Origin of the sequence: Micromonospora sp. B11E3 (assembly GCF_039871625.1) — a bacterium.
In the GTDB taxonomy this organism is placed as follows: Bacteria; Actinomycetota; Actinomycetes; order Mycobacteriales; family Micromonosporaceae; genus Micromonospora.
Window position 1 is genome coordinate 1 of record NZ_JBDPMC010000006.1, and the last position, 56364, is coordinate 56364.

The 56364-nt window shown below is 74.4% G+C and carries 52 protein-coding genes and 2 pseudogenes (1 of these 54 only partly in view); 16 read left to right on the top strand and 38 right to left on the bottom strand.

The window, feature by feature from the left end; all coding sequences use genetic code 11:
* Positions 1-410: 410 nt before the first annotated feature.
* Positions 411-1820, bottom strand: coding sequence for a class II fumarate hydratase (locus tag ABGB16_RS04925; protein ID WP_347666749.1), 1410 nt, complete (start codon positions 1818-1820; stop codon positions 411-413).
* Between the two features lie 120 nt (positions 1821-1940).
* Here ABGB16_RS04925 and ABGB16_RS04930 point away from each other — a divergent pair, with 120 nt between their 5' ends.
* Positions 1941-3758, top strand: a complete 1818-nt coding sequence (locus ABGB16_RS04930; RefSeq protein WP_347666750.1) for a DNRLRE domain-containing protein — start codon at positions 1941-1943, stop codon at positions 3756-3758.
* A 73-nt stretch (positions 3759-3831) separates the two neighbouring features.
* Here ABGB16_RS04930 and ABGB16_RS04935 read toward each other — a convergent pair whose 3' ends face one another.
* From ABGB16_RS04935 to ABGB16_RS04945, 3 genes are all read right to left on the bottom strand, one after another.
* A complete protein-coding gene (locus ABGB16_RS04935; protein WP_347666751.1) occupies positions 3832-5499 on the bottom strand; it encodes a fumarate hydratase in 1668 nt (555 codons plus the stop codon).
* 148 nt (positions 5500-5647) lie between these two features.
* The gene (locus ABGB16_RS04940) at positions 5648-7108 is read right to left on the bottom strand and encodes a PQQ-binding-like beta-propeller repeat protein (RefSeq protein ID WP_347666752.1); all 1461 of its coding nucleotides are present in this window, start codon (positions 7106-7108) and stop codon (positions 5648-5650) included.
* 121 nt (positions 7109-7229) lie between these two features.
* Positions 7230-7718 (bottom strand): Lrp/AsnC family transcriptional regulator, encoded by a 489-nt coding sequence (locus ABGB16_RS04945; protein WP_347666753.1) that lies wholly within the window; start codon positions 7716-7718, stop codon positions 7230-7232.
* Between the two features lie 137 nt (positions 7719-7855).
* Here ABGB16_RS04945 and hppD point away from each other — a divergent pair, with 137 nt between their 5' ends.
* From hppD to hisC, 4 genes are read left to right on the top strand one after another with little or no spacing between them, the layout of a single operon-like run.
* Positions 7856-9061, top strand: a complete 1206-nt coding sequence (hppD, locus tag ABGB16_RS04950; protein ID WP_347666754.1) for a 4-hydroxyphenylpyruvate dioxygenase — start codon at positions 7856-7858, stop codon at positions 9059-9061.
* Between the two features lie 11 nt (positions 9062-9072).
* Positions 9073-9807: an RDD family protein gene (locus ABGB16_RS04955; protein ID WP_347666755.1), complete on the top strand. Its 735-nt coding sequence runs from the start codon at positions 9073-9075 to the stop codon at positions 9805-9807.
* Positions 9804-10838: an RDD family protein gene (locus ABGB16_RS04960; protein WP_347666756.1), complete on the top strand. Its 1035-nt coding sequence runs from the start codon at positions 9804-9806 to the stop codon at positions 10836-10838. Before ABGB16_RS04955 ends, ABGB16_RS04960 begins: the two co-directional genes overlap by 4 nt.
* Positions 10835-11938, top strand: a complete 1104-nt coding sequence (hisC, locus tag ABGB16_RS04965) for a histidinol-phosphate transaminase (protein WP_347666757.1) — start codon at positions 10835-10837, stop codon at positions 11936-11938. The genes ABGB16_RS04960 and hisC overlap by 4 nt, the downstream gene beginning before the upstream one ends.
* A gap of 12 nt (positions 11939-11950) precedes the next feature.
* Here the strand turns inward: hisC and ABGB16_RS04970 are convergent, their stop codons facing one another.
* From ABGB16_RS04970 to ABGB16_RS04990, 5 genes are all read right to left on the bottom strand, one after another.
* The gene (locus tag ABGB16_RS04970) at positions 11951-13204 is read right to left on the bottom strand and encodes a PQQ-binding-like beta-propeller repeat protein (protein WP_347666758.1); all 1254 of its coding nucleotides are present in this window, start codon (positions 13202-13204) and stop codon (positions 11951-11953) included.
* Positions 13205-13277: 73 nt separating this feature from the next.
* Entirely contained in the window at positions 13278-13763 is a 486-nt protein-coding gene (locus ABGB16_RS04975; RefSeq protein WP_347666759.1) for an SRPBCC family protein, read from the bottom strand.
* A gap of 78 nt (positions 13764-13841) precedes the next feature.
* Entirely contained in the window at positions 13842-14051 is a 210-nt protein-coding gene (locus tag ABGB16_RS04980) for a DUF397 domain-containing protein (RefSeq protein WP_347666760.1), read from the bottom strand.
* 200 nt (positions 14052-14251) lie between these two features.
* The gene (gene fahA / locus ABGB16_RS04985; protein ID WP_347666761.1) at positions 14252-15448 is read right to left on the bottom strand and encodes a fumarylacetoacetase; all 1197 of its coding nucleotides are present in this window, start codon (positions 15446-15448) and stop codon (positions 14252-14254) included.
* Positions 15445-16296 carry a hypothetical protein gene (locus ABGB16_RS04990; protein WP_347666762.1) on the bottom strand — a complete coding sequence of 284 codons (852 nt, stop codon included), beginning with the start codon at positions 16294-16296 and terminating at the stop codon, positions 15445-15447. Before ABGB16_RS04990 ends, fahA begins: the two co-directional genes overlap by 4 nt.
* Positions 16297-16390: 94 nt before the next feature.
* Here ABGB16_RS04990 and ABGB16_RS04995 point away from each other — a divergent pair.
* Positions 16391-17359, top strand: a pseudogene (locus tag ABGB16_RS04995) (homogentisate 1,2-dioxygenase); the annotation flags it as partial.
* 50 nt (positions 17360-17409) lie between these two features.
* Here the strand turns inward: ABGB16_RS04995 and ABGB16_RS05000 are convergent.
* From ABGB16_RS05000 to ABGB16_RS05015, 4 genes are read right to left on the bottom strand one after another with little or no spacing between them, the layout of a single operon-like run.
* Positions 17410-18423, bottom strand: a complete 1014-nt coding sequence (locus ABGB16_RS05000; protein WP_347666763.1) for a tetratricopeptide repeat protein — start codon at positions 18421-18423, stop codon at positions 17410-17412.
* Positions 18424-18432: 9 nt separating this feature from the next.
* Positions 18433-18915, bottom strand: a complete 483-nt coding sequence (gene ispF / locus ABGB16_RS05005; protein WP_347666764.1) for a 2-C-methyl-D-erythritol 2,4-cyclodiphosphate synthase — start codon at positions 18913-18915, stop codon at positions 18433-18435.
* A 16-nt stretch (positions 18916-18931) separates the two neighbouring features.
* Complete coding sequence (ispD, locus tag ABGB16_RS05010) at positions 18932-19627, bottom strand: 2-C-methyl-D-erythritol 4-phosphate cytidylyltransferase (protein ID WP_347666765.1); 696 nt, start codon at positions 19625-19627, stop codon at positions 18932-18934.
* A 54-nt stretch (positions 19628-19681) separates the two neighbouring features.
* The gene (locus ABGB16_RS05015; protein ID WP_007073334.1) at positions 19682-20167 is read right to left on the bottom strand and encodes a CarD family transcriptional regulator; all 486 of its coding nucleotides are present in this window, start codon (positions 20165-20167) and stop codon (positions 19682-19684) included.
* A gap of 328 nt (positions 20168-20495) precedes the next feature.
* Between ABGB16_RS05015 and ABGB16_RS05020 the strand changes: the two genes are divergently transcribed.
* The gene (locus ABGB16_RS05020) at positions 20496-21230 is read left to right on the top strand and encodes a hypothetical protein (protein ID WP_347666766.1); all 735 of its coding nucleotides are present in this window, start codon (positions 20496-20498) and stop codon (positions 21228-21230) included.
* A gap of 95 nt (positions 21231-21325) precedes the next feature.
* On the opposite strand, the gene ABGB16_RS05025 is transcribed toward ABGB16_RS05020, so the two are convergent.
* The 4 genes from ABGB16_RS05025 to ABGB16_RS05040 all read right to left on the bottom strand — a co-directional run bounded on the left by ABGB16_RS05025 (position 21326) and on the right by ABGB16_RS05040 (position 25159).
* Positions 21326-21994 (bottom strand): hypothetical protein, encoded by a 669-nt coding sequence (locus ABGB16_RS05025; RefSeq protein ID WP_347666767.1) that lies wholly within the window; start codon positions 21992-21994, stop codon positions 21326-21328.
* A 49-nt stretch (positions 21995-22043) separates the two neighbouring features.
* Entirely contained in the window at positions 22044-23093 is a 1050-nt protein-coding gene (locus ABGB16_RS05030; protein WP_347666768.1) for a type III polyketide synthase, read from the bottom strand.
* Positions 23094-23175: 82 nt separating this feature from the next.
* A complete protein-coding gene (locus ABGB16_RS05035; protein WP_347666769.1) occupies positions 23176-24342 on the bottom strand; it encodes an acyl-CoA dehydrogenase family protein in 1167 nt (388 codons plus the stop codon).
* 37 nt (positions 24343-24379) lie between these two features.
* Positions 24380-25159: a methyltransferase domain-containing protein gene (locus tag ABGB16_RS05040; RefSeq protein ID WP_347666770.1), complete on the bottom strand. Its 780-nt coding sequence runs from the start codon at positions 25157-25159 to the stop codon at positions 24380-24382.
* A gap of 45 nt (positions 25160-25204) precedes the next feature.
* Here ABGB16_RS05040 and ABGB16_RS05045 point away from each other — a divergent pair, with 45 nt between their 5' ends.
* The 4 genes from ABGB16_RS05045 (at position 25205) to disA (ending at position 29902) form a co-directional block, all read left to right on the top strand.
* Positions 25205-26047, top strand: a complete 843-nt coding sequence (locus ABGB16_RS05045) for a UbiA family prenyltransferase (protein ID WP_347666771.1) — start codon at positions 25205-25207, stop codon at positions 26045-26047.
* A gap of 138 nt (positions 26048-26185) precedes the next feature.
* Positions 26186-27040 (top strand): hypothetical protein, encoded by an 855-nt coding sequence (locus tag ABGB16_RS05050; RefSeq protein WP_347666772.1) that lies wholly within the window; start codon positions 26186-26188, stop codon positions 27038-27040.
* An 88-nt stretch (positions 27041-27128) separates the two neighbouring features.
* On the top strand, positions 27129-28574 hold the full coding sequence (gene radA, locus ABGB16_RS05055) for a DNA repair protein RadA (protein ID WP_347666773.1): 1446 nt from the start codon (positions 27129-27131) through the stop codon (positions 28572-28574).
* A 143-nt stretch (positions 28575-28717) separates the two neighbouring features.
* Positions 28718-29902, top strand: a complete 1185-nt coding sequence (gene disA / locus ABGB16_RS05060; RefSeq protein ID WP_347666774.1) for a DNA integrity scanning diadenylate cyclase DisA — start codon at positions 28718-28720, stop codon at positions 29900-29902.
* Positions 29903-29987: 85 nt separating this feature from the next.
* On the opposite strand, the gene ABGB16_RS05065 is transcribed toward disA, so the two are convergent.
* From ABGB16_RS05065 to ABGB16_RS05075, 3 genes are all read right to left on the bottom strand, one after another.
* Positions 29988-30725, bottom strand: coding sequence for a hypothetical protein (locus ABGB16_RS05065; protein WP_347666775.1), 738 nt, complete (start codon positions 30723-30725; stop codon positions 29988-29990).
* A gap of 172 nt (positions 30726-30897) precedes the next feature.
* Positions 30898-31458: a peptide deformylase gene (locus ABGB16_RS05070; protein ID WP_347666776.1), complete on the bottom strand. Its 561-nt coding sequence runs from the start codon at positions 31456-31458 to the stop codon at positions 30898-30900.
* Positions 31455-31967, bottom strand: a complete 513-nt coding sequence (locus tag ABGB16_RS05075) for an ACT domain-containing protein (protein ID WP_347666777.1) — start codon at positions 31965-31967, stop codon at positions 31455-31457. Before ABGB16_RS05075 ends, ABGB16_RS05070 begins: the two co-directional genes overlap by 4 nt.
* Before the next feature lie 96 nt (positions 31968-32063).
* Between ABGB16_RS05075 and ABGB16_RS05080 the strand changes: the two genes are divergently transcribed.
* Positions 32064-32981 carry an A/G-specific adenine glycosylase gene (locus ABGB16_RS05080; RefSeq protein ID WP_347666778.1) on the top strand — a complete coding sequence of 306 codons (918 nt, stop codon included), beginning with the start codon at positions 32064-32066 and terminating at the stop codon, positions 32979-32981.
* Positions 32982-33089: 108 nt separating this feature from the next.
* On the opposite strand, the gene ABGB16_RS05085 is transcribed toward ABGB16_RS05080, so the two are convergent.
* The 3 genes from ABGB16_RS05085 to lysS form a co-directional block, all read right to left on the bottom strand.
* Positions 33090-35621 (bottom strand): ATP-dependent Clp protease ATP-binding subunit, encoded by a 2532-nt coding sequence (locus ABGB16_RS05085; RefSeq protein WP_347666779.1) that lies wholly within the window; start codon positions 35619-35621, stop codon positions 33090-33092.
* Between the two features lie 641 nt (positions 35622-36262).
* Positions 36263-36613 carry an Lsr2 family protein gene (locus ABGB16_RS05090; protein WP_347666780.1) on the bottom strand — a complete coding sequence of 117 codons (351 nt, stop codon included), beginning with the start codon at positions 36611-36613 and terminating at the stop codon, positions 36263-36265.
* A gap of 115 nt (positions 36614-36728) precedes the next feature.
* Entirely contained in the window at positions 36729-38237 is a 1509-nt protein-coding gene (lysS, locus tag ABGB16_RS05095; protein WP_347666781.1) for a lysine--tRNA ligase, read from the bottom strand.
* A 91-nt stretch (positions 38238-38328) separates the two neighbouring features.
* On the opposite strand from lysS, the gene ABGB16_RS05100 reads away from it, so the two are divergent.
* Positions 38329-39069: a class I SAM-dependent methyltransferase gene (locus ABGB16_RS05100; protein WP_347666782.1), complete on the top strand. Its 741-nt coding sequence runs from the start codon at positions 38329-38331 to the stop codon at positions 39067-39069.
* A 106-nt stretch (positions 39070-39175) separates the two neighbouring features.
* Here ABGB16_RS05100 and ABGB16_RS05105 read toward each other — a convergent pair whose 3' ends face one another.
* The 8 genes and pseudogenes from ABGB16_RS05105 to ABGB16_RS05140 all read right to left on the bottom strand — a co-directional run bounded on the left by ABGB16_RS05105 (position 39176) and on the right by ABGB16_RS05140 (position 46807).
* On the bottom strand, positions 39176-39934 hold the full coding sequence (locus ABGB16_RS05105) for a type III pantothenate kinase (RefSeq protein ID WP_347666783.1): 759 nt from the start codon (positions 39932-39934) through the stop codon (positions 39176-39178).
* Between the two features lie 27 nt (positions 39935-39961).
* A pseudogene (gene nadC / locus ABGB16_RS05110) lies at positions 39962-40900 on the bottom strand (carboxylating nicotinate-nucleotide diphosphorylase); the annotation flags it as partial.
* A 166-nt stretch (positions 40901-41066) separates the two neighbouring features.
* Positions 41067-42758 carry an L-aspartate oxidase gene (locus ABGB16_RS05115; RefSeq protein WP_347666784.1) on the bottom strand — a complete coding sequence of 564 codons (1692 nt, stop codon included), beginning with the start codon at positions 42756-42758 and terminating at the stop codon, positions 41067-41069.
* Between the two features lie 81 nt (positions 42759-42839).
* Positions 42840-43739, bottom strand: coding sequence for a septum formation family protein (locus ABGB16_RS05120; RefSeq protein ID WP_347666785.1), 900 nt, complete (start codon positions 43737-43739; stop codon positions 42840-42842).
* Positions 43740-43905: 166 nt separating this feature from the next.
* The gene (gene panD / locus ABGB16_RS05125) at positions 43906-44331 is read right to left on the bottom strand and encodes an aspartate 1-decarboxylase (protein ID WP_347666786.1); all 426 of its coding nucleotides are present in this window, start codon (positions 44329-44331) and stop codon (positions 43906-43908) included.
* A gap of 26 nt (positions 44332-44357) precedes the next feature.
* Positions 44358-45206 carry a pantoate--beta-alanine ligase gene (panC, locus tag ABGB16_RS05130; RefSeq protein ID WP_347666787.1) on the bottom strand — a complete coding sequence of 283 codons (849 nt, stop codon included), beginning with the start codon at positions 45204-45206 and terminating at the stop codon, positions 44358-44360.
* Between the two features lie 58 nt (positions 45207-45264).
* A complete protein-coding gene (locus ABGB16_RS05135) occupies positions 45265-46245 on the bottom strand; it encodes a DUF2520 domain-containing protein (RefSeq protein ID WP_347666788.1) in 981 nt (326 codons plus the stop codon).
* A gap of 142 nt (positions 46246-46387) precedes the next feature.
* On the bottom strand, positions 46388-46807 hold the full coding sequence (locus ABGB16_RS05140) for a phytase (protein WP_347666789.1): 420 nt from the start codon (positions 46805-46807) through the stop codon (positions 46388-46390).
* A gap of 54 nt (positions 46808-46861) precedes the next feature.
* Between ABGB16_RS05140 and ABGB16_RS05145 the strand changes: the two genes are divergently transcribed.
* Together ABGB16_RS05145 and ABGB16_RS05150 are read left to right on the top strand one after the other, a co-directional pair.
* Positions 46862-48004 carry an SAM-dependent methyltransferase gene (locus tag ABGB16_RS05145; RefSeq protein WP_347666790.1) on the top strand — a complete coding sequence of 381 codons (1143 nt, stop codon included), beginning with the start codon at positions 46862-46864 and terminating at the stop codon, positions 48002-48004.
* A complete protein-coding gene (locus ABGB16_RS05150; RefSeq protein WP_347666791.1) occupies positions 48001-49170 on the top strand; it encodes an NADH-quinone oxidoreductase subunit D in 1170 nt (389 codons plus the stop codon). The genes ABGB16_RS05145 and ABGB16_RS05150 overlap by 4 nt, the downstream gene beginning before the upstream one ends.
* A 45-nt stretch (positions 49171-49215) precedes the next feature.
* Here ABGB16_RS05150 and ABGB16_RS05155 read toward each other — a convergent pair whose 3' ends face one another.
* From ABGB16_RS05155 to ABGB16_RS05170, 4 genes are all read right to left on the bottom strand, one after another.
* Positions 49216-51267, bottom strand: coding sequence for a hypothetical protein (locus ABGB16_RS05155; protein WP_347666792.1), 2052 nt, complete (start codon positions 51265-51267; stop codon positions 49216-49218).
* Between the two features lie 91 nt (positions 51268-51358).
* The gene (locus ABGB16_RS05160; RefSeq protein ID WP_347666793.1) at positions 51359-52501 is read right to left on the bottom strand and encodes a glycine betaine ABC transporter substrate-binding protein; all 1143 of its coding nucleotides are present in this window, start codon (positions 52499-52501) and stop codon (positions 51359-51361) included.
* A 44-nt stretch (positions 52502-52545) separates the two neighbouring features.
* Positions 52546-53268 (bottom strand): ABC transporter permease, encoded by a 723-nt coding sequence (locus tag ABGB16_RS05165; protein ID WP_347666794.1) that lies wholly within the window; start codon positions 53266-53268, stop codon positions 52546-52548.
* Positions 53265-53951 carry an ABC transporter permease gene (locus tag ABGB16_RS05170; RefSeq protein ID WP_347666795.1) on the bottom strand — a complete coding sequence of 229 codons (687 nt, stop codon included), beginning with the start codon at positions 53949-53951 and terminating at the stop codon, positions 53265-53267. Before ABGB16_RS05170 ends, ABGB16_RS05165 begins: the two co-directional genes overlap by 4 nt.
* A 2-nt stretch (positions 53952-53953) precedes the next feature.
* Between ABGB16_RS05170 and ABGB16_RS05175 the strand changes: the two genes are divergently transcribed.
* On the top strand, positions 53954-54967 hold the full coding sequence (locus ABGB16_RS05175; protein ID WP_347666796.1) for an ATP-binding cassette domain-containing protein: 1014 nt from the start codon (positions 53954-53956) through the stop codon (positions 54965-54967).
* A gap of 72 nt (positions 54968-55039) precedes the next feature.
* On the opposite strand, the gene ABGB16_RS05180 is transcribed toward ABGB16_RS05175, so the two are convergent.
* The 3 genes from ABGB16_RS05180 to ABGB16_RS05190 form a co-directional block, all read right to left on the bottom strand.
* Positions 55040-55528 (bottom strand): hypothetical protein, encoded by a 489-nt coding sequence (locus ABGB16_RS05180; protein WP_347666797.1) that lies wholly within the window; start codon positions 55526-55528, stop codon positions 55040-55042.
* Positions 55529-55591: 63 nt separating this feature from the next.
* Positions 55592-55900, bottom strand: a complete 309-nt coding sequence (locus ABGB16_RS05185) for a hypothetical protein (RefSeq protein WP_347666798.1) — start codon at positions 55898-55900, stop codon at positions 55592-55594.
* A 58-nt stretch (positions 55901-55958) separates the two neighbouring features.
* Positions 55959-56364, bottom strand: partial view of an ABC transporter permease gene (locus ABGB16_RS05190; protein WP_347666799.1) — the 3' end only. The gene runs 812 nt beyond the window's last position; 406 of the gene's 1218 nt are visible here — the last part of the coding sequence; its start codon lies off the right edge, out of view; it ends in the stop codon at positions 55959-55961.

Genomic DNA, 56364 nt, shown 5'->3' on the forward strand with positions numbered 1-56364 from the left:
GCAAGGCAGGCACGGGACTCCCGTCGATCACTGAGCGTAGAGAACTCCGATGATCGATGTCCCGTGCCTGTTTGCTACTCCGGGTACCTACCTGTCCGGATCCTGGGTGCCTATTGCCGGTCGCTCTAAGCGGCACCGGCACCGGTCAGCGGGCCAGCCGACGACGGCGATGAGACAGCCGATCGCGGCCGCCGGCCGATAGCGTGAACGGGGCAGCTCCAGAGGGCCGCGACCCGGGTTCAGCCACGTGACCAGGGACTCCGTCACGGCTGCACCTCCACCTCCGACGCGACGTCGATACCGAACCGCACGTCGGGCCAGGAGCCGATGCGCCGGGCCAGCGCGCCGAGGGCCAGGAGCCGACGCGCCGGGCAGCGCGCCGAGGGCCAGCGCGCTGCCCTCCAACTCGGTCAGGGGTGGGTCATCCGGAGCAGGTCCAGCGCCTCCTCCAGCTGGTCGGCGCTGAGCTTGCCGTTCGCCACGTGGCCCCGCTCGATCACCACGTCCCGGATCGCCGCCTCCCTGGCCAGCGCCTCCTTGGCGATGGAGGCGGCCTCGTCGTACCCGAGGTAGCGGTTGAGCGGGGTGACGATCGACGGCGACCCCTCCGCGTACGCCAGGCAGACGTCCTCGTTCGCGACCAGGCCGGCCACGCAGCGGTCGGCGAGCAGGCGGCTCGACGCGGCCAGCAGCTTGATCGACTCCAGCAGGTTGCGGGCCATCACCGGGAGCATGACGTTCAGCTCGAAGTCGCCCTGCGAGCCGGCGAAGCCGACCGCCGCGTCGTTGCCGACGACCTGGGCGCAGACCTGCCGGACGGCCTCGGCGACCACCGGGTTCACCTTGCCGGGCATGATCGACGAGCCGGGCTGGAGGTCGGGGATGCGCAGCTCGCGCAGGCCCGCCCGGGGGCCCGAGCCCATCCAGCGGATGTCGTTGGCGATCTTGTAGAGGCCGACGGCGACGGTGCGGAGCTGACCCGAGGCCTCCACCAGGGCGTCCCGGGCGCCCTGCGCCTCGAAGTGGTTGCGCGCCTCGGTCAGCGGCAACCCGGTGGACTCGCGCAGCCGGGCGATCACCGCGGCGGCGAAGCCGAACGGCGTGTTGATGCCGGTGCCCACCGCCGTGCCGCCGAGCGGCAGTTCGGCCAGCCGGGGCAGGGTCGCCTCCAGCCGCTCGACGCCGTAGCGGACCTGGGCGGCGTACCCGCCGAACTCCTGGCCGAGGGTGACCGGCGTGGCGTCCATGAGGTGGGTACGCCCCGCCTTGACCACGGTCTCGAACTCGGCCGACTTCTCCTCCAGCGCCCCGGCCAGGTGTTTCAGTGAGGGGATCAGGTCCTCCACGACGAACTGCGTCGCCGCCAGGTGGATCGAGGACGGGAAGACGTCGTTGCTGGACTGCGAGGCGTTGACGTCGTCGTTCGGGTGCACGTCCCGGCCCAGCTCGCGGCTGGCCAGGGTGGCGATGACCTCGTTGGCGTTCATGTTGGACGAGGTGCCCGAGCCGGTCTGGAAGACGTCGATCGGGAACTGGTCGTCGTACCCGCCCTCGGCGACGTGCGCGGCGGCGGCGGCGATCGCGGCGGCCACGTCCGCGTCGATCACGCCCAGCTCGCCGTTGACCAGGGCCGCCGCGCCCTTGATCTGGGCCAGGGCCTTGATCTGCGCCGGCTCGATCCCCCGGCCGGAGATCGGGAAGTTCTGCACCGCGCGCTGGGTCTGCGCCCGCCACAGCGCCTCGGCGGGCACCTCCACCTCGCCCATCGAGTCGCGTTCGATCCGGTAACCGGTCTCCTCTGGAGTCGTCACGCGTTCCATCCTGCCGCGCCGGCCGCCGGTCCGCAGATGATCGCGGCGACCACGAAAAATCGACGATGGCAAAGGTCGAGAAAGTTAAGATCGCAGAACTCTCATCCGCCATACAGGAGGAACTTGAACGTGCCGTACACACACGGGGGTAACCGCGGCCGGCGCACGTCCGCGCCACGCCGCGTCCTGACCACGGGCCTCGCCGCCCTGCTGACCACCGCGGGGGCGCTCGCCGTCACCGCCTCGCCCGCCGCGGCCCGCTGGGTGCTGCCGGCCAGCGTGACCTACACGGACGCCGGGCAGCCTGACGTCGCCTTCGCCGCCGCCACGGACGTACCGGTCGGGACGTGGGAGGCGGACAACGTGAAGACGACCGCCCGCGCCTACTTCACCTTCGACCTGACGCCCTACCGGGGCAGGCAGGTCATCAGCGCCCAGGTCATGACCGGTGAGGGCGCCGTCGCCGACTGCGACAAGCCGCGCGAGCTGGAGCTGTGGCGTACGGACCCGCCCGCCGCGACCCTCACCTGGAACAGCGCCCCCGTGGTGCGCGAGAAGATCGGGGACCTCGGGTCGACGGCGCCCTGCCCGGCCGGGTACCTGGAGCTGGCGGTGACCGACGCCTTCCGGCAGGCGGTCGCCGACGGGCGGGACTCGCTCACCCTGATGGCCCGGATCAGGGGCGACCACGAGGAGAGCAAGCACTACGGGCGGCGGCTCTCGACGTTCGGCGTGTCGCTGCTGGCCAACGCCGCCCCCGACGTGCCCGGGAAACTCAGCGTCGAGGGCCTCCCGTGCGCGGACGGGCAGGCGATCGGGACCGCCACCCCGCCCCTCTCCGCTGAGGTGACCGACCCGGACGCCGGCCCGGCGTCGGCGGAACCGGTGGCGGCGACCTTCGCCTGGTGGCCGGTCGACCGGCCCACCGAGCGGACCGAGTCGACGTCCCCGGAGAAGGCGGCTCCCACGGTCTTCACGTACCGGTTCCCCGACGGCTCGCTGGTCGACGGCGGCACGTACGCCTTCGCGGTCCGCGCGAGCGACGCGTACGCCAGCTCCGACTGGTCGGCGGAGTGCCGGTTCACCGTCGACGTCAGCAGCCCCGCGCAGCCGACGGTCAGCTCCACGGACTACCCTGCGGACGAGGGGTGGTACGGCGGGGTGGGCATCCCGGGTCGGTTCACCTTCACGGCCAACGACGCAGCCGACACCGTGGGCTTCCAGTACTGGCTGCTCGGGGGGCCCACGACGTACGTGGCCCTCGACACGCCGGGCGGCTCGGCAACGGTGACCGTCGCCCCCGACCACGCCGTGGAGACGCTGAGCGTCCAGGCGGTGGACCGGGCGGGGAACCGGTCCCCGCTCACGAGCTACGTGTTCCGGGCGAACGACACCAGCCCGACGGTCACGGCCGCCAACCCGACCGCCGGGTACGGCGAGCCGCGGACGCTGACCTTCTCCCCCGGCATGGAGAACGTGGTCGAGTACACGTACCGGCTCAACAGCGGGCCCGAGCAGACCGTCGCCGCGGCGGCCGACGGCACGGCCGTGGTCACGATCACCTCGACCCAGGTGGGCTCCAACGCGGTGTACGTCCGCAGTCGTACCGCGGACGGCCTGACGTCCGGGGAAGAGGTGTACGGGTTCACCATCAGCAACAGGCCGACGGTCACCTCCGTCGAGTACCCGATGGGCAAGACGGGGGCGCCCGCCGGCACGCCCGGCACGTTCGTCTTCGGGCCGGGGATGCCCGGGGTGACCGAGTACGTCTACTCGTTCGACGGCCGTCCCGCGCAGACGGTCGCGGCGGGCGCCGACGGCTCGGCGTCGGTGAGCTACACGCCGACGACCGCAGGGCTGCACCGGGTCACCGTCTACTCGCGGACCGGCGACGGGTTCGTGTCGCAGATTTTCAGCAGCCTGTTCTTCGCCGCCCAGGCCGCCTGACGGGCGACCCGGACGCACAACCGGGCGGCGGACCGGCCGGAGGGTTCACCTCCGGCCGGTCCGCCGCCGCGGGTCAGCGGCGGCCGACGGTGAGCACCGGCTTGGTGACCTCGGCGAAGAAGTCGTTGCCCTTGTCGTCGACGACGATGAAGGCCGGGAAGTCCTCCACCTCGATCTTCCAGACCGCCTCCATGCCCAGCTCCGGGTACTCCAGGACCTCGACGTGCTTGATGCAGTCCTGGGCGAGCCGGGCGGCGGGGCCGCCGATCGAGCCGAGATAGAAGCCGCCGTGTTGCTGGCAGGCGCGGGTCACCTGGGCCGACCGGTTGCCCTTGGCCAGCATCACCATCGATCCCCCGGCCGCCTGGAACTTCTCCACGTAGGCGTCCATCCGCCCGGCCGTGGTGGGGCCGAACGAGCCGGAGGCGTACCCCTCGGGGGTCTTCGCCGGGCCGGCGTAGTAGACGGCGTGGTCGCGCAGGTACTGCGGCATCGGCTCGCCCGCGTCCAGCCGCTCGGCGATCTTGGCGTGGGCGATGTCCCGGGCCACGACCAGCGGGCCGGTCAGGGACAGCCGGGTCTTCACCGGGTACTTGGACAGCTCGGCGCGGATCTCGTCCATCGGCCGGTTCAGGTCGACCCGGACGACCTCGGACGCGTCCAGGTGCGCGTCGGTGACGTCGGGCAGGTACCGCGCCGGGTCGGTTTCGAGGCGCTCCAGCCACACGCCCGACGGGGTGATCTTCGCGACCGCCTGCCGGTCGGCGGAGCAGGAGACCGCGATGGCCACCGGGCAGGAGGCGCCGTGCCGGGGCAGCCGGACCACCCGTACGTCGTGGCAGAAGTACCGGCCGCCGAACTGCGCCCCGATGCCGAAGTTGCGGGTCAGCTCCAGCACCTCGGCCTCCAACTCCAGGTCGCGGAAGCCGTGGGCGGTCATCGAGCCGGAGGTGGGCAGCGCGTCGAGGTACTTGGCGGAGGCGTACTTGGCGGTCTTCAGCGCGTACTCGGCCGACGTGCCGCCGATGACGATGGCCAGGTGGTACGGCGGGCAGGCCGACGTGCCGATCAGCCGCAGCTTCTCCTCCAGGAACTGCATCATCCGCGTCGGGTTCAGCAGCGCCTTGGTCTCCTGGTAGAGGTACGACTTGTTGGCGGAGCCGCCGCCCTTGGCCATGAAGAGGAACTTGTACGCGTCCGGGTGCCCGTCCGGGTCCTCGGCGTAGATCTCCACCTGCGCCGGAAGGTTGCTGCCGGTGTTCCGCTCCTCCCACATGGTCAGCGGGGCGAGCTGCGAGTACCGCAGGTTCAGCCGGGTGTACGCCTGCCAGACGCCGCGCGAGATCGCCTCGGCGTCGCCGCCGTCGGTCAGCACGTGGCGCCCGCGTTTGCCCATCACGATGGCGGTGCCGGTGTCCTGGCACATCGGCAACACGCCGCCCGCCGCGATGTTCGCGTTGCGCAGCAGGTCGAGGGCGACGAACCGGTCGTTCGGCGAGGCCGCCGGGTCGTCGATGATCGCCCGGAGCTGGGCCAGGTGCGCCGGGCGGAGGAAGTGGGCGATGTCGTGCATCGCCTCGGCGGTCAACGCGGTCAGCGCGGCCGGCTCCACGGTGAGGAACCGGCGGCCCCCGGGACCGTTGACGACGTCGACGCCCTCGTCGGTGATCAGCCGGTACTCGGTCTGGTCCGGCCCGGTCGGCAGCAAGGGGGCGTAGGAGAACGCGGCGGCACTGCTCATGAGCGGAAAGCCTAGGGCAGACCGGTCGATCGTTGGCACCCGCCGGGTGCGTCCTGGGACGCCGCTCTCATCCGGCGGGGCCGGCGACGCGGCCGTGAGCCCGGACACGACCGGGGTCGGCCCGTCCGACCCGGTCCGCCGGCCCGCCTCAGCCGTCCTTGCCCTGCTCGGGGCACAGTTCCCGCTTCGGCCCGCAGGTGCCGCCGCCGTCGGCGCCCGGGGCGCCACCGGTGCTGCCCGGGCCGGGGCCGCCGGGGTCGCCGGGGTCACCGCCCGGCGGCTGTGCCGGGCCGGCCGCGCCCGCGCCGAAACGGACGTACCCGATCTCCCGCCCCTCGCCGATGATCATGCCGGCCGGCCCCACGGCCAGGGCGTTCGCCGGGGTCCGCAGCACCACCAGCTCCCTGCCGGTACGCGGGTCCAGCGCCACCAGCCGGTTCGGCTTCTCGTCGGCCAGCACCGCCGCGTACGGGGTGAGGGCCCCGCCGCTCTTCCCGCCGGCCGGCCGGCTCCAGCGGGTCCGGTCCGCGCCCAGCTCCCGGGCCAGGACCGAGCGCCGGTCGGCGGACCGGACCAACGCGTACCGGTCGTCGACCGCCATCAGCCGCTCGCCCTCGGCGTTGACCTGGAGCAGCCGGCCGTCGTATCCGTCGAGGACCGCCTCCCGGCCGTCCGGGGCGACACCGATGAGCACGTTCCGCGCGCCCTGCGGATCCTCGCGCTGGGCGCAGCCGGCGCTGTCGGCGGTGCGCAGGTTGATCCCGGCGCGCCGCCACACCTGCTTCCCGTTGGCGGGGTCGTGCGCGGTGAGGGTGAACCGGCACGCGCCGTCCTGGGACACCGCGGTGATGCGCAGCATCCGGCCGCCGACGACCGCCAGCCGCTCGTCCCGGCCCGGTTCGACGTCCTGGAGCACCCGGCCGGTCGCCGTGTCCACGACGTGCACCCGGCCGTCCACGGGAAAGCCGAGCAGCGGGGGTACCGGCTCGGGGCCGGCCACGCCGCCGTCGATCCGGCTGGCGGTGAGCCGGCGGGTGCCGAGCAGGCCGGGGTTGTCGGCGAAGAGGCCGGTGCTGACGCCGGGCAGGAACGCCGTCCACAGCGGCGACGTGCCGCGCGGGTCCCAGGCGCGCAGCGTGCAGTCGGTCGCCGCGACGCACCGGGCGTCGAGCAGCAGGTTCCGGTACGTCCAGACGCCCACCGCGTCGCCGTCGCGGCGGCGCACCGCCCCGGTGGTGGGGTCGAGCAGCTCGTACCCCTTGCTCAGGAGCTTGCCCACGGCGACGACCGGGTCGCGGTCGCCGCCGGCCACCGCGGACCAGTCGGCCTTGCGGTCCCAGAGTTGTGCGCCGGTGGCGAGGCTGCGCGCCTCGACCCGGGTGCGCTGCTCGACGATGACCGCGTCGCCGGCGATGGTGACGCTTCTCGGGGTGCCGCCGATGCGCTGCTGCCAGACCACGTCCGGCTCCGAGATGGGCGTGCTCCGGTTGACCCGGTCCCAGACGCCCGGCCACGGGTTCCAGACTCCGGTGGCGGCGAGGACGATCACCGTGACGAGGCCGAGCAGCAGCCAGCCACGCACGCCGATCCTCCGGTTCACACCGGACACGGTAACGACGATCACCAGCGTCCCGGGCGCCCTGGTGGCCGTGTCGCGGCGCTTTCTCCGCGCGCCGTCGTGTTAATAGGGGGCCCCTGCTCTACCGAAAGCGTTGACAAGGGGCCCGTCCTTACCCCGCGGCGGCGGAGCGGACCAGCGGCAGCACGCGGTACGGGATCTGCTCGGCGAGGGCGATGATCGTCGAGGCCCGCCGGATGCCCTCGTACGAGACGATCTGGTCGATCACCCGCTGGAGGTCGGTGTTCGAGCGGGCGACGATCCGGCAGAGCAGGTCGCTGGAGCCGGTGATGGTGTGTGCCTCCAGCACCTCCGGGATCGCCGCGAGGTGCCGGGTGACCGGGTCGTGCCCGTGCCGCTGGCTGATCTCCAGCGTGACGAAGCTGGTCACCCCGAAGCCGATCGCGGCCGGGGAGACGTCCGGCCCGAAGCCGGCGATCACACCCCGCTCGACGAGCTTGTCGAGCCGGGCCTGGACGGTGCCGCGGGCCACCCCGAGCCGCCGCGAGCACTCCAGCACACCGATCCGTGGCTCCTCGGCGAGCAACGTGAGCAGCCGTGCATCAAGGTCGTCGAGCTGGACAGTCCGTACAGCGTTCATGAGTGACAACCGTACCGAATGCGCAACCTGACCAGCGAATACGGCAACTGTTGCCCAGCCCGCGCCGGGCGGCGATTCTCCCCACATCAGCAACCACGGCGGCCCGCGCGGCCGGCCGGTACGCAAGGGAGGCCACCATGACCCAGGCGATCGACCGACCCCAGTCGACCGAGGACGTCGACGTCGACCGGCTGGTCGGCGCCGTCGACCACGACATCAGCCGCGACCCGTTCCCCGTCAGGGGCCTCGACCATGTCCGCTTCCTCGTCGGCAACGCCAAGCAGGCCGCGCACTACTACTCCACCGCGTTCGGCATGACCTGTGTGGCGTACCGGGGGCCCGAGCAGGGCTACCGCGACCACGCCGAGTACGTGCTGACCAGCGGATCGGCCCGGTTCGTGCTGACCGGCGCGGTCCGCCCCGACGCCCCGGGCGCCGAGCACGTCACGAAGCACAGCGACGGCGTCTCCGACATCGCCCTGGAGGTGCCCGACGTCGACGCCGCGTACGCGCACGCCACCGCGCAGGGCGCGACCGGCCTGGTCGAGCCGCACGACGTCACCGACGAGCACGGCACCGTCCGGCTGGCGGCCGTCGCCACGTACGGCGACACCCGGCACACCCTGGTCGACCGGTCCCGCTACACCGGCCCGTTCCTGCCCGGCTTCGTCGCCCGCGGCCCGATCGTGGACCGGCAGCCGATGATCGACGCCGGCCTCCAGCCCAAGCGCTTCTTCCAGGCGGTCGACCACGTCGTCGGCAACGTCGAGCTGGGCCGGATGGACGAGTGGGTGGAGTTCTACAAGCGGGTCATGGGCTTCACCAACATGGCGGAGTTCATCGGCGACGACATCGCCACCGACTACTCGGCCCTGATGAGCAAGGTCGTCGCGAACGGCACCCGCCGGGTGAAGTTCCCGCTCAACGAGCCGGCGATCGCCCGCAAGAAGTCGCAGATCGACGAGTACCTGGAGTTCTACCAAGGCCCGGGCGCCCAGCACATCGCCGTGGCGACCAACGACATCCTCGCCAGCGTCGACGCGATGCGGGCCGCCGGCGTCGAGTTCCTCGACACCCCCGACTCGTACTACGACGACCCGGAGCTGCGCGCCCGGATCGGCGAGGTGCGGGTGCCGATCGAGGAGCTGAAGTCCCGCAAGATCCTGGTGGACCGGGACGAGGACGGCTACCTGCTCCAGATCTTCACCAAGCCGGTGCAGGACCGTCCGACGGTCTTCTTCGAGCTGATCGAGCGGCACGGCTCGCTCGGCTTCGGCAAGGGCAACTTCAAGGCCCTGTTCGAGGCCATCGAGCGCGAGCAGGAAGCGCGCGGCAACCTGTAACACTGTCGAGCGTGACGCACCCTCCGACGCACCCGACGCCGCCGGCCGGTGGGCAGCCGCCCGCCGCCGGCGGCGTCGCGCCGCCCACCAACCCCCAGGGGTACGCCGTCCCGGCCCAGCCCGCCGGCTACGCCCCGCCGCCGGGCTGGGTCCCGCCGCCCGGGTACGCCCCGCCGCCCGGCTGGGCCGGGCCGCCGCCCGGGTACGCCCCGGTGCCGGTCGCTCCCAACGGGCAGCCGCTGGCGAGCTTCGGCGACCGGTTCCTGGCCTTCCTGATCGACACCGCCCTGGCCACGGTGGTCATGATGGTGCTGTTCATGCCGGTCTTCCTGCTCATCTGGTTCAGGATGTTCAGCCAACTGGCCGAGGCCAACCCGGACGGGACCCTCGCCGAGCCCGACCCGGTCGCGATGATGACCGACTTCATGTTGCCCGTCCTGCTGGCCGAGCTGGGGCTGATGGTCCTGATGCTCGGGTTCTACTGGCTCTACCACGTCGAGTACCTGCGCCGGACCGGACAGACGTTGGGCAAGAAGATCATGAAGATCAAGATCGTCCCGTTCGACCCGAACGGAACGCTCGACCGCCGTACGGCCGGCAGGCGGTACCTGGTGCAGTTCGTCGGCGCCATGTTCGTTCCCGGGCTCAGCTACGTCGACGGGCTCTGGCAGCTGTGGGACAAGCCCTGGCAGCAGTGCCTCCACGACAAGTTCGCCCGCACCGTCGTCGTTAAGGTTGCTCCGTGAGTGTGCAGCCAGGCTGGTACGTTGACCCTGCCGACCCGGAGACCAGGCGGTACTGGGACGGGGAGGGCTGGATCGGCGCGCCGATCCCGGTCGACGCTACCCCGCCGGAGGGGCCGCCCCCGGTCGAGCCTCCCCCGCCCCCCGTCAGCCCGGCCGCCCCGGCGGGACACCCCGCCGCCCCGCCCCCGCCGGCCGGCCCGTTCCCCGGCCCGCAGCCGGGCCACGCGCCCGGCCCCGGCGCGCACCAAGGCCCCGGCTACGGGCCACCGCCCGGATACGGGCACCACGGACCACCGCCCGGATACGGGCAACACGGACCACCGCCCGGATACGGGCAACACGGACCACCGCCCGGGCACGGGCACCCGCAGGGGCCGCCGCCCGGCTGGCCGTACCCCACCTGGCCGGTGCGCCCGCCGCAGCCGCGCCCGCACGGGCTGCCGCTGGCCGGCTACGGCGCCCGGCTGGTCGCCCGGCTGATCGACCTCGGCGTCGTGTTCCTGCTCAACGTGGTGGTCAACGGCTGGTTCGTCTGGCGGTACGTCGAGGAGGTCACGCCGTACCTCCGCGAGGCGTGGCGCCGGGGGCTGGCCAACAACCCGTCCACGGAGGGGCTGCCTCAGCCCGGCGAGCAGGCCGGCGGCCTCCAGATCGCCATCCTGCTCATCGCCACCGCGCTGTGGTTCGCGTACGAGGTGCCGGCGATGGCCGGCAACGGGCAGACCCTCGGCAAGCGGCTCATGGGCATCCGCGCCGTGCCGATGGAGGCCGACCAGCCGCTCGGCTTCGGCCGGGCGCTGCGCCGGTGGAGCACCCTGGGCCTGCCCACCCTGCTCTGGTACTGCTGCGGCCTCGGCCTGCTGCTGCAGCTCGTCGACGCGGTGTCGCCGCTGTTCGACCAGCCGCTGCGCCAGGCGCTGCACGACAAACGCGCGCTGACGGTGGTGGTCCAACTCCCCCGCACTCCCGGTGCCGGCACCGGCACCGCCGCCCCCCACGACCCCGCCAACCCTCCGGGAGACACCCGATGACCGACACCGGACGCCACGAGCCGCCGCTGCGGCTGACCCGCGCCGACCTCGACGCCCTGCCGAACTACGTCCCCGGGCGCAGCCCGGCTGACCTGGCCCGCGAGCTGGGCCTGCCCGAGGCGATCAAGCTCGCCAGCAACGAGGTGCCGTACGGCCCGCTGCCCGGGGTGGTGGAGGCCGTCACCGAGGCCGTGACCGCCTCGCACCGCTACCCGGACATGGGCGTGGTCGCGCTGCGGGGGGCGCTCGCCGAGCGGTACGGCGTCGACGCCGAGCGGATCGCCACGGGCTGCGGGTCGGTGGCGCTGGCCGAGCACCTGGTCCGGGCGACCTGCCTGCCGGGCGACGAGCTGCTCTACTCGTGGCGCTCGTTCGAGGCGTACCCGATCATCGCGGCGACCAGCGGCGCGACCAGCGCGCGGGTGCCCAACGACGCCGCGCACGGGCACGACCTCACGGCGATGGCCGCCGCCGTGACCGACCGGACCCGGATGATCCTGGTCTGCAACCCGAACAACCCGACCGGGACGGCCGTCCGCCGCGCGGAGCTGGACCGCTTCCTCGACGCGGTGCCGGACGACGTGCTGGTGGTGATCGACGAGGCGTACCGGGAGTTCGTCACCGACCCGGAGGTGCCGGACGGCCTGACCTACTCCGACCGGCCGAACGTCGCCGTGCTGCGCACCCTGTCCAAGGCGTGGGGGCTGGCGGGTCTGCGGATCGGCTGGCTCGTCGCCGCGCCCGAGGTGGCCGCCGCCGTGCGCAAGGTGGTCACCCCGTTCTCCACCAGCATGGCCGCCCAGGCCGGGGCGCTGGCCGCGCTGGCCCAGGCCGACGAGGTGGAACGCCGCTGCGCGCTGGTCGTCGCCGAGCGGGACCGGGTCACCGAGGCGCTGCGCAAGCTCGTCCCGGACGTGCCGTCCAGCCAGGCGAACTTCGTCTGGCTGCCGCTGGGCGACCGGGCCGTGGAGTTCGGCCGGGCGTGCGAGGCGCGCGCCGTGATCGTCCGCCCGTTCCCCGGCGACGGCGTCCGGGTCACCATCGGCACCCCGGCCGAGAACGACGCCTTCCTCGCCGCCGCCGAGGCCACCCTCGCGTGAGGGCGGGCCGGCTCAGGTGGCGGCCAGCACCACCGGCTCGGACATCGGGAAGTACCGCTGGTCGTCCGCGTCCGGGTCGACCGGCTCGCGCAGCCGCTCCACCGCCACGTAGCCGTCCGCCGCGTACGCGAGGCCGGGCGCCCAGCCCAGGCCGTCCCGGCCCACGGTGAGCGGGAAGCGGGAGCGTTGCGCGCCGGTCGCCGGATCGAGGGTGACCAGGTCGTTCTGCTCGGTGAGCAGGTGCACCCGGCCGGGCTGGGTGGCGAGGATCCGGACCGGCCCGAGGTCGGCCCGGCGCCACAGTTCCTCGCCGGTCCGGGCGGACCGCGCGGTCAGCACCCCGTCGGTCACCCCCACGACCCGATCCCCGGCCAGTTCCGACCCGGCCAGGTCGAGGCCCGACGCCGCGACGGGCGGGCCCGCGGCGACCAGCCAGCCGCGGGCCGGGGCGTCGGCCGGGCCGGCGGTGCGCAGACCCCGGCATCGGGAGCGGTGGCTCACACAGCCGACGGGGGTGGCGGACAGCTCGGCGGAGCCGCCCGGCGGCTGCCAGCGTGTCGTCGTCGTGCCGGTCGACACGTCGCGGAACTCGACCGCGGGCGGGCCGGCGCAGCGGTCGACCGCGAGGAACTGCCCGGCCGCCGTGGTGCCGACGTCGGTGCGGCACCGGTCGTCCACCCCGGCCGACCAGAGCTGCCGGCCGTCGGCCAGCGCGAAGCCACGGACCCCGCGTCGCCCGGAGACGACCAGCACGGCCCGGCCGTCGCCGGTCCGGGCGAGGAAGAGCCCCGCCGGGTCCCAGACGGTGCCGGCCCCGGTGCGGCGGGCGGTCGGGGAGTCGGGGGGCACCGGGCCGTCGGCCCGCCAGGCGACCCGTCCGGTACGCGCGTCCAGCGCCACGAGCTTCCCGTCCGACCAGTGGCTGACCACGGTGGTCCCGTCGGCCACCACCCCGCTCAGCCGCGCGGGCCAGCGCCGGTACGACCAGTAGGGGCTGGCGCGGTACCGACCGTCGGCGGGCTGGTCGGCGTACACCTGGCGGGCGGCCGTGTAGACGCGGAGCCGGCCGTCCACGATCAGCGGGGCCACCGGGAGCCGCCCCACCACCCCGACGGCCGGCGTGGCCGCAGGCGGGTAGCCGGCCCGGGCGACCGTTTCGACCTCGGCGGGGGCGAGCACCCGGTGGACGACGACCGCGACCGCCCCGACGCCGAGCAGCGCCGCGACCACGGCCGCCACCCCGCGCCGCCCCTTCGGGAACCCCATGCCGCACCTCCGACCGGCACCCTACCGAGCCGAACCCCAGCAGCCCCTGTCAGGTCGCGCAGCCACCCGCGGCTCAGGCCGCCGCCGCAGCAGCGGCCGGGGGTCGGGCGGCGCGGGCGAGGTCGCAGAGGTCCCGGCGGAACGCGCCCTCCACAGCCCGCGCTGCCAGTCCGCCGAGGAGCAGGGCGAGCACCCGGCCGTACGGGGCGGTGGGCAGCGCCTCCTGCCGCACGCTGACGGCGGTGCGGGCGCGACCGCACCGCCGCACCGCACGCAGGGTCCAGGTGGTCCGGTAGTCCACGCCGATGCCGGGCGAGCTGAGCACGAGCCGCCGGAACGGGACGGCCTCCACCACGACGAACTCCTCCGTGTGGGCGGCCCCGTCCGGTTGGGTGCGGGTCTCCCGCCAGGCGGTGCCGGGGGCGAGGCGGCCCGGGGTGAGCAGCTCGACCGCGCGGACCGTGGAGAGCCAGTCGGCGCGGTCCGGCAGCTCGACCAGGAGCCGCCAGAGCTGGTCGGCGGGCGCCTCGATGATCTGGGTGACCGAAACCGTCGACATGAGCACCTCCCGTGTCCCCCACCGTACGGGGAGTGAGGGTGCGACGGGAGCCCATTTTTCGTCGCCGGCAGGCGTCGCTCAGGTGCGGAATCCCCCGTCCCGGACCGCCTCGACGAAGGCCGCCCAACCCGACGGGCTCACGGTCAGCGCCGGGCCGGACGGGTCCTTGGAATCGCGTACCGCGACCACGCCGACGGTCCGGACCAGGTTGTCCGCCACCTCGACGCACAGCCCCTGGTCGTTGGAGCGGCTGCTGGTACGCCAGGCGGCGCCCGCGAGATCGGTCATGCTCGTCTGCCTCCTCGTCCGCTGGGGCGTTTCCCCACGACGACCGGCGCCGCCGGCGGGTACCCGCCGCGAACCGGCCCGGGACGATCAACGCGGATACGCCGAACCCCGGTCGCACAGCGGGTGCGACCGGGGTTCGGCGTACGGGAGGCTTCCGGCCGGCGCCCGGGGTTCGGGGTGAAGGGAGGCTCCCGGCCTGGTCAGCGGGCCGGGCGGACGGTGCCCGTGACCTCGCCGAGGGCGACGGTGATGCCGTCGGGGCCGGGCGCGGTGGCGGTGATGGTGACCGTGTCGCCGTCCTCCAGGAACGTGCGGGTCTCGCCGCCGACTTTGACCGGCTCGGCGCCGCCCCAGGTCAGCTCCAGGAACGAGCCGACCTGGCCACGCTCGGGGCCGGAGACGGTGCCCGAGGCGTACAGGTCGCCGGTGCGCAGGGACGCGCCGTTGACGGTGAGGTGGGCCAACTGCTGGGCGGGCGTCCAGTACATGGTGGCGAAGGCCGGCTCGCTGACCCGCTCGCCGTTCCACTCCACGGCCAGCCGCAGGTCCAGCCCGAGGTGCGGCACGTCGTGCAGGTACCGCGCCACCGGCGGGTCCTGGTCGGGCGCGGGGACGAACGCGTCGGCGAGGGCGTCCAGCGGCGTCACCCACGCCGACACCGAGGTGGCGAAGGACTTGCCGAGGAACGGGCCGAGCGGCTGGTACTCCCAGGCCTGGATGTCCCGGGCGGACCAGTCGTTGACCAGCACCACCCCGAAGACGTGGTCGGCGAAGTCGGCCACCGGGACCCGGTCCCCGAGCCCGCTCGGCACGCCGACGACGAAGCCGACCTCGGCCTCGATGTCGAGGCGTACGGACGGTCCGCAGACCGGCCCCTGCGGGGTGGCCCGCTGCCCGGTGGGGCGGACGATCGGCGTGCCGGAGACCACCACCGTGCCGGCGCGGCCGTGGTAGCCGATCGGCAGGTGCTTCCAGTTCGGCAGCAGGGGCGGCTGGCCGGGGCGGAAGATCTGCCCGACGTTGGCCGCGTGGTGCTCCGAGGAGTAGAAGTCGACGTAGTCGGCCACCTCGAACGGCAGCAGCAGCTCGACCTCGGCCAGCGGCACCAGCAGCGGCTCCACCGCCGGCCGGTGGGCCTCGTCGGTGAGCAGCTCGGTGATCCGCTGCCGGACGGCGGTCCACTGGGGACGGCCCAGCGCCATGAACGCGTTGAGGGTGGGCCGGCGCAGCGCACCCCCGGCCAGCACCAGCTCGGCCGCCTCGGCGCCGGCCAGGTCGAGCACGAGGTCGCCGATCCGCACCCCGATCCGGGGCTCGCGGCCGTCGGAGCGGAACACCCCGTACGGCAGGTTGCGCACCCCGTACGCCGAACCGTCGGCGCCCGTCACCCAGGTCATTCCTCGCCCCCGTTCACCAGCCCCAGCCGGATGAGATCGGTCAGTGGTTCCACGATGCTGCACGAGCCGAACCCGACCCACAGCGGACGGGTCGCGGCCCGGGCGGCCCGGGCCCGCTCGGCCAGCCGCGCCGGGTCGGTCGCGGCGAGCAGGGCGGCCATCTCGTCCACCTCGGCGCCCTCCGCAGCGGCGAGCGTGGCGGCGAGCACGTTGCCGAAGCCGTGGTGGACGAGCCCGGTCTCCGGGTCGAGGTGCCGGACGGCGTGGTGCAGCCCGGCGGTCAGCTTGAACGGCAACTCCCGGTCCCGGCAGGCGACGATCACGGCGGCCAGCTCGACCGGGGTCGGGAACAGCTCGGCGGCCAGCCCGCCGGTGCGGAACTTGGCCGCGATCGGCACCCCGTCGGCGCGGGCGGCGGCGAGCGTGTCCAGCGCCCCCATCAGCCCGAACGCCAGCGGCACCTCGGCGTACGCCCGCAGGCCGGTGGCGCGGGCGAGGGCGACCAGCTCGGCCAGGCCGGGCTGCGGGTCCTCGCCGCGCTTGGCCACGGCCGCCTCGACCTGCCGGACGTCGATCCGGGGGTCGATCCCGGCGCGCACCCCGGCGAGCCGGTCCAGCGGGACGTCGGCGATCACCCCGACGGCGATCCGCTCGTCGGCGCCGAGCAGGCCGGCCAGCGCGGGCAGCGCCGAGGCGGGGACGAGCAGGGGGCCGACCAGGTCGGCGTACCAGGAGTCGCGGTGCCGCCGGTGCGCGGCGAGCGCGTCGGGCAGCGTCGCGCTGCCGGGCGGGAAGACGGCGGCGTCGTCGACGAGGCCGGCGAGGAGGCGGGGCACCTGCGTTGACACGAAACAAGAACTTACGGGACGCTACAAGGAACGGACAACAGTGTCCGATTATCGGACGTCAGCGGCCGACGAACGGGACGAATCGGGAGGCGACATGCCGTACTACCGCAGCGTCGGCGAGGTGCCCCGGAAGCGGCACACCCAGTTCCGCCAGCCCGACGGCAGCCTGTACGCCGAGGAGCTGATGGGCCAGGAGGGCTTCTCGTCCGACTCGTCCCTGCTCTACCACCGCCACGCCCCGACGGCGATCGTCGCCGCCGAGGAGTACCACCCGCCCGCCGTCACCCGCGCGCCGAACCTGCCGCTCAAGCCCCGCCACCTGCGCACCCACAAGCTGGACTCCACCGCCGCCGACCCGGTCCTCGGCCGGCGCTACCTGCTGGCCAACGACGACGTCCGGATCGCGTACGTGCTGGCCGACCGGCCGTCCCCGCTGTTCCGCGACGCCACCGGCGACCACTGTCTCTACCTGGAGTCGGGCACGATGCGCGTGGAGTCGCCGTTCGGCGCCCTCGACGCGGTGGCCGGCGACTACGTCATCATCCCCACCTCGACCATCCACCGGCTCGTGCCGACCGGCGGCGAACCGGTCCGGCTGCTGGCCGTCGAGGCCGCCGGGCACGTCGGCCCGCCCAAGCGCTACCTCTCCGTCCGGGGGCAGTTCCTGGAACACTCGCCGTACTGCGAGCGGGACGTCCGGGGGCCGGACGCGCCGCTGCTGGTCGACGGCGAGGACGTGGAGGTGCTGGTCCGCCACCGGCGCGGTTGGACGAGGTACGTCTACGCCAACCACCCGTTCGACGTGGTCGGCTGGGACGGGCACCTGTACCCGTGGGCTTTCTCCATCCACGACTTCGAGCCGATCACCGGCCGGATCCACCAGCCGCCGCCGGTGCACCAGACGTTCCAGGGCCCCAACTTCGTCGTCTGCTCGTTCGTGCCGCGCAAGGTGGACTACCACCCGGACGCCATCCCGGTGCCGTACAACCACCACAACGTCGACTCCGACGAGATGCTGTTCTACACCGGCGGCAACTACGAGGCCCGGCGCGGCTCCGGCGTCGAGCAAAACCCCACCGCAACCACCCACGGCCGCAACGGCGAGGCGAACGCCTAACGCACGGTACGGAAGAACACCGCCGACTCCGCCACGGCAGTAACCACGATCGCCAAGACCAACAGCCACGGCGTCCCCACGACCGCGTAGAGCAGCAACAGGACGGGCGCGGCGGCCACCCCGTACACGGCGAGCGCCAGCAACCGGTCCGAGCGCAGCAGGTCCGGCAGGACGGTGCGGGTCAGCCCCGGCACCCGGGCCGCCAGCAGCCAGCCCACCACCGCCCCGCTGAGCGCCACCAGCACCGCGAGGAACCGGGACGGGCCGGACGCGCCCGCCGCCGCGACCGCCACCAGGACGGTGCCGACCAGCGACCACCCCGCCCCGTACAGCACGAGCCGGCGCAGGTTGTCGAAGGCGCCCCGGCGCGGGTCGGCGACCGGCACGGGAGCCGCCGGGACTGTCTCCGCCAGCGCCGCCAGCGCCTCGGCGTACCGGCGCCGTTCCAGCCGGACCACCCCCGGCTCGTCGGCCGCCCCGGCCAGCTCCGGGTCCAGCCGCAGCGCCTCCCGGTACGCCCGCTCGGCCAGGTCGTACAGGTGCAGCCGGGCGGCGACGAGGCCGAGGACGAGGTGCGCCTGCGGCTCCTCCGGGGCCAGCTCCACACCCCGCCAGGCGGCGTTGAGGGCGGGCTGCCCGTTGCGCGCGCCAGAGAGGATCGCCGCCGCGCTGCGCTGGGCGTACGCGTCGTCGGGGCCGGCGACGAGCAACTGCTCGGCGGTGCGCGCCGACTCGGCGTACTCGCCGAGGTCGGCCAGCGCGAGCCCGCGGACGACCAGCGGGCCGACGGTGCCGGGGGCGACGGTCAGGGCCGCGTCGGCGGCGTCCCGCGCCTCGGCGGGTCGCCGGGCGGCGAGGTGCACCCGGCCCAGCGTGGTCAGCGCGGCCGGATTCGCCGGTTCCAGGGCGAGCGCGAAGCCCACCTCGCCGGCCGCCTCGTCGTACCGGCCCAGGTCGGCCAGAAGCTGGGCCCGCTGGAGGTAGCCCTCGGCGGTGGCGTCGCTCGACATGCGGCGGGCCTAGGCGGCGGAAGCCGGGTAGACCAGCGCGACCGCGATCCCGGCGAGCCCCTCCCCGCGCCCGGTGAAGCCCAGGCCGTCGGTGGTGGCAGCGGAGACGCTGACCGGGGCGCCGACCGCCTCCGACAGCACCGCCTCGGCCTCGGCCCGGCGCGGCCCGATCTTCGGCCGGTTGCCGACCACCTGCACCGACACGTTGCCGATCTGGAAGCCGGCCGCGCGGACCCGGCGGGCGGTCTCGGTGAGCAGCGCCACGCCGGGGGCGCCCGCCCACTCCGGCTCGGCCACCCCGAAGTTCGACCCGAGGTCGCCGAGGCCGGCGGCGGAGAGCAGCGCGTTGCAGGCCGCGTGGGCGGCCACGTCGGCGTCCGAGTGGCCGGCCAGGCCGTCCTGGTCGGGCCAGTGCAGACCGGCCACCCAGCAGGGCCGGCCGGGCGCGAAGGCGTGCACGTCCGTGCCGACGGCCACCCGAGGAACGATCATGACCCGAGGGTACGCGTCACGGCACGACGGTCAGCAGGTGCTCGGCCAGCGCCAGGTCGAACGGTCGGGTGACCTTGAGGGCGTACTCCGAGCCGGGGACGCAGACCACCGGTACGCCCTGCTTCTCCACGAGACCGGCGTCGTCGGTGAGCGGGTCGCCGGCCGCGGCGTGGGCGGCGGCCAGCACCGAGCGGCGGAAGCCCTGCGGGGTCTGCACGGCCCGCAGGGCGGACCGGTCGACCGTGCCGAGGACCACCTCGTCCGCGCCGACCTCCTTGATCGTGTCGACGACGGGGAGCACGGGGATCACCGCGTCGTGCCCGGAGCGGACCGCCGCGGCGACCGACTCGACCAGGTCGGGCGGGGTCAGCGCGCGGGCCGCGTCGTGGACCAGGACGATCTCCGGGCCGGCGGGGACGGCCGCGAGCGCGGCGGCCACGGACGCCTGCCGCTCCGCGCCGCCGGGGACGACCAGCGTTGGGGCGACCGGGCCGAGCAGTTCACGGACCGCCCCGACCTCGGCGGCCGGGGCGGCCACCACGATCGTGTGCACGGACGGGGCGGCGGCGATCCGGCGTACCGCGTGCACCAGCAGCGGCTCGCCGGCGAGCAGGCGCAGGGCCTTGGGCGCGCCCGGGCCGAGGCGTACCCCGGCGCCGGCCGCAGGGACGAGGACCGCGACGTCACCGCGCGGATTGAGCTGCGCGGTCACGTCGCGGTCCTCGGGTTTCTTTGCTTCGGGGTGGGTACGAAAGTGCTGTGGAAACTAGGCCTCGGTCAGCACCTTGTCGAGCAGCGTCTCCGCCTCGTCCTTGGTGCTCTTCTCGGCCAACGCGACCTCGCCGACCAGAATGTCGCGGGCCTTGGCGAGCATGCGCTTCTCGCCGGCGGACAGGCCCCGCTCCCGCTCCCGGCGCCACAGGTCGCGGACGACCTCGGCCACCTTCAGCGGGTTACCCGAGGCCAGCTTCTCCAGATTCGCCTTGTAACGCCGCGACCAGTTGGTCGGCTCCTCGGTGTGCGGAGCCCGGAGGACGTCGAAGACCTTGCCCAGGCCCTCCTCGCCGACCACCTCGCGCACACCCACGATCTCGGCGTTCTCAGCGGGCACCCGGACCGTCAGGTCACCCTGCGCAACCCTCAGGACGAGGTACTGCTTAGGCTCGCCCTTGATGACCCGAGTCTCGATTGCCTCGATGAGTGCGGCCCCGTGGTGGGGGTAAACAACGGTCTCGCCGACACTGAAAACCATAGGTTCGAAACCCCTTTCGCTGTGTCTAGGGTAACACGCTCAGACACCGATGTCTCACCGCTGTGCTGACCGTTGGCGCAGCTCAGGGGCCCTGTGAGAGGTATTTCTTCGGCTTGACAGGCGGCCAAGCCAATGAATCGAACACGCTCCGTGATGGCCGTATGACAACCCGGCACGGGTGATCGGGGCGTGGATTTCTCGGGCGATGCGCTCGTCCCATGGTATCCCGCTCCGGCCAACCGCGCCCAGGTGTAGCGGGAGGAGCCGACGGTGCGGGACGCTGGAGGTGAACGGCTGTCCGCGCGCCGAGACGGTTCGAGGGGGTCCGATGGGCATGCCTGACGCAGACGGCCCCGGCCCCGGCGACGGCCTCCCGGGCCTGCCGCCCGAGTGGGGCCGGGTGGTCGTGCCGGACGACGCGTCCGCGCTGGCCGAGGAGGCCGAGCGGATCAGGCGCGAGCTACGCCGACGGGCCGCCCGGGCCCGGTTGCGCGCCCGGCTCGGCCTGCCGCCCCGGCCGAACGGACGGCTCCCGCTCGGCCTGCCGCTGGTCGTCCTCCTGGTCGCTGCCCTCGCCACCGCCGCCGGGCTGTTCGCCGTCACCTGGACCCGCCCGCCGCGTACCGCCGAGCGCCCGACCGTCGTGCCGCACCCGACGCCGGCGGCCGACCTGGTCGGCCGGCCGCTGCCCGCGCTGGAGCTGGTCGACGCCGAGAACGCGGCCGTCTCGTTGCGCGCGCTGCTCCCCGCGGTGATCGTCCTGGTGGACGCGTGCGCCTGCCCGGAGCGGGCCGCCGAGGCCGCCGCGCTCGCGCCGCCGGGGGTGACCGTGGTCACGGTGGCCGGCGGCCGCAGGGTGGACCCGACGGCGGCTTCCGTCGGCCCGCCCGTACGCGCGCTCGCCGACCCGGCCGGCGGCCTGCGCGCCTTCCTGCGCCTGCCGCCGCGCCCCGGCACGGCGACCGCCGTCCTGGTCGACCGCGGCGGGACCGTGCTGCGCGTGGTGCCCGAGCTGCGCTCCGCCGAGGACTACCGCGCCGACCTGCCCCGCCTCGCCGCCTGATCCGTGGCGGGGTCGGGCAGCACCATGTCGGCGACGTGGGCGTGTCCGAACGCCACGGACCCCGCCATGTCGGCGACGTGGGGTGGACCACCGGCTCAGGGGAACAGGGCCGCGAGCTGCGCCTCGACCACGACCGGGGCCCGACCTCGGGCGTCGAGGTCGACGCGGACCCGGCCATCCGCGGGGTTCACCCACAGCGCGGCGAGAGCTCCGTCGCAGCGCACCCGCCGGCTCTCGGAGCGGCCCGACCCGACCTTCAGCACCAGGTGACCGCCGGGGCCGACGCACCGGTACTGGAGCAGGTGCGGGCCGCCGCGGGTGGCCACGACCCGGCGCTGCGGAGGCAGGCCGGGCGACACCTTCAGCTGAGCCTGCCAGACCGTCCGACCGGACTGCCCCGCGCCGCCACGCGGGCCACCGTCGCCCGCGACGGCGCCGCCCTGCCCGCTGACGGCCTGGCCGGTGGCCGGGTCGACGAGAAAGGGGCGGACCGTGCCGGACTGCGCGATCACCCGGCCGGTGGCCGCGTCGAGGACAACCGTTCGGCGAAACAGACCGCGCCGGAGACCGCTGCCCGGGGCGTCCGCATCGGCGGCCAGGCCGCTCGCCGCGCCGCCGGGCACCGCGTCCTGGGATGCGCGCGGGACGGACGGACCGGTCGTCGGGGCGTGGCCGCGCCACCAGGTCACCCCGGCGGTCAGGGCCAGCGCGGACAGCCCCGCGAGCACACCGGCGCGCAGCCGGTCAGCCACGTCGATGTCCACACCGCCGAGCGTAGCCACCGGCGCCGGTCCCGCACCACGGCGTCGGCCGTCAGTCCCGGCGCTCCAGCAGGGCCGCGTACAGGGTCAGGCCGGGGCCGAACGCGAGCATCAGGACCCGCCCCGGCGGCCGGCCCGCGCGCAGCAGCCGGTCCAGGATCAGCAGCACCGTCGGCGAGGAACAGTTGCCGTGCTCGTCCAGCGTGGCCCGGGACGCGGCCAGCCCGTCCGATGGCAGGGCCAGCTCGCGTTCGACCACGTTGAGGATGCGCGGCCCACCCGGGTGCACCGCCCAGCCGTCCACGTCGGCCAGGCCGGCGCCGTGCCGGGCCAGCAGGTCGTCGACCAGGCCCCGGACGTGGGCGGAGAGCACCTGCGGCACCTTCGGCGACAGCCCCATCCGGAACCCGGTGTCGGTGACGTCCCAGGTCATGTGGTCGGCGGTCGACGTGTCGGTGACCGAGGCGACCTCGCGCAGCGCGTACCCCCGGCCGTCGGGGACGACCACGGCGGCGACCGCGGCGTCCGAGAAGAGCGCGTGGGAGACGATCTGCTGGGTGTCCACCCGGGCCGTGGCGGGCTGGATGTGCAGGCTGGTCAGCTCCGCGCAGAGCAGCAGCGCGGGACGCCCCCGCGCGGTGACGAAGTCGCCGGCCGCGCCGAGCCCCGGCAGGGCGGCGTAGCAGCCCATGTGGCCGACGAACATGCGCTGGGTGTCCGGGGCCATCCCCAGGTCGCGGGCCAGCAGGATGTCCAGCCCCGGGGTGGCGTACCCGGTGCAGGAACAGACGACGAACAGCCCGACGTCACCGGCGGCCAGACCGGCGGCCGTCAGCGCCCGGCCGACCGCCTCCTTGCCCAGCGGCAGCGCCTCCACCTGGTAGCGCCGCATCCGGCGCTCCGTCGGCCAGTCCGAGACGTCCTCCAGCAACGGGTTGACGGCCGCCTGTCGCCGGCTCACCCCCGAGTTGGCGAAGATCCGCCGGGCCAGCGCCCGGGTGGCGCCGGCGAAGTGCCGGGAGAAGAAGCCCTCCCAGAGTTCCTCCTGCGCCGCCGCCGGCGGCTGCGCCACGCCCAGGCCCGCGATCACCGGTACGGCCACGCTCCCACCTCTCGTCCGCGCTTCCACCAAGCCGCCCTTCGTTCGCGCTGCGGGACGGGCAAACCCGGCCCGTTCCTCGCACTCACCAACGAGGGGCAGTGCCCTCCCGGTCCGGGTCACCGCCCAACGCGGCGACGCCCAGCCAGTCCGCGCACACGTCGGAGGTCGCCGGGTGCAGTGAGCCGCACCGGGCGTCCCGGTAGAGCCGCTCCAGCGGGTGGCCCCGGCGGGTCGCCGAGGTGCCCGCGGCCTCCAGCATGGACGCCGCCACCTCGGCCGCGGTGGTGCCGGCGAGCAGCTTGGCCCGCCACACCCAGCGGTTGGTCTCCGCGTCCCCGGGCGCCTCGTCGACCCGACGGGCCGCCTCCGCGACGGCCAGCCCCGCCGCCGCCACCGCCGCGTCGGCGCGGCCCAGCCGGGCCCGGACCGCGGGCAGGCCGGCGAGGTTGCGGGCGTTCACGTGCTCCGCCGCCGCGTCGACGGCGGCCCGGGCCACCCCGACGTAGACGGCCGCGTAGCTGGCCACCAGCCAGTGCGGCATGAGCTGGGCGACCACCAGGGCCAGGCCCTCCACGCCGCCGAGCAGCCGGTCCGCCGGCACGGTCACGTCGAGATGCAGGTCGTGGGAGGAGGTGGCGCGCATGCCGAGCGAGTCCCAGGTCGGCTCCACCGTCAGCCCGTCCCCGGCCGGCACCAGGAACTGGGAGACCACCGACGGGTCGGCGGCGCTGCGGGCGGCCACCAGGTAGCCGTCGGCGTGCCCGGCGCCGGAGCAGAACGTCTTGCTGCCCTTGATCCGGAAGCCGCCGTCCACCGGCTCGTACACGGTGCTGAGCTGGGAGAGCCGGGCGCCCGCGCCGCGTTCGCTCATCGCCACCGCGTACCAGGCGCCGTCGGCCGCCGCGCGGAGCAGCCGGTCCCGGGCGGCCAGCGCCTCGTCCGGTACGCCGAGAGCCTCGGCCAGTTCCTCGGTGACCGCGCCGAGCGCGCCGGTGACCGAGGCGTGCATGTTGAACACCAGCGCGGTCGCGCCGTTGCCCCTGGCCAGCTCGGTGGCCACGGCGGCGTACCCCGCGAACGTCGCCCCCACACCGCCCAGCTCCGGCGGGACCATCAGCCCGAACAGCCCGGCGTCGCCCAGGTCCCGGAAGTCCTCGACCGGGAACGTGCCGTCCCGGTCGTGTTCCGCCGCCCGGGCGGCGAGGCGCGGCGCCAACCGGCGGGCCGCCTCCAGCGCGTGCACAGTCATCCCGTCCCCTTCTCGGCGTTCCCTCTACCCGGCCCGGCTACCCGCGCCGGATGCCGCGCCCCTGGTACAGCACGGCGGTGGACCAGGTCGGCTTGATCTCCGGCGCCGGGCCGGCCGGCGTCGACTGTGGACGGCTCCGCCCGGCGGCGGCCCGCATCCGGCGGGCCAGCCAGCGCACCGTTCCGCGCAGCCCCGGCCGAACGCCCCGCACCCGCAGGTCCACGCCGTGCCGCGCGCACTCGGCGACCAACTGCCGGTGGTCCACGAACAGCCGTGGATCGTGAATGCCCCGGGGCACGGTCGGCAGGCGCTCGCCGATCTCGACCGCGAGCAGCCGACTCAACACGGTGTCGTTGAGGGTGTCCAGCACCAGCAGGCCGCCCGGCCGCAGCAGCCGGCACGCCTCGGCGACCGCCCGCCGCCAGTCGGGGACGTGCTCCAGCAGTTCCCCGGCGGTCACCACGTCGGCGCAGCGGTCGGCCAGCGGCACGGCGGTGGCGTCGGCGTTGACCACGGTCACCCCGTGCGCCGCGGCCTGGGCCAGCGCGGAGCGGGTGACGTCCACCCCGACGTGCCGGTAGCCCTTCCCGGCCAGGTGCGGGGCGAGCAGCCCGGCGCCGCAGCCAAGGTCGACCAGCAGCGCGCCGGGACGGGCGGCGGGCGGCACCAGCGCCGCCCGGGCCCGGGCCAGCCAGTGCAGCATGGCGAAGGCGCCGTCCGGCCGCCACCACTCGGCGGCCAGGTCGTCGTACTGCCGGGGGTCGTTCGGCGGCAGCACACGGGGCACGGCGGACACCGGGGACGGACCCTCTCGCATGGGACGAGCGTGGCACGACTGGGCGGTAACGACCAGACTTCCCTTATGTCGACGACGGTGTTAGGGCTGGTCAGGGCGAGCCATCCGGAGCCGGCCGCGGCCGTCACCGCGGTCGCCGGGCTGCTCGCCCACGGCGTGGGACACCGCCCGGCCGGGGTGGCCGCCGTGGCCCTCACCGTGCTCGCCAGCCAGCTCGCGGTGGGCTGGTCCAACGACCACCTGGACGCCGACCGCGACGCGGCGGTGGGGCGTACCGACAAGCCGGTGGCCACCGGGGCGGTGAGCCGGCGGGCGATCGGCCTGGCGGCGCGGCTCGCCGCCCTGGCCACGGTCCTGCTCGCGGCGGCGGCCACCAACCGCGCGGCGACCCTCTGCGTGGCCGTGGGCCTGGCCTCCGCGCTGCTCTACAACTGGCCGCTGAAGTCGACGCCGGTCTCCGTGCTGCCGTACGCGGTGTCGTTCGGCGCGCTGCCCGCCTTCGTGGTGCTGGCCCTGCCCGGCGCCCCCACCCCACCGGGCTGGCTGCTGGCCGCCGCCGCCCTGCTCGGCGCCGGCGCGCACTTCGCGAACGTGCTGCCGGACCTGGCCGACGACGCCCGGACGGGGGTGCGCGGGCTGCCGCACCGGCTCGGCGCCGTCGGCAGCCGGACCGCCGCCGCCGGGCTGCTGCTGGCGGCAACGGTCACGCTGGTCGTCGGGCCGCCCGGGCCGCCGTCGTGGGCCGGCCTGTCGGCGCTCACGGCCGCCGCCGTGGCACCACCCCTGACCTGGTACGCCGAACGGCGCGGGGACGCGGCCCGGGTACGTGGGACGGCGGCGTTCCGGGCGGTGATGCTGGTGGCCCTGATCGATGTGGTGCTGCTGGTGGCGAGCGGCCGGGTGGTCTGAGGCGGCCCCGCGTAGGTGGTGGTGCCGGGTCCCCGTGCGGCCCTCGATCAGCCCCAACTACCCTGGAGCCCGGTCTGCGCGGGTATGGCCACCGCGCCCGGGAACCGCCGGGTGGGGATCGTGACGAGGAGGACCGACGTGACGCGCTCGATCAGGGGATCCCGGCGGGCGGCCCTGCTGCTGGCCGGCACGGCCGCGGCGGCCGGCCTGCTGCTCTCCGGCTGCGGCTCGGGGCAGATTGCCGAGACCGCCGTCAAGCAGCCGTCGGTGCAGGGCGTCAACCTCCAGACCCCGGACACCAAGCTCAAGGTGCGCGGCCTCTACGTCGAGTACCCGGGGCCGACCGGCTACCAGGCCGGGGCCAACGCCCCGCTCAACGCCGTCATCTACAACGACTCGGCGGAGGCGGTGACGGTGACCGTCACCACGGACAGCGCCCGCCAGGTCGTCATCTCCAGCGGCTCGGCCGCCTCGGCCAGCGCGTCGCCGTCCGAGCACGCGTCGCCCTCGGAGCACGCGTCGCCGTCGGAGAGCGCCTCGCCGTCCGAGCACGCGTCGCCCTCGGAGCACGCGTCGCCGTCGGAGAGCGCCTCGCCGTCCGAGCACGCCTCGCCGTCGGAGAGCGCTTCGCCGTCCGAGTCGGCCAGCCCGTCCGAGAGCGGCTCGCCGTCGCCGTCGGCCTCGGAGGATGCCTCGGCCAGCCCGTCCGCGCCCGCCGGTGAGCCGGCCCGCTTCGAGATCCCGGCCAACAGCTACGTGCAGCTCAACGTCCAGGGCGGCCGGTTCCTCCAGCTCGTCGGGCTGAACGAGCGGCGGCTCGTCGGCGAGTCGGTCAACCTGGTCTTCGACTTCGGCAACGGCAGGACGATCCGCGCGGCCGCCGCGATCGGCGTGCCGCTGACCCCGGCCCCGCCGGCCTCCCCGATCATCGAGCGCGAGGGCGCGCACGGCGCCGAGGGCGGCACCGAGGCCGGCGCCGGCGGGCACGGCTGACCCGCACCCCCGACCGTCGACAGAACCGCCGGCGTGGCACCCGCCACGCCGGCGGTTCTTCGTCGTACGGGGACGCTAGCGTCCTGGTGTGACAACCTCTCGATCCACCTCCCGGGCGATCCCCCGCGGCACGGGCCGGGCCGCCCGCGAGCCCCGTCCGGCCTACGAGTGCGACGCCTGCGGCCACCAGCCGCCCAAGTGGGTGGGGCGCTGCCCCGAGTGCGGCGAGTGGGGCTCGGTGGTCGAGTGCACGGTGACCGGCCCGACGGTCTCCGGGCGGGTGGTCAGCTCCCGGATGCCGGCCGAGCCGGCCCGCCCGATCGCCACCGTCAGTGCCGCCCCGGCACGGGCCCGGCCCACCGGGGTCAGCGAGCTCGACCGGGTGCTCGGCGGCGGGCTGGTGCCCGGCGCGGTGGTGCTGCTGGCCGGCGAGCCTGGGGTCGGCAAGTCCACGCTGCTGCTCGACGTGGCCCAGCAGTGGGCGGCCAACGCCGGCAGCCCGTCCCTGGTGGTCAGCGGGGAGGAGTCGGTCAGCCAGGTGCGGCTGCGCGCCGAGCGGATGGGCGCCCTGCACGACCAGCTCTGGCTGGCCGCCGAGAGCGACCTGGGCGCCGTCCTCGGCCACCTCGACGCCGTCAAGCCGGGGCTGCTGGTGCTCGACTCGGTGCAGACCATCTCCATGGCCGGCACCGAGGGGGTGCCCGGCGGGGTGACCCAGGTGCGGGCGGTCACCGCCGCCCTGGTCGCGGTGGCCAAGGAGCGCGGCATCGCCACGGTGCTCGTGGGGCACGTGACCAAGGACGGCCAGGTCGCCGGCCCTCGGGTGCTGGAGCACCTGGTCGACGTGGTGCTGCACTTCGAGGGCGACAAGCACTCCTCGCTGCGGATGGTGCGCGGCGTGAAGAACCGGTTCGGCGCCGCCGACGAGGTCGGTTGCTTCGAGATGCACGAGGGGGGCATCAGCAGCCTCGCCGACCCGTCCGGCCTGTTCCTCACCCGCTACTCCGAGCCGGTGCCCGGCACCTGCGTGACGGTGGCGATGGAGGGGCGGCGGGCCCTGGTCACCGAGGTGCAGGCGCTGATCGGGGCGACGGTCGCGGGCTCACCGCGGCGTACGGTCTCGGGGCTCGACGGCGCGCGGCTCGCGATGGTGCTGGCGGTCCTCCAGCGCCGCACCGAGCGACTGACCCTGCACGACCGGGAGGTCTTCGCGGCCACCGTCGGCGGCATCCGGGTGGTGGAGCCGGCGGCGGACCTGGCCGTCGCCCTCGCCGTGGCCTCCGGCGGCCTCAACCTGGCCCTCGACCCGCACCTGGTGGCGATCGGCGAGGTCGGGCTGACCGGCGAGGTGCGGCGGGTCGGCGCGGTGCCGCGCCGGCTGGCCGAGGCGGCCCGGCTCGGCTTCCGGATGGCCCTGGTCCCGCCCGGGTGCGGCCCCGCGGGCACGGGCGCAGGCCCGGAGAACATGCGGGTGATGGAGGTCACGGATCTGCGTTCGGCGCTCCAGTGTGCCGCCCGCGCGTCGGCGGAGTGACCGACGGTGTTCGCCCGGCGGGACCGCCCGTGCGATTCGGGACGAGGGCGGCCGGTTCGCCCGGCCCGGCCATCGGGTCGCATCGTGACACATCACAGTAACCGCGACAGCACCCACCGCACGACAGTCCGTAGACTGTGCCCGTGCCGATCGACCGCGATGCCAGCAGAACAGCAGGCGCGACAGCCCACGCCCGCACCGGCGCCGTGGGCTCGCCCGCCCGTCCGATCAGCGTCAGCGTGACCGGGAGTGTCGGCGGCGCGGGTGGCGACCCGTTGCGGGCCAACCTCGCGCTGATGGCGCCGGGCACCGCGCTCCGCGACGGCCTGGAGCGGATCCTGCGCGGGCGGACGGGCGCGCTGATCGTCCTCGGCTACGACAAGGTGGTCGAGCAGATCTGCACGGGCGGCTTCCCGCTGGACGTCGAGTTCTCCGCGACCCGGGTACGCGAGCTGTGCAAGATGGACGGTGCGGTCGTGCTGTCCAGCGACGGCACCCGGATCGTCCGGGCGGCCGTGCACCTGATGCCGGACCCGTCCATCCCCACCGAGGAGTCCGGCACCCGGCACCGCACCGCCGAGCGGGTGGCCCGGCAGACGGGCTATCCGGTCATCTCGGTCAGCCAGTCGATGCGGATCATCAGCCTCTACGTCAACGGCCAGCGTCACGTCCTGGACGACTCGGCGGCCATCCTGTCGCGGGCCAACCAGGCCCTGGCCACCCTGGAGCGCTACAAGCTGCGCCTGGACGAGGTCTCGGGCACGCTCTCCGCCCTGGAGATCGAGGACCTGGTCACCGTCCGGGACGCGGTGGCGGTGGTGCAGCGGCTGGAGATGGTCCGCCGGATCGCCGACGAGATCGCCGGCTACGTGGTCGAACTGGGCACCGACGGCCGACTGCTCGCCCTCCAGCTCGACGAGCTGATGGCCGGCGTCGACGCCGACCGCACCCTGGTCATCCGGGACTACCTGCCCAGCGGTCGCAAGTCGCGGACGCTGGACGAGGCGCTGGTCGAGCTGGACCTGCTCGGCGCCACCGAGCTGATCGACCTGGTGTCGGTCGCCAAGGCGATCGGGTACCCGTCCGCCTCCGACGCGCTGGACGCGGCCGTCAGCCCGCGCGGCTTCCGGCTCCTGGCCAAGGTGCCCCGGCTGCCGGTGGCGATCGTCGACCGGCTGGTGCTGCACTTCGGCAGCCTCCAGCGGCTGCTCGGGGCCACGGTGGAGGACCTCCAGGCCGTCGAGGGCGTCGGCGACGCCCGGGCCCGGGGCGTCCGGGAGGGGCTGTCCCGGCTCGCCGAGGCGTCCATCCTGGAGCGTTACGTCTGATCGGCGGGCCCAGGGCCCCTGGCACGCGCCGGCGGCCGGGAGGCCGCGCGGATCATCCGGCCCCCCGGTCCGGCGGGCCGGCCGATCAGTTCGTGATGGTGAGCTTGACCGGCTCGCTCAGCTTGGTGTCGAGCCGCCCGAACACCTGGTACGTCCCGGCCGGCACGAACTGACCACTGGCGATCCCGTTCGCGCACTTGCTGCTGTACTTGCCGTTCCAGTCCACCTGGTACGACCGCTCGAAACCGGGGGTGAACGACTGCACGTCGGAGCCCTTGGCAGTGCCGCAGGTGTCGGAGGACCAGACCTTCTCCGCGCCCGACTTGATGAACAGCTCCTGCATGTCCGCGCCGACGTCCCGGCTGCACGTGCGGTCCGACCTGTTCTTGATCTTCAGTTGCAGGCCGACCACCGTGCCCGACTGCGCCCTCGCGGGCAGCGGGACCGGGGTCACGGAGATCTCGGCGTCGGTGCACGTGCCGGCGTCCGCCGCGGGCACGGCCGGCGCGTCGTTCCCGCCCCCGGACGAGGACGAGCCGGCGTCGCCCGACGAGCCGGCCTCGTCGCCCGAGCCGCCGGCCGGCGGTGCGCCGGTCTCCGGGGACAGCACCGAGCCGCTCGGGTCCGGCGACGGCGGCTCGCCGGAGGGGTCCGGCACCGGCGTGGAGGTCGGCGTCGACCGCGACTGCGGTGTGGTGCCGCCGTTGCCTGAGGCGTTGCACGAGTAGAGCAGGACAACCAGGAAGAGAAGCCCCGCTCCGAGCACGACGGCGCGACGCCGCCAGTACACGGCGGGGGGCAGGGGGCCGACCGTCAGACGCATGATGCCCCCACCGTAACGGCGCGACGCGCGCTCGGCCGGCGCGACGCGCCGTACCGTCCTCCGCTCACCCCCGCGACCCTCCACTCACGACACCCGCGGGTAGCCGCGCGGCCCGCCCCGGGCCGGACGCGCCACCGCCCGCCGGCCCGCCCGACGTGCGGCGGGGACACCGTCACAGGTAGACCTTGCGCTGGTAGATCGCGTGCGCGCCGGCCACCCGGTCCAGGAAGAGCAGGCCGGCGCAGTGGTCGATCTCGTGCTGCAGTGCCCGCGCCTCGAACCCGTCGGTGACCAGCCGCACCGGCGCCGCGCTGCCCGGCAGCACCCCCTCGACCACCAGCCGGCTGGCCCGCTTGACGTCGCCGGTGAGGTCGGGCACCGACATGCAGCCCTCCCGCCCCGCCTTCCACCGGGTCGCCTCGACGACCCGCGCGTTGCACAGCACGAACGCGCCGTGCACGGTGACCGCCTTGGGGTGACCGGTGACGTCCACGGCGAACACCCGGGCGCTGACCCCCACCTGGGGCGCGGCGAGGCCCACGCAACCGGGCGAGACCCGCATGGTGGCGACCAGGTCGGCGGCGAGCTGGACCACCTCGGCGGAGGCGGGATCCACCTCCGGCCCGGGCCGGCTGAGCACCGGGTCGGGCGCGGCGACCACCGGGCGCACCTCGCCGGGCACGCCGAGCGCGTCGGGGGTCCAGCCGCCGAGGCCGGCGTACCCGGCCGTCACAGCAGGTCCGGGTCCGCCGGGCGGAGGCTGACGCCGACGCCCAGCTCCGCCGCCGCGCGCGTCAGCCGGCCGGCCACCTCGTCGCTGCTCCCCGGCGGTAGCTCGACCTCGGCGACCACCACGTACAGGGAGCCGGTGAGCCGGGTGCTCAGGTCGGTGACGTTGCCGCCCGCGTCGGCCAGCACGCGGGTCACGGCCGCGACGATGCCCATCCGGTCCGCACCGTGCACCGCGAGCACGTACGGCTCGCCCGTCGGCGCGACGACGCCGTCGGGCGTGACCGCCCGTACGGTGGCCAGGAGCTGGCCGTCGGCGGCGAGCGGGGCCAGGGCGGCCTCGACGTCGGCGGCGGCCGGGCCGACGCAGATCAGCGTCATCGCGAAGTGGCCACGCAGCCGGGTCATGGTCGAGTCGGTGAGGTTCGCGCCGAGCCGGGCGAGCACCTCGGCGACGTCCGCGACGATGCCCGGCCGGTCCCGGCCGATGACGGTGATCGCTAGCTCGTTCATCTGGGCATTCTGCCCGACCCGGCGCCGACCTCGGCGGTGCCCCGCCCGGCCCGCCCAACCTGCGGGAAGCCCGCCCGTGACATGATCGGCGGTGCCATGTCTGAGCCCACCTTCGCCGCCCTGGTCAGCCGCTGGTACGAGAAGAACGCCCGCGACCTGCCGTGGCGCGAGCCCGGCGTGGGCGCCTGGGCGATCCTGGTCAGCGAGGTCATGCTCCAGCAGACGCCCGTGGCGCGGGTACTCCCGGCCTGGACGGCGTGGCTGGAGCGGTGGCCGACGCCCGCGGCGCTGGCCGCGGACACGCCCGCCGAGGCGATCCGGATGTGGGGACGGCTGGGCTATCCCCGCCGGGCGGTGCGGCTGCGCGAGTGCGCGGTGGCGATCGTGGAGCGACACGGCGGCGAGGTGCCGGACCGGCTGGAGCAGCTGCTGGCGCTGCCGGGCGTGGGCACGTACACGGCCCGGGCGGTGGCCGCGTTCGCGTACGGCCAGCGGCACCCGGTGGTCGACACCAACGTACGGCGGGTGGTGTGCCGGGCGGTCGCCGGCGAGCCGGACGCGGGCCCGGCCACCCGCCCGGCCGACCTGGTCGCCTGCGAGGAACTGCTGCCGGAGGAGCCGGCCGCCGCCGCGCTGGCGAGCGCCGCGTTCATGGAACTGGGGGCGGTGGTCTGCACAGCCCGGTCACCGCGCTGCGGCGGGTGCCCGGTGGCGGCGGTCTGCGCGTGGCGGGCGTCCGGTCAGGAGGCTCCGGCCGGCCCGACGCGGCGGCCACAGCGGTACGCGGGCACCGACCGGCAGGTACGCGGGCTGCTGCTGGCCGTACTGCGGGAGGCCACCGGACCGGTGCCGCACCAGCGGCTGGACCAGGTCTGGGCCGACGACGTGCAGCGGTCCCGGGCCCTGGCCGGGCTGGTGCAGGACGGCCTGGTCGAGCCGGCCGGCGCGGCGTCGTTCCGCCTGACCGGCGACGGCCCCCCGCCCCCCGCACCCCCGCCCTCACTCGGCGCCTGACCCCGCCGTCACTCCCCCGCGACCTGTGGCGCGTGGGGCGTGGGACGGGAAAGGGCGACGGCCCCGGTGGCTTTCGCCGACCGGGGCCGTCGCCCTGTCAGATGTGCCTTACTCGTCTGCGCCCGCGGTGGCGGCGCCACCGAGGTCGGCGGGGACGGCGTCCGGCACCTCGACCGGCTTGTCGGCTCCGCGGAACACGAGCTTGGACTTGTCGATGTTGTTGGGGTCGCCCTCGCAGTCGACGACGACGATCTGGCCGGGGATCAGTTCGTTGAACAGGATCCGCTCGGACAGGTTGTCCTCGATGTCACGCTGGATCGTGCGGCGCAGGGGCCGGGCACCGAGGACGGGGTCGAAGCCCTTCGTGGCGAGGTACTTCTTGGCGTTGTCGGTCAGCTCGAGGCCCATGTCCTTGTTCCGCAGCTGGGTCTCGATCCGGGCGATCATGATGTCGACGATCGACAGGATCTCGGTCTGACGCAGCTGGTGGAACACGATCGTGTCGTCGATACGGTTCAGGAACTCCGGCCGGAAGTGCTGCTTGAGCTCGTCGTTGACCTTCTGCTTCATCCGGTCGTAGTTCGACTCCTGGTCCTCCGACGCCTGGAACCCGAGGCTCACGGCCTTGGCCACGTCACGGGTGCCCAGGTTCGTGGTCAGGATGATGACCGTGTTCTTGAAGTCCACGATCCGACCCTGACCGTCGGTGAGCCGACCGTCCTCCAGGATCTGCAGCAGCGTGTTGAACACGTCCGGGTGGGCCTTCTCGATCTCGTCGAACAGCACCACACTGAACGGCCGACGACGCACCTTCTCCGTCAGCTGCCCGCCCTCGTCGTAACCCACGTACCCGGGAGGCGCACCCACCAGGCGGGACACCGTGTACCGGTCGTGGAACTCCGACATGTCCAGCTGGATGAGGGCGTCCTCCGAGCCGAACAGGAACTCGGCGAGCGCCTTGGACAGCTCGGTCTTACCCACACCCGACGGGCCGGCGAAGATGAACGACCCCGACGGACGCTTCGGGTCCTTCAGGCCGGCGCGGGTACGACGGATCGCCTTCGACACGGCCTTGACCGCGTCCTCCTGGCCGATGACGCGCTTGTGCAGCTCGTCTTCCATCCGCAGCAGCCGGGAGGTCTCCTCCTCGGTCAGCTTGTACACCGGGATGCCGGTCCAGTTACCCAGGACCTCGGCGATCTGCTCGTCGTCGACCTCGGACACGACGTCCAGGTCGCCGGCCTTCCACTCCTTCTCCCGCTGCGCCTTCTGGCCCAGCAGCTGCTTCTCCTTGTCCCGCAGCTGCGCGGCCCGCTCGAAGTCCTGCGCGTCGATCGCGGACTCCTTGTCGCGGCGCACCTGCGCGATCCGCTCGTCGAAGTCCCGCAGGTCCGGCGGCGCGGTCATCCGGCGGATCCGCATCCGCGCACCGGCCTCGTCGATCAGGTCGATCGCCTTGTCGGGCAGGAAGCGGTCGGAGATGTACCGGTCGGCCAGCGTGGCGGCGGCCACCAGGGCGGCGTCGGTGATCGACACGCGGTGGTGCGCCTCGTACCGGTCCCGCAGCCCCTTGAGGATCTCGATGGTGTGGGCCAGCGACGGCTCACCCACCTGGATCGGCTGGAACCGCCGCTCCAGCGCGGCGTCCTTCTCCAGGTGCTTGCGGTACTCGTCGAGGGTCGTGGCGCCGATGGTCTGCAGCTCGCCACGGGCCAGCATCGGCTTCAGGATGCTGGCGGCGTCGATCGCGCCCTCGGCGGCACCCGCGCCCACCAGGGTGTGGATCTCGTCGATGAACAGGATGATGTCGCCGCGGGTGCGGATCTCCTTGAGGACCTTCTTCAGGCGCTCCTCGAAGTCACCGCGGTAGCGGGAACCGGCGACCAGCGCACCGAGGTCGAGGGTGTAGAGCTGCTTGTCCTTCAGCGTCTCGGGCACCTCGCCCTTGATGATCTTCTGGGACAGGCCCTCCACCACGGCGGTCTTGCCGACGCCGGGCTCGCCGATCAGCACCGGGTTGTTCTTGGTGCGGCGGGACAGCACCTGCATGACCCGCTCGATCTCCTTCTCCCGCCCGATCACCGGGTCGAGCTTGCCCTCGCGGGCAGCCTGGGTCAGGTTCCGACCGAACTGGTCCAGCACCAGGCTGGTGGACGGGGCGGCCTCACCCGCCGCGGCACCCGCCGCCGCCGGCTCCTTGCCCTGGTAGCCGGAGAGCAGCTGGATCACCTGCTGCCGCACCCGGTTGAGGTCGGCGCCGAGCTTGACGAGGACCTGGGCGGCGACGCCCTCGCCCTCGCGGATCAGGCCGAGCAGGATGTGCTCGGTGCCGATGTAGTTGTGCCCCAGCTGCAGCGCCTCGCGCAGCGACAGCTCCAGCACCTTCTTCGCCCGCGGCGTGAACGGGATGTGCCCGCTCGGCGCCTGCTGGCCCTGGCCGATGATCTCCTCGACCTGCTGACGCACACCCTCCAGCGAGATGCCGAGGCTCTCCAGGGCCTTGGCCGCCACGCCCTCACCCTCGTGGATGAGGCCCAGCAGGATGTGCTCCGTACCGATGTAGTTGTGGTTGAGCATCCGGGCCTCTTCCTGGGCCAGGACGACAACCCGTCGCGCTCGGTCGGTGAACCGCTCGAACATGCCCTCGTGCTCCTCACGTGCCGTGCGCCTTGATGGGTCAGATCTCGGCGGGGCCGGTGCGCGGACGTCCGGGATGGGCGTCCGTGCCTCCTTACTCTAACGTCGCGGACCGACTCCGCTGAGGTCGTGTGTCCTCGGCGGGATGCCGGTACGCGCCGTTTATGACAACCGTCCGCGCTCAGGAGGTGTTCCGGTACCTCTTGCTGTACGCGCAGAGCGAAATTCGGATCGCCGGCGAGCCGACGCACCCGGGGGCCTGGGAACTCCTCCCGCCGCCGCCCGGCGCTCACCGGACGGGTGGACGGCAATCCACAGGCTGTGGACAGAATCTCCACCGGCTGTGGACAACGCCGGGGACGGACCGATTCTTCCCGGCGGAACCGGCTCGTTCCGCCGGGCGTCCCGAGGCGTCCGCACCAGGCCGGGCGGCACGGGGATTCCGAGGCGTCCGCACCGGGCCGGCCCGCACGGGGGCCCGAGGCGTCCGCGCCGACCGGGCGGCACCGCGCCCGAAAGACGGCGACGCCGGCCCGGAGGCATGCTCCGGGCCGGCGTCCGTGTCGCCCGTGTCGGGTCTGTCCCCCGGATCCCCCTACGCGCCCATCAGGAGGCGGGCGGAGGCCCGGGACAACGGTCGTCGGTCAGCGACCGGCCTTCGAGTGGTACTCGTCGACGATCTCCTGGGGAATCCGGCCCCGGTCGGAAATCTCCCGACCCTCCTTCTTGGCCCACTCACGGATCGCCTTGTTCTGCTCACGGTCGGCGGTGGCGCCGCCCCGACCGCGCGCGGCCCGGCCACCCACCACCACGCCGCCCCGGCCCACCTTGGTGCCGGCGCCGACGTACGGCGCGAAAACGTCACGCAATTTCTCGGCGTTCACACTCGAGAGGTCGATCTCGTACTGAACACCGTCGAGCGCGAACTTGACGGTCTCGTCAGCGTCCCCACCGTCCAGGTCATCGACCAGCTTGTGAATGATCTGCTTGGCCACGTCCCACATTCCTTTCGAGCAGGGTGTACCTGCAACAATCTGAGAGCACAATAACCCGCCCGACGCTTGTCGCGTCAATAGGACGCGGTATCCGCCACCCCCAAGGCGCCCCCGCCTACTCGGGGCGGACCAAGGGGAAGAGGATGGTTTCCCGAATTCCGAGGCCCGTGAGGGCCATCAAGAGCCGGTCGATTCCCATTCCCATGCCCCCCGACGGCGGCATTCCGTACTCGATGGCCCGGAGAAAGTCCTCGTCCAGCCGCATGGCCTCGTCGTCGCCGCGGGCGGCCAGCTGCGCCTGGGCGACCAGCCGCTCGCGCTGCACCACCGGGTCGACCAGCTCCGAGTACGCGGTGCCCAGCTCGAATCCGAGCACGTAGAGGTCCCACTTCTCGGCCAGGCCCGGCTCGCTGCGGTGGCCGCGGGTCAGCGGGCTGGTCTCCTCCGGGTAGTCCCGGACGAACGTGGGCTCCCGCAGCCCCGGCACGACCAGTTCCTCGAACAGCTCCTCGGCCAGCTTGCCCGGCCCCCACTTGGGGTCCACGGACAGCCCGACCTTGTCGGCGTACTCGACCAGGCGGGCGCGCTCCGTGCGGACGGTGACCTCTTCGCCGAGCGCCTCGGAAAGCACACCGAAGAGCGTGACCGACCGCCACTGGCCGCCCAGATCGAGCTCCCGGCCATCCGCGTGCGTCACCACGGTCGACCCGGCGACGGCGATCGCGGCCTGCTGCACGAGATTACGGGTGAGCACCGCCATGGTGTCGTAGTCCGCGTACGCCTGGTACGCCTCGAGCATCGCGAACTCGGGCGAGTGCGAAGAGTCGATGCCCTCATTACGGAAGTTGCGGTTGATCTCGAAGACCCGGTCGACGCCGCCGACGACGGCGCGCTTGAGAAACAGTTCCGGCGCGATTCGCAGATACAGATCGGTGTCCAGCGCATTGCTGTGGGTCACGAATGGCCGGGCGGCGGCACCACCGTGGAGCAACTGGAGCATCGGGGTCTCCACCTCGATGAAGCCCTCGCCGTGCATGGTCTCGCGCAGGGAGCGCACGGCCGTCGCCCGGGTGCGTACCATCTGCCGCGCCTGGGGCCGGACGACAAGGTCGACGTACCGCTGGCGGACCCGGGCCTCCTCGCTGAGCGGCTTGTGCGCCACGGGCAGCGGGCGCAGCGCCTTGGCCGTCACCGCCCACTCCTCGACCAGCACCGACAGCTCCCCCCGGCGGCTGGTGATCACCTCGCCGGTCACCCCGACGTGGTCGCCCAGGTCGACCAGGCGCTTCCAGTCCTCCAGGCGCTCCGCGCCCACCCGGTCCAGCGAGAGCATCGCCTGCAGCTCCGTGCCGTCGCCGTCCCGCAGCGTCGCGAAGCACAGCTTGCCGGTGTTCCGTACGAAGATCACCCGGCCGGTGGTGGCGGCCCGGTCGCCCGTGGCCGTGTCCGTGGGCAGCTCCGCGTACTTCTCGCGGATCTGCGCCAGAGTGCTGGTCCGGGGATATCCCACGGGGTACGGCTCGACGCCCTCGGCGAGCATCCGGTCCCGCTTCTCCCGGCGGACCTTCATCTGCTCGGGAAGGTCGTCGGCGGGGTCGACTGGCACGGCGTTCTGCTCGGTCACGGCACGCTTCCTCAGCTAAGGATTCTCGGCGGGGTCAGCCCCCGAGCGTACTCAAGCCGCCCGCGGGCCGTTACGGGATAACCTGCCCCCCATGACGCACCCCACTCAGGCGCTCTCGTTCGGCGCGGCGGCGGCCGAATACGACCGGTTCCGCCCGCGGTACCCGGAGGCCGCGGTGCGCTGGGCGCTCGACGGGCTGGGCGCGCCCGCCCGCGTGGTCGACCTCGGCGCGGGCACGGGCATCCTCACCCGCGCCGTGCTCGCCGCCGGGCACGAGGTGGTACCGGTGGAGCCCGACCCCGGGATGCGGGCCCAGCTCGCCGCCGCGACCCCCGGCGTGGCCGCGCTCGCGGGCAGCGCCGAGTCCGTGCCGCTGCCGGACGGCGCCGCGGACGCGGTGCTGGTGGGCCAGGCCTACCACTGGTTCGACAGGGAACGGGCGCATCCCGAAATCGCGCGGCTGCTGCGCCCCGGCGGGACGTTCGCCCCGATCTGGAACACCCGGGACGAGCGGGTCGGCTGGGTGGCCGAGCTGGGCCGCATCGCCCACCTCGGCGACAACGCGGGCGACGTGACCGAGAAGTACGGCGACTTCGGCCCGGCCTTCGAGACGGCGGAACTGGGCGAGTTCCGGCACGCCACCACCCTCACCCCCGACGAGGTGATCGGCATGCTGCACACCCGCTCGTACTGGCTGACCGCGTCGACCGACGCGCAGAAGGAGATCGACCGCCGCCTTCAAGACCTCTTCGCCACCCATCCGGACCTGGCCGGACGGGACACGGTCGGACTCCCCTACCGCACCTTCGTGTTCAGATCCCGACGGCGCTGAACCACGAACGGTTTCCGGGCAGCCCGGCCGGCGCAGGGATCAAGCCTGACCGCCCGGAGCCGGCCGGGCTGCCCGGAAACCCCGCGCGAGGCACCGGAGCGAAGCATCAGACGTTGCGCTCGTAGACCATCCGCAGCCCGATCAGCGTGATCATCGGCTCGTGGTGGGTGATTGAGCGGCACTCGCCGATGACCAGCGAGGCCAGCCCGCCGGTCGCGATCACCGCCTTCACCTCGCCCAGCTCCTCGGTCATCCGCTCGACGATCCGGTCGACCTGCCCCGCGAAGCCGAAGTACAGGCCGGACTGGAGGCACTCGACGGTGTTCTTGCCGATCACCGAGCGCGGCTTGGCCGCCTCCACCTTCCGCAGCTGGGCGGCGCGGGCCGCGAGGGCGTCGAAGGAGATCTCGATGCCCGGGGCGAACGCCCCGCCCAGGAACTCGCCCCGGCCGCTGATCACGTCGAAGTTCGTGGTGGTGCCGAAGTCGACGACGATCGACGGGCCGCCGAAGAGGTTGTAGGCCGCCAGGGTGTTCACCACCCGGTCCGCGCCCACCTCCTTCGGATTGTCGATCGCGAGCTGCACGCCCGTCCGCACCCCCGGCTCGACGATCACGCTCGGCAGGTCGGCGTAGTACCGGGCCAGCATCGTACGCAGCGAGCGCAGCGCGGCCGGCACCGTCGAGCAGGCGGCCACCCCGGTGATCTCCACGGCGTCACCGGCGAGCAGCCCCCGGAACATCAGACCCAGCTCGTCCGCAGTGGAGCGGGCGTCGGTCTTGATCCGCCAGGAGTGCACCAGCTTGCCGCCGTCGAAGGTCGCCAGCACGGTGTTGGTGTTTCCGATGTCGATGCACAGCAGCACGCACGCAGCCTAGACGCCGCGCAACCCCTACTCCGTGCGCAGGTCCAACGCGATGTCCAGGATCGGCGAGGAGTGGGTCAACGCCCCCACCGACAGGTAGTCCACCCCGGTCGCCGCGTACGCCGCCGCCACGTCCAGGGTGAGCCCGCCGGTCGCCTCCAGCTCGGCCCGGTCCCCCACCGCGGCGACCACCGACTCCAGCGTGGCCGGGGACATGTTGTCCAGCAGCAGGAAGTCCGCGCCGGCCTCGACCGCCTCCAGCGCCTCGGCCAGCGTGTCCACCTCCACCTGCACCGGCACGTCGGGGAACGCCTCCCGGACCCGGCGGTACGCCGCCGCGACGCCCCCGGCCGCGAACTTGTGGTTGTCCTTGATCATGGCGACGTCGTGCAGGCCCATCCGCTTGTTCGTGCCGCCGCCGGCCCGGACCGCGTACTTCTCCAGCGCCCGCAGCCCCGGGGTGGTCTTGCGGGTGTCCAGCACCATCGCCTTCGTGCCGGCCAGCGCGTCCGCCCAGGCCCGGGTGTGGGTGGCCACCCCCGACATCCGGCACAGCAGGTTCAGCGCCGTCCGCTCGGCGGTGAGCAGCAGCCGGGTCGGCCCGGTGACCGTGGCCAGCACGTCGCCGCGGGCCACCCGCTGGCCGTCGTGGGCCACCAGGGACACCTCGACCGCCGGACCGGTCGCCGCGTCGGCCGGGCCGGCCGCCGGCTGGAACCCGCCCGCGCTCACGTCGACCGCGTCCGCCTGCGCCGCGCTCACGTGGACCGCGTCCGCCTGCGTCGCACCCACGTCGGCCGCGTCCGCGTACGCGCCGCCGGGGCCGGCCGGAAAGCCGGTCACCTCGCCGACCAGCTCGAACACCGCCGCGGCGACGGCCAGCCCGGCCACCACCCCGTCGGCGCGGGCCACCAGGTCCGCGGTGTCGGTCTGGCTGGCCGGGATGGTTGCCACGCTGGTGACGTCGAGGAAGTCCGGGCCCAGGTCCTCCGCGAGCGCCGTGACGATCACCCGTCGCACCTGCACCGGGTCGAGCCCACCGGCCCGCAACGCCTGCTCCGTCGACTGCCTCATGACGACTCCTCTGTAGTTCGCGACTGCGGGGCTCGCAAAACCGGCTCACTCCTCGCGCTCACGATGCCTCCCAGCGGGACGTCAGCCTGCCCTGCGCCCCGATCGCACCGACGGTATGACCCAGCCACCGCTCGTCTGCCGTCGGGAAGTCCTCCCGCCAGTGGCAGCCCCGGGTCTCCCGGCGGGTGTACGCGGCGGCGACCAGCGCCGACGCCACGGTGACCAGGTTCGTCGCCTCCCAGTCCGCGGTACGCGGGGCGCCCCGGCCCTCGCCCAGCTCGCCGAGGGTCCGCGCGGTGGCGGCGAGCGTGTCCGCCGACCGGAGCACCCCGGCGCCCCGGGTCATCGCCCGTTGCAGGGCGGGCGTGCCCCCGGCCGGCACGACCCAGCCCGCCCCGCCGACCCAGGCGCCGGTCGCCGCGGGACGGGCCTGCTCGGGCAGCCCGGTGGCCACGTCCTCGGCGATCCGGCGGGAGAAGACCAGCCCCTCCAGCAGCGAGTTGCTGGCCAGCCGGTTCGCGCCGTGGACGCCGGTGCAGGCCACCTCGCCGCAGGCGTACAGGCCGGGGATGGAGGTGCGTCCGCGCAGGTCCGTACGTACTCCGCCGGAGGCGTAGTGGGCGGCCGGGGCCACCGGGATCAGGTCGGCGGCCGGGTCCACGCCGATGGCGAGGCAGGAGGCGACGATGGTCGGGAAGCGCCCGGCCAGGTAGTCCCCGCCGAGGTGCCGGGCGTCGAGGTACACGTGGTCCGCGCCGGTCGCCAGCAGCACCCGGTGGATGCCCTTGGCCACCACGTCCCGGGGGGCCAGCTCGGCCAGCTCGTGCTGGCCGACCATGAACCGCTTGCCGTCCCCGTCGACCAGGTACGCCCCCTCGCCGCGCAACGCCTCGGAGACCAGCGGCTGCTGCGCCCGGCCGGCCCCGGGCACGCCCGCGCCCGGCGGGGTGATCAGGGCGGTCGGGTGGAACTGGACGAACTCCACGTCGGTGACGTCCGCGCCGGCCCGCATGGCCAGGGCCACCCCGTCGCCGGTGGAGACCGCCGGGTTGGTGGTGGCGGAGAAGATCTGGCCCATCCCGCCGGTGGCGAGCACCACGGCGCGGGCGAGGATCGCGCCGACCCCGTCCTCGCTGCCCTCGCCGAGCATGTGCAGGGTGATCCCGCAGGCCGGGCCGAGCCCGCCCGGGCCGTCGCCGGGGGCGCGCAGCAGGTCCAGCACGAGGGCGTGCTCGACCAGGCGGATCCACGGGTCGCGGCGGACGGCCGCGTGCAGGGCCCGCTGCACCTCCGCGCCGGTGGCGTCGCCGCCCGCGTGCACGATGCGGTCCGCCCGGTGCCCGCCCTCCCGGGTGAGCATGAGCGAACCGTCCGGGTTGCGGTCGAATTCCGCGCCGATCCGCATCAGCTCGCGCAGCCGGGCCGGGCCCTCCTCCACCAGCACCCGGACCGCCGCCGGGTCGCACAGGCCGACGCCGGCCACCTCCGTGTCGTACGCGTGCGCGGCGGGCGTGTCGGCCGAGTCGAGCACCGCGGCGATGCCGCCCTGCGCCCAGCGGGTCGAGCCGTCGTCGATGTTGACCTTGGTGACCACGGTGACGTGCAGGCCGGTCTCGCGCAGGTGCAGCGCGGCCGTCAACCCGGCCACCCCGGAGCCGACCACGACCACGTCCGTCGTCTCCACCCAGCCGGGCGCGGGCGCGGCCAGCAGCGACGGCAGGGCGGGCAGGTCGACTGTCGGAACGTCCATGAGCACAGTCAACCCGAAGCTTCCTCACTCCGCGCGGCGGGGGGCGGGACGAGTGGTTTGGGCTACGGGACGCGACCAGGGTCACTTCGTCCGGACGGGGAGCCCCGCCGGACCGGCGCCCCGGAGCGAGACGGTGACCGTGCGGTCGCTGAGCCACAGGTAGCAGCGGACGCCCCGGTCGCCCACCCGCCAGCGGCCGGCCCCCGGCGGGCGGACCACCACGCCACTGCGGAAGCGCAGGTCGTCGTCGTCCGGCACCCCGACGTAGCGGGCGAGGACCGAACGGCAGCCGGCGTAGAACGGAACCCAGTCGGCGTCCCGGGCCGGGTACGGCTTGTCCGGCGCCTTCCACACCCCGACGAACTCGGCGTCGTGCCGGGTCCCGCACGCCACCGGCACCAGCGCCTGCGGCCCCCGACGGGCGGCGGACCGGGTCTGCTGGCAGCCCAGCCGCAGCGCGGAGGTGGGCGCCTTCAGGGCGTCCCGCAGGCTGCCGGTGCGGGTCACCACCTTGGCTCCCGCCTCGACCGTGTCGACCTCGACCAGGTCGCAGCGGTACCAGCGGGCGCCGGACGCCCACCCCACCTGCGACGGCAACGCCACGGCCAGCCGCAGCCGGCCGGCCCGCCAGTCGTCCCCGAGGTAACCGGCGGCCTGCGCGTCGCAGTCGGCGAACGCGGAGCGCAGCTCCACGGAGTCGGCGGCGGGCGGCCCGCCCCTGCCGGCCCGGAAGACCCCCACGTGCACGGTCTCCACCCGGTGCGCCACGGCGCACTCCACCGGCTGGTACGCCGCCAGGGCGACCACCTCGGTGAAGTCGGCGACCTGGCACACCCCGGCGGCCGGGACGAACGGCCCGGCGGGTGCGAGGGCCGCCCAGTCGTCGGTCAGGTCGCCGTCGATCCCCGCGGCGGCGCCGCATCCGGCCAGCGTCACCGCCGCGACCAGGGCCGCGGCCAAAGCGGTCATCGCACGGCGCATCGGGCCTCCCCAGCCACCAGCTCACACGGCGACCCAAGGGTAACCAGAGACGACCTTCCGGTGACAGACCGCGCAGGCGGGCGGAAATCCGCCCGCCGGGGCGGCGCCCGGCCGACGCCCGCGGTTCAACGCCCGCAGCGTACGGCCGGACTCGCCGCTGCCCGGGTCAGCCGACGACGGCGAGCGGGCTCGGGGTCGGGTCGCCCGCCGTGCCGGGGGCGACCGCGGCCGGGTCGGCGCCCAGCTCGACCACCCGGTTGTCGGCGTCGACGTGCACCACCCGGGGCCGGTACGTCCGCGCCTCCGCGTCGTCCATCTGCCCGTACGAGATGAGGATGACCAGGTCGCCCGGGTGCACGAGGTGGGCGGCGGCACCGTTGATGCCGATCACACCGCTGCCCCGCTCGCCGGGGATCACGTACGTCTCCAGCCGGGCCCCGTTGGTGATGTCCACGATCGCCACCTGCTCCCCGGGGAGCAGGTCGGCGGCGTCGAGCAGGTCCTGGTCGACGGTCACCGAGCCGACGTAGTGCAGGTCTGCCTGGGTCACGGTGGCACGGTGGATCTTGGACTTGAGCATGGTGCGGTACATGGGGCGCCTTCCGGGGAAAGGGGAGGTCAGGAACGCGGGGCGAGCCGGATCGCCGCGTTGTCGATGAGCCGCGTGTTGCCGACCCAGGCCGCGACCAGCAGCCGGGCCGGACCGGAGACCGGGCCGGGCTCCAGGTCGGGGTCGGTCAGCACGAGATAGTCGAGTTCAGCGCCGGGCGCGCCCGCGCCGAACGCCCGGTGGGCGGCGGCCAGCACCTCGCCGGCGTCCAGCCCCCGGTCGGCGGCCTCCCCGCCGGCCCGCAGCGCGGCCGACAGGCTCAGCGCCGCCTCCCGCTCGTCGGGCGAGAGGTAGCGGTTGCGGCTGGACAGGGCCAGCCCGTCCGGCTCCCGGACCGTCGGCACACCGACCACCCGCACCGGCACGTCGAGGTCCCGGGCCATCCGCCGCACCAGGGTCAACTGCTGGTAGTCCTTCTCGCCGAAGAAGGCCAGGTCGGGGCGGGTGAGCTGGAACAACTTGAGGACCACGGTCAGCACACCGTGGAAGAAGCCGGGACGACTCTGCCCCTCCAGGTCCTCGCCGAGCAGGCCCGGGTCGACCCGCACCCGGGGCTCGCCGTCCGGGTACATCTCCTCCCGGCCCGGCGCGAAGACGACGTCCGCCCCGGCCCGCCGGCAGATCTCCAGGTCGTCGGCGAGGGTGCGCGGGTACCGGTCGAAGTCCTCGTTCGGGCCGAACTGGAGCGGGTTGACGAAGATCGTGACCAGCACGTGGTCGGCCTGCTCCCGGGCGGCGCGCAGCAGCGCCTCGTGGCCGGCGTGCAGGGCGCCCATGGTCGTCACCACGCCGACCGTGCCGGTCATGCCGGCGCGCGCCTTCGCCAGCTCCTCACGGGTCCGCACCAACTCCGTCACGCTCTACTCACCTCAGTTCGCGACTGCGGGGCTCGCAAAACCGGCTCACTCCTCGCGCTCACGCTCTACTCACCTCTCGGTAGGTCCCACCCAGCACGTCCAGCAACGCCACGGCGTCGCCCGGCCGCAGCCGGCCCGCGGCGATGGCCCGGTCCGCCGTCCGTCTGGCCAACGCCAGGTAGGGGGCCACGGATTCCGGCGCGGTCGCGGCCAGCCGTTCCAGGTGCCGGCGTACGGTGCCCGCGTCGCCCCGGGAGACCGGGCCGGTCAGCGCGTCGTCGCCGAGCCGCAGGGCGTTCTCCAGCGCCGCCCGCAGCAACGGGGCGAGCACCTTCTCCGGCTGGGTCACCCCGGCGTCGCGCAGCCGGTCGGCCGCCTCGTTCACCAGGGTGACCAGGTGGTTCGCGCCGTGCGCCAGCGCCGCGTGGTACAGCGGGCGGTCGGTCTCGCCCACCCACTCGGGCACCCCGCCGAGGTCGGCGACCAGCCGGGCGGCGAGCGGACGCAGCTCCGCCGGGGCGGTCACCCCGTACGAGATGCCGGCGAGCCGGCCGAGGTCGTCCGGCGTACCGGTGAAGGTCATCGCCGGGTGCAGGGCCAGCGGACGGGCGCCGACGGCGGCGGCCGGGGCGAGGACACCCAGCCCGTGCGCGCCGGAGGTGTGCGCGACGACCTGGCCGGGCCGCAGCGCGCCGGCCTCGGCGAGACCGGCCACCACCCCGGCGAGCGCGTCGTCGGGCACGGCGATCAGCAGCAGGTCGACGGCCGCCCGGGCCACCTCGGCGGCGGAGCGGTTGCGGGCGTCGGGAAGCAGCAGGGCGAGGCGGGCCGTGGAGGCCCCGGAGCCGCCGGAGGCGGCGACCACCCGGTGGCCGGCGGCGGTGAGCGCGGCGCCCAGCACGGCGCCGACCCGGCCGGCGCCGACGACGCCGGCGGTGAGCACGCGGGGAAGGATGATCGGGGCGCCGGTGCCGGCGCCGCCCGACCGTGCGGCGGCCCCGAACGGGGCGGCCGGACGCGGGCGCAGAGGTGCGCTCATGGCGACGATCCAGTCCTCTAGGGGGTACCGGTCGATGGCAAGTATGCGCCGCGGCCACGGAGCCCGAACAAGGATGTGTGAAAACCTTCACCAGTGGTGCGACCGGGCCGCCGCGACGACGCGCGGCGGCCCGGTCGGGGGGTCAGGACGCCGGGCGCAGGAAGCCGGCGTCGAGGAACTTGAAGTTGGTGTCGGGGCGGGCCTCGCCGTCCTCGCCCGGGGTCTCCGGCGTGTTCCGGCCGTCGTGCACCACGAGCAGGCCGGTCGGGCGCCCGGCGGCCCGGTCGTACGTGTAGAAGGTGTCGTCGCCCTGGCTGGAGACGACGAGGGTGCCGCTGGACGCACCCGTCCGGTAGATCGTCAGCCCCTCCACGTCCTGGGCGATCCGGCCGCCGAACCCGGGATCGGCCGCGTAGTCGGTGACGCGGTCGTCCTCCCCGGCGTCGAAGACCGCCGGGACGCCGTACTCACGGACCCGCTCGACCGACTCCGGCGCGCCGGCGAACCGGCCGCCGACCAGCAGCGGTACGACCGCCAGGGCGGGGGTGATGAGTCGCTTCATGCCTGCCGAACGTAGGGTCGGCACGGTGCCGGCCCCTGAACAAGGAATGAACTGATGTCGATCGGTTGGCGGGAATCCATGCACCGGGCGCTGTACGGGCCGGGCGGGTTCTTCGTGTCCTCCGGCGGACCTGCCGACCACTTCCGGACGAGCGTGCACGCCTCCCCGGCGTTCGCTTCGGCGCTGTTCCAGCTCGTCCTCCGGGTCGACGCGCTGCTCGGCTTTCCTGCGCGGCTCGATGTCGTGGACGTCGGGGCGGGGTGGGGTGAGCTGCTGCGGGCGCTGGTCGCGCTCGCCGGGGTGGGGGGTTCCGGGGAGCCCGCCCGCTCCGGGCGGTCAGGCTTGATCCCTCCGCGGGCGGGCTCCCCGGAACCCCTGCCGCTCGCCCACCGCCTGCGGCTCACGGCCGTCGAGGTCGCCCCCCGGCCGGTGGACCTGCCGCCGGGCATCGGCTGGGTCGCGGAGGTCCCTGCCGGGATCACCGGGCTGCTGCTGGCCACGGAGTGGCTGGACAACGTGCCCCTCGACGTCGCCGTGCAGGCCGAGGACGGCTGGCGGTACGTGCTGGTCGACCCCGCCACCGGCGAGGAGGCGGTGGGCGACCGGGTGAGCGAGGCTGACGCCGACTGGCTCGCGACCTGGTGGCCTCCCTCCCCCCACAGATCGTTGATCAAGAAGTTTGCGTCTGCCGGAGTCCCGGGACCTGACGCAAACCTCTTGATCGACAGGGCGGCCAGCCGGGCCGAGATCGGGCGGACCCGCGACGAGGCGTGGGCCGGGGCCGTCAGGCAGCTCGACCGGGGACTTGCCCTGGCCGTGGACTACGGGCATCTGAGGGAGGACAGGCCGGTCGGCGGCAGCCTGGCCGGGTACCGGGGCGGGCGGCAGGTGCCACCCGTACCCGACGGGTCCTGCGACGTGACGGCGCACGTCGCCTTCGACGCCGTCGCCGCGGCCGGGGCGGCGGTCGCCGGGTGCGCGTACACCCTGGTGAGCCAGCGGGAGGCGCTGCGGGCGCTCGGGGCGGACGGCGCTCGGCCGCCGCTGAGCCTGGCCGCCTCCGACCCGGCCGGTTACGTGCGGGCGCTGGCCGCCGCGTCGGCGGTGGCCGAGCTGACCGACCCGGCGGGGCTCGGCGGGCACCGGTGGCTGCTGCAACCGGTCGGCGTCGCCGCCGACGCGCTCATGGCACGATGACGGGCGTGACCACGGACGCCAGCGACCTCCGCGAACTGACCGTCGGCACCGGTGCCGGTGGGGAGCAGCTCGGCACCGACATGGTGCTCAACATCGGCCCGCAGCACCCCTCCACGCACGGTGTGCTGCGGCTGCGACTGGTGCTCGACGGGGAGCGCGTGATCAGCGCCGAACCCGTCGTCGGCTACATGCACCGGGGCGCGGAGAAGCTGTTCGAGGTGCGCGACTACCGGCAGATCATCGTGCTCGCCAACCGGCACGACTGGCTGTCGGCGTTCTCCAGCGAGCTGGGCGTGGTGCTCGCGGTGGAGCGGCTGATGGGCATGGAGGTGCCGGAGCGGGCAGTCTGGCTGCGGATGGCGCTGGCCGAGCTGAACCGGGTGCTCAACCACCTGATGTTCCTCGGCTCGTACCCGCTGGAGATCGGCGCGATCACGCCGGTGTTCTATGCGTTCCGGGAGCGGGAGACCATCCAGGCGGTGCTGGAGGAGGCCTCCGGGGGGCGGGTCCACTACATGTACAACCGGGTCGGCGGGCTCAAGGAGGAGGTGCCGGCCGGCTGGACGCGGCGCGCCCGGGCCGCCATCGGCGAGGTACGCCGCCGGATGCCGGACCTGGACAACCTGATCCGGCGCAACGACATCTTCCTCGCCCGTACGGTCGGGGTGGGCGTGCTGTCCGCCGCCGACGCCGCCGCGTTCGGCGCGTCCGGGCCGGTCGCCCGGGCGTCCGGGCTCGACATGGACCTGCGCCGGGACGAGCCGTACCTGGCCTACGACCAGCTCGACGTGCCCGTGGTGACCCGCACCGCCGGGGACTGCCACGCCCGCTTCGAGGTGCTGCTCGACCAGGTGTACGTCTCGCTGGACCTCGCCGAGCGGTGCCTGGAGCGGGTGGACCGGCTCACCGGGCCGGTGAACACCCGGCTGCCGAAGGTGGTGAAGGCCCCGGAGGGGCACACGTACGCCTGGACGGAGAACCCGCTCGGCGTCAACGGCTACTACCTGGTGTCGCGGGGCGAGAAGACCCCGTGGCGGCTCAAGCTGCGCACCGCGTCGTACGCGAACGTGCAGGCCCTGGCCACCCTGCTCCCGGGCTGCCTGGTGCCGGACCTGATCGCCATCCTCGGCTCGATGTTCTTCGTGGTCGGGGACATCGACAAGTAGGCGGGGCGACCCGCTCGGCCCGCCTGCGTGCGGCGGCCTCACCGGTCAGCGCCAGCGGTCGGAGGAGCGGGCTCCCCCGGCGCGCGGCACCTCGTCGCGCGGCGGGTAGCCGTACCGCTCCTCGTCGGCGCGCTGGTGGCGGCTCGGGCGGCCCCGCTCGGGCTCCGCCGCGCGCCACCGCTCCGCCGACCGGGCGTCGTGCTGGGCCGGCTGGCGCCACTCGGTGGGCACCGGCACGCCGCCTGCGGGCAGCGCCGGCGGGGTGGCTTCGGGCAGCTCCGGCCGGTCGGACCAGGATTCGCCGCCCCACCCCGTACGGCCGCCCTCGTCGTGGCGTCCACGGTCCCGGCCCGCACCCGGCTCGTCGTGGCGTCCGCGGGCCGGGCCGGCGTCCGGCTCGTCGTGGCGTCCGCGGGCCGGGCCGGCACCCGGCTCGTCGTGGCGTCCGCGGGCCGGGTCGGCGTCCGGCCAGGAACCGGCCCGGTCCTCGCCGGACCAGTGGCCGGCCTGCTCCCGGCCCGGCCACGGTTCGCCCGGGCCCTGCCAGGAATCGCCCTGCCGGACGGAGGCCCAGCGGTCCTCCACCCGGTACGCCGTCCCGGAGGCGTCCGCGTGCGCCGCGGCCCGGCGCTCGCCGACCCGAACCTCCCGGCCCCGTTCGTCCTCGCGCACCTCGGCCCAGCGGTCCCCGGCCCGCGCCTGCGACCACTGCCCGGACCCGGCGGCCTCCCCGCCCGGGTACGGCCGGGCACGCCCGGCAGCCGGCTCCTCGCCCGGGTACGGCCGCGCCCGTCCAGCAGCCGGCTCCTCGCCCGGGTACGGCCGCGCCCGTCCAGCAGCAGGCTCCTCGCCCGGGTACGGCCGCGCCCGTCCAGCAGCCGGCTCCTCGCCCGGGTACGGCCGGGCGCGCCCGGTGGTGCCGGCGGAGGCCGGCTCGGCCGGCGCACCCCAGGAGCGGTCGGAGCGTCCGGCGTCGGCGGGACCGTCCCGCTGCTCGCCCCAGCCCGGCTCGTCGGTCCGTCCGTGCCTGTCGGGCTGGCCGGAGCGGTCGGGCCAGTCGGCCTGGCCGGGCCAGTCGGGCTCGTCGCGCTGATCGGGCCGGCCCGGCTGGTCGTGCCGGCCGGCCGTCCAGCCGTGCTCCTCGCGGACGTGCTCCTCGCGCCGGCCGGACCAGGCGGGCTCGGGGCGGGCGGGGCGTTCGGGCCAGCGGTCGTCGGGGGACGGCTCGGCGCGGGACCGGTCGTGCGGATCGGCGGCGTAGCCGGCCCAACCGGCCTCGTCCGGCTCCGGCGTCGAGGGGGCGCCCCATGGCCGCTCCTCAGGCGCGGGCGACCAGCGGCCGGCGTACCCGCCGCCGTAGAGGCCCACCTCCGGGTCCGGACCGTCCACCACGGTGTGCCGGGTGGTGACGTGCACGGTCTCGGTGCGCCGGACCACCGGCCGGGGGCCGTGCCCGGCGACCGGCTGGGCGGCACGGGCGTCCGGGTCGGCCGGGCGGGCCGCGCCGTAGACCCCGGGCTGGGCGGAATCGGACCGCCCGTACCGGGGGGCCGGCTGGGGGCGGCGGATCGGTGGCTCGTCGTCCTCGCGGGCCGTCCCGGCCCGGCCGGAGGGCACGTCGTCGACGTCGCGGGAGCGACCCGCGTCGTCGTACCCCTCGGGGGACGGCACCCGGGCGCGGCCCGCGCCGGCCGGCTCCGCCGACGGGGCCGCGGACTCGCCGGCGATCACGGCCGCCGTGGCGTCGAGCCGGCGGCGCAGCGCGACGACCTGCTCCTCGATCCGCTGGGAAGCGTCGAGCGCCTGGTTGCCGCGCTGGGCGGCGGCGACGATCTCCCCGCGCAACTCCCGGCGCACCTGCTCGATCTCGTCGAGCAGTTCGTCCGCGTCGACGGCGCCGCCGCCCCCCGCGCGCAGCGCGATGGACAGGCCGATCAGCACGACGGCGACGATGGCCAGCACGGCGGCGAACCGGAGCGGACCGTTGCCGTCGGCGACCAGCAGGATCAGCGCCGAGACCGGGGCGAACGCCACACCGGTCCAGAAGAGCACGGACAGCAGCCGGGGGTCACGCCTGTCGGGAGCGGAGGCGGGCATGGCTGTGCAGCCTACCGAGAGTTGCGGCCGCTGGAAACGGCGGGCGAACGCCCTGATCAGCGGCGGTCGTCGATTGTCGACCGGCGCGGCGTCAGCTCGCCGCGAGGGCGCCGTCGGACGAGAAGACCAGCCCGACGCTGGCGCTGCCCGTCTTCAGCGCGTTCTTGGTCTGCGGACCACCGGCGTCCAGCGAGCTGAACGAGCCGGCCTTGAAGTCGTAGACCTGGACGAGCCCGGCCTGGCACTTCGGACGCTGCGGGCACTCCGGCGGGCCGGCCAGCACGGTGGCGCTGCCGGAGCACGTGGCGGCCAGCTCGGAGAGCGTGTTCACCCCGTACTTGTCGGCGAAGGCCTTCGTGACGGCGAAGGCGTTCTGGTCCTGCGCGGCCGACGGCGTACCGAAGACGATGCCGGCCTTGTCGCCGGCGGCCTTGAGCGCCGCGACCGTCTTGTCCAGCTCGGGCGAGGAGACCGGCTGCGCGTCCTTGCCGTTGGCCTTGGTGTTGAGGAACTCCGCCATGGTCGCCGCGTACTCCGGGACGACCTGGATCTCGCCCTTCTCCAGGGCCGGCTCGTAGAGCTCCCGGTTGCCGATCTGCTGCACCTTGACCTGGTACCCGGCGGCGGTGAGCGTGATCTTGTACAGCTCGGCCAGCGTCTGGCTCTCGCTGAAGTTGCCGGCGCCGACCACGATCGTGCCGCCGGGACCCTTGGCCACACCCTGCGTGAGGCTGTTGGCCGTGGCGAACTCCTCGGCGGCGACCTTGGACGTCTTGCGGTCGACGTCGACGGCCTTGTTGAGCCCGATCAGCTTCGTGGTGTCCAGCGCCGCGGAGACCTTGTCCAGCGCCGCGAGCAGCTCCGGCTTGGCCACCTTGGCGTTGACCGCCGGGAGGATGTTGTCGGTGTTCTGGAGTTTCTTGTCGTCGGTCAGGACGACCAGTTGGTCGCCCGCCACCGGGGCGCAGCCAGCCCCCGAGGCGGCCTGCTGGGGCGCCTCGGTGCCGGAGGAGCCGGCGTCCCCGCAGCCGGTGAGGACACCCGCCGCGGCGAGGGCGCCGATCGCGCCGATCGCCAGCCGTGTACGTGCGCGCATGGGTCGAGCCCGCCTTCCGTGTCCCGGCGCGACCCCTCCGGGCCGGCCGCGTGTCCGACGGGCGATAGTCCGTTTCAATCGCCCGTGATCTCTCACCCAACATCCTCCAGGAGGGGGCGGACAACTCAAGGCGGCCATTGTCACCAGATCGTCACACCGCCCCGGTACGGGCGGCGTGACGCTCAGCTCCCGGGGACGGCGGCGGCGCGCCGGTTCGCCCGGCGCCGGACCGGGCGCAACGGGCGCGGGGTGACCAGGCGCTCGACCAGGGCGAGGACCAGCTCGACCAGCACCGCCAGCCCGGCCACCAGCACGCCGCCGGCGATGATCTGCCCGCCGCCGGCGGCGATGTCCAGCCCGAAGCCGGCCCGGATGATCTGGCCGAGCCCGCCGCCGTTGACGAACGAGGCCAGCGCGGCCGTCGCCACCACCTGCACGGTCGCGGTGCGGAAGCCGGCGGCCAGGTACGGCACGGCCAGCGGCAGCTCGACCCGGCGTAGCACCTGCCCGCCGGAGAGGCCCATCCCGCGCGCCGCGTCCCGGGCCTCCGGGTCGGCCTGGCGCACCCCCGTGTACGCGTTGGCCAGCAACGGCGGCACCGCGAAGACCGCCAGCGCGACCACCACCGAGGAGCGGCCGAAGCCGAGGAAGGTCAGCGGCAGGATGGTCAGCAGCGCCAGGGTCGGCACGGCGAGGGTGACGTTGGACACCAGCACGACCAGCCCGCCGCCCCGGCCGCTGTGCCCGAGCCACAGGCCGACCGGCCAGGCCACCAGGCAGCCGAGCAGCACGGCGGCGGCCGACATGGCCAGGTGCTCGCCGAGCCGGTCCAGGATGCCGCCCGGGTTGGTCCAGTTCAGCGGGTCGTTGAGCCAGAGCACCGCCTGGCCTACCGGGTTGCTCACCGGACCCTCCCCCGCAGCCAGGGGGTGACCGCCCGACCCAGCCCGGCCAGGAGCAGGTCGAGGGCCAGGGCGAGCAAGACGCAGAGCAGTGTGCCGGTCATGATCTCGGCCTTGTAGAAGTTGTTCTGGAAGCCGGCGAAGATGAGCTGGCCGAGCCCGCCCCGGCCGACCACCACTCCGACCGTCACCAGCGCGACGGTCGACACGGTGGCCAGCCGCAGCCCGGTCAGCACGCCGGGCAGGGCCAGTGGCAGCTCGACCCGCAACAGCTGGCCCCAGCGGCCGTACCCCATCCCCTCGGCGGCCTCCCGAACCTCGGGGGGCACCTGGGCGAGCCCGGCGAGCGCGTTGCGGACGATCACCAGCAGCGCGTACAGCACCACCACGCTGAGCACGGTCAGCGCCCCGATGCCCAGGTACGGCGCGAGGAAGGCGAACAGCGCCAGCGACGGGACCGTGTACAGCACCCCGGTGAGTGCGAGAATCGGGCCGGCGAGCGAGCGGTACCAGTGGGCCGCCACGGCCAGCGGCAGGGCCACCAGCGCGGCGATCAGCACGGCCCGGGCGGTCAGCCAGGCGTGGTCGCGCAGCGCGGCGAGGATCGTGTCAGAGTTGTCCCGCACGTACTGCCAGGAGAACCACGGGTTACCCGGGTCGGCCCGGTAGCTCAGGCGGAAGGACATGCGTGGACGTTACCTTGGAAACTCCAGGCGCCGCCGAACTCGACGGCGCGCATCCGGGTGCGGCGTCGATCACCCTCGAGGGCGTCGGCAAGCGGTACCCGGACGGCACCGAGGCGGTCCGGGAGCTGAGCCTGGAGGTCCGGGCGGGTGAGCTGGTGGTGCTCATCGGCCCGTCCGGCTGCGGCAAGTCGACGGTGCTCCGGATGATCAACCGGCTGGTCGAGCCGAGCGGCGGCCGGATCCTGCTGGGCGACGAGGACGTGACCCGGGTCGACCCCGTCGCGCTGCGCCGCCGGATCGGGTACGTGATCCAGAACGTCGGCCTGTTCCCCCACCAGACCGTCCTCGCCAACGTCGGCACGGTGCCCCGCCTGCTCGGCTGGTCGCGCGACCGGGTCCGCGGCCGCGCGGCGGAACTGCTGGAACTGGTCGGGCTCGACCCGGGGCAGTTCGGCCGGCGCTACCCGCACGAACTGTCGGGCGGGCAGCGGCAGCGGGTCGGGGTGGCCCGGGCGCTCGCCGCCGACCCGGTGGTGCTGCTCATGGACGAACCGTTCTCGGCCGTCGACCCGATCGTGCGGACGCGGCTGCAGGAGGAGTTCCTGCGGCTCCAGGCCGAGGTGCGCAAGACGATCGTGCTGGTCACCCACGACCTGGACGAGGCAGTCCGGCTCGGCGACCGGATCGCCGTGCTCTCCGAGGGCGGCCGGCTGGAGCAGTACGACAGCCCGGCGGCCGTGCTCGGCACGCCCGCGTCGGGGTTCGTCCGGCAGTTCGTGGGCGCGGACCGGGGCATCCGGGCGCTCGCGGTGACCCCGGTCACCGCGGAGGCGCTGGACCCGGTGCCCGCCGACCCGGCCGGGCTGCCGGAGGTCACGCTGGGCTCCTCGGCGTACGACGCGCTGGCCGTGATGCTGACCTCGGGGGCGGACCGCGTGCTGGTCACCGCCGACGGGCGGGCGGCGGGGCTGCTCACCCGGGAACGCGCGCTCGCCCCGGCCCAGCGCCAGGACTGACGACGGTAGGTCTCGGGCCGCCGCGGGGGCGGCGTTCGCCGGGCAGCCGAGCCGCAAGGAAGGGGCGGCCCGTCAGGCCCGGCCCCCGAGGCTGGCCGTGCCGATGATCCAGCCGGAGAGGAAGCCGTAGCCGGCGCCGGTGGCGGCGGCCTGCAACGCGCCGAGCAGCGACGGGTCCGGCCCGAGCAGCGTGCCGAGCAGCGCGGCCAGTCCGGCGGCCAGCACGTACGCGCCCCAGCCGGAGAAGAACTGGCTGAGCGAGCCCTGCACCCGGGCGACCTGCCCGGCGGGCAGTACGTAGAGCAGGGCCGCGGTGAGGATCACCAGCAGGATGGCCCGCAGGTCGGTGGCGAGCACACCCGAGTCGCCGGAGCCGAGCCGCCAGGCGGGCCAGGCGAGCAGCCGCAGGAACCAGCCGCCGGCCGAGTTCGGGTCGGCGGCGTCCTCGGCCCACCCGACGTACAGGGGACTGCCGCAGACGCCGACGAGCACCAGCGCCGCCAACGTGCCGGTGCCGGCCGCGGTCCCGTACCGGCTGACCGCGCCGTTGGTGAAAGCCATGCGACGCCCAGTTCCCGGCGCGGGCCGGCGGGCAAACCTGCGAACCGTCACGGTCGGGGCTCGTCAGCGCTGCATCAGGTAGTCGATGAACTTGGCCCGCAGCAGCGGCGCCGACTCCTCGTAGCCGTGGCCGGTGAGTTCCCGCCACAGCGCCGCCGCCTCGTCGACGGTCGGACCGACCGAGTTCGGCGCGCCGTCCAGCGCGGCGGCCTCGTCGGCGTTCGGCAGGTGCCGCAGGACCGACCAGAAGAACCGGACGTCGTGGCGCTCCCGGGCCAGCGCGAACGCCCGTTCCCGCAACTCCTCGGTGGACAGCGCGTCGAGCTCGTCGAACGTGGTCCCGCCCGGACCGGTGGAAGGTGTCTCGGTCATGTCGCCGAGCCTAACCGGCGAGATCACCACCGGCGCGCCGGACGCGGGCGCGTCGGTCTCAGCGGTCGCCGCCGTCCCAGCGCGGCGGGCGGGTCTCCCACCGGGACGCGTCCCACGGGTCGGTGGGGGTGTCGTCGGGGCGGACGGGCAGGGCGGGCGGCCAGTCGTCGAGCTTCGTCGGCCGGGGCACCGACCAGCCTGAACCGAGGGTGGAGTCGGCGAGGGCCGGGGGCTCCGGGTCGGCGCCCGCCGGCCGGGGCCGCCCGTACGCCTCGGCCAGCCGGGTGACCAGCAGTCCCACGCCGAGTGCGGCGCCGCCGACCGCCCACCGGCTCACCGCCCAGCCCTCGACGTGCGCCCAGGCGAACACGACGCCGACCAGGCTCACCGCGAGCAGGGTGCCGAAGATCCCGCCGCGCCGGCCGTACGCGCTGGTGCCGGCGAGCAGCGCGGTGCCGACGGCC

Coding starts and splice junctions, on each gene's coding strand:
- ABGB16_RS04925 (WP_347666749.1), bottom strand. CDS start 1,820: ATGGAACGCGTGACGACTCCAGAGGAGACCGGTTACCGGATCGAACGC.
- ABGB16_RS04935 (WP_347666751.1), bottom strand. CDS start 5,499: ATGAGCAGTGCCGCCGCGTTCTCCTACGCCCCCTTGCTGCCGACCGGG.
- ABGB16_RS04945 (WP_347666753.1), bottom strand. CDS start 7,718: ATGAACGCTGTACGGACTGTCCAGCTCGACGACCTTGATGCACGGCTG.
- hppD (WP_347666754.1), top strand. CDS start 7,856: ATGACCCAGGCGATCGACCGACCCCAGTCGACCGAGGACGTCGACGTC.
- hisC (WP_347666757.1), top strand. CDS start 10,835: ATGACCGACACCGGACGCCACGAGCCGCCGCTGCGGCTGACCCGCGCC.
- ABGB16_RS04970 (WP_347666758.1), bottom strand. CDS start 13,204: ATGGGGTTCCCGAAGGGGCGGCGCGGGGTGGCGGCCGTGGTCGCGGCG.
- ABGB16_RS04975 (WP_347666759.1), bottom strand. CDS start 13,763: ATGTCGACGGTTTCGGTCACCCAGATCATCGAGGCGCCCGCCGACCAG.
- ABGB16_RS04980 (WP_347666760.1), bottom strand. CDS start 14,051: ATGACCGATCTCGCGGGCGCCGCCTGGCGTACCAGCAGCCGCTCCAAC.
- fahA (WP_347666761.1), bottom strand. CDS start 15,448: ATGACCTGGGTGACGGGCGCCGACGGTTCGGCGTACGGGGTGCGCAAC.
- ABGB16_RS05000 (WP_347666763.1), bottom strand. CDS start 18,423: ATGTCGAGCGACGCCACCGCCGAGGGCTACCTCCAGCGGGCCCAGCTT.
- ispF (WP_347666764.1), bottom strand. CDS start 18,915: ATGATCGTTCCTCGGGTGGCCGTCGGCACGGACGTGCACGCCTTCGCG.
- ABGB16_RS05015 (WP_007073334.1), bottom strand. CDS start 20,167: ATGGTTTTCAGTGTCGGCGAGACCGTTGTTTACCCCCACCACGGGGCC.
- ABGB16_RS05020 (WP_347666766.1), top strand. CDS start 20,496: ATGGGCATGCCTGACGCAGACGGCCCCGGCCCCGGCGACGGCCTCCCG.
- ABGB16_RS05035 (WP_347666769.1), bottom strand. CDS start 24,342: ATGACTGTGCACGCGCTGGAGGCGGCCCGCCGGTTGGCGCCGCGCCTC.
- ABGB16_RS05040 (WP_347666770.1), bottom strand. CDS start 25,159: ATGCGAGAGGGTCCGTCCCCGGTGTCCGCCGTGCCCCGTGTGCTGCCG.
- ABGB16_RS05045 (WP_347666771.1), top strand. CDS start 25,205: ATGTCGACGACGGTGTTAGGGCTGGTCAGGGCGAGCCATCCGGAGCCG.
- ABGB16_RS05065 (WP_347666775.1), bottom strand. CDS start 30,725: ATGCGTCTGACGGTCGGCCCCCTGCCCCCCGCCGTGTACTGGCGGCGT.
- ABGB16_RS05075 (WP_347666777.1), bottom strand. CDS start 31,967: ATGAACGAGCTAGCGATCACCGTCATCGGCCGGGACCGGCCGGGCATC.
- ABGB16_RS05080 (WP_347666778.1), top strand. CDS start 32,064: ATGTCTGAGCCCACCTTCGCCGCCCTGGTCAGCCGCTGGTACGAGAAG.
- ABGB16_RS05085 (WP_347666779.1), bottom strand. CDS start 35,621: ATGTTCGAGCGGTTCACCGACCGAGCGCGACGGGTTGTCGTCCTGGCC.
- ABGB16_RS05100 (WP_347666782.1), top strand. CDS start 38,329: ATGACGCACCCCACTCAGGCGCTCTCGTTCGGCGCGGCGGCGGCCGAA.
- ABGB16_RS05115 (WP_347666784.1), bottom strand. CDS start 42,758: ATGGACGTTCCGACAGTCGACCTGCCCGCCCTGCCGTCGCTGCTGGCC.
- ABGB16_RS05120 (WP_347666785.1), bottom strand. CDS start 43,739: ATGCGCCGTGCGATGACCGCTTTGGCCGCGGCCCTGGTCGCGGCGGTG.
- panD (WP_347666786.1), bottom strand. CDS start 44,331: ATGTACCGCACCATGCTCAAGTCCAAGATCCACCGTGCCACCGTGACC.
- ABGB16_RS05135 (WP_347666788.1), bottom strand. CDS start 46,245: ATGAGCGCACCTCTGCGCCCGCGTCCGGCCGCCCCGTTCGGGGCCGCC.
- ABGB16_RS05140 (WP_347666789.1), bottom strand. CDS start 46,807: ATGAAGCGACTCATCACCCCCGCCCTGGCGGTCGTACCGCTGCTGGTC.
- ABGB16_RS05145 (WP_347666790.1), top strand. CDS start 46,862: ATGTCGATCGGTTGGCGGGAATCCATGCACCGGGCGCTGTACGGGCCG.
- ABGB16_RS05150 (WP_347666791.1), top strand. CDS start 48,001: ATGACGGGCGTGACCACGGACGCCAGCGACCTCCGCGAACTGACCGTC.
- ABGB16_RS05155 (WP_347666792.1), bottom strand. CDS start 51,267: ATGCCCGCCTCCGCTCCCGACAGGCGTGACCCCCGGCTGCTGTCCGTG.
- ABGB16_RS05160 (WP_347666793.1), bottom strand. CDS start 52,501: ATGGCCGCCTTGAGTTGTCCGCCCCCTCCTGGAGGATGTTGGGTGAGA.
- ABGB16_RS05170 (WP_347666795.1), bottom strand. CDS start 53,951: ATGTCCTTCCGCCTGAGCTACCGGGCCGACCCGGGTAACCCGTGGTTC.
- ABGB16_RS05180 (WP_347666797.1), bottom strand. CDS start 55,528: ATGGCTTTCACCAACGGCGCGGTCAGCCGGTACGGGACCGCGGCCGGC.
- ABGB16_RS05185 (WP_347666798.1), bottom strand. CDS start 55,900: ATGACCGAGACACCTTCCACCGGTCCGGGCGGGACCACGTTCGACGAG.